At 35.8% G+C, this 54773-nt stretch carries 42 protein-coding genes and 2 tRNA genes; 29 read left to right on the top strand and 15 right to left on the bottom strand.

Features of this window, described 5'->3' with window-relative positions:
- Positions 1-126 precede the first annotated feature (126 nt).
- The 4 genes from H8B04_RS11995 to H8B04_RS12010 all read left to right on the top strand — a co-directional run bounded on the left by H8B04_RS11995 (position 127) and on the right by H8B04_RS12010 (position 4548).
- Positions 127-867 carry a PKD-like family lipoprotein gene (locus H8B04_RS11995; RefSeq protein WP_317170660.1) on the top strand — a complete coding sequence of 247 codons (741 nt, stop codon included), beginning with the start codon at positions 127-129 and terminating at the stop codon, positions 865-867.
- A gap of 10 nt (positions 868-877) precedes the next feature.
- The gene (locus H8B04_RS12000; RefSeq protein WP_190302507.1) at positions 878-1651 is read left to right on the top strand and encodes a hypothetical protein; all 774 of its coding nucleotides are present in this window, start codon (positions 878-880) and stop codon (positions 1649-1651) included.
- Positions 1587-2336 carry a TlpA family protein disulfide reductase gene (locus H8B04_RS12005; RefSeq protein WP_190302508.1) on the top strand — a complete coding sequence of 250 codons (750 nt, stop codon included), beginning with the start codon at positions 1587-1589 and terminating at the stop codon, positions 2334-2336. The genes H8B04_RS12000 and H8B04_RS12005 overlap by 65 nt, the downstream gene beginning before the upstream one ends.
- Before the next feature lie 109 nt (positions 2337-2445).
- Positions 2446-4548, top strand: a complete 2103-nt coding sequence (locus H8B04_RS12010; RefSeq protein ID WP_223815405.1) for a S9 family peptidase — start codon at positions 2446-2448, stop codon at positions 4546-4548.
- Positions 4549-4925: 377 nt separating this feature from the next.
- Here the strand turns inward: H8B04_RS12010 and H8B04_RS12015 are convergent, their stop codons facing one another.
- The 3 genes from H8B04_RS12015 to H8B04_RS12025 all read right to left on the bottom strand — a co-directional run bounded on the left by H8B04_RS12015 (position 4926) and on the right by H8B04_RS12025 (position 7653).
- Positions 4926-5873 carry an MlaD family protein gene (locus H8B04_RS12015; protein ID WP_165292290.1) on the bottom strand — a complete coding sequence of 316 codons (948 nt, stop codon included), beginning with the start codon at positions 5871-5873 and terminating at the stop codon, positions 4926-4928.
- Between the two features lie 77 nt (positions 5874-5950).
- Entirely contained in the window at positions 5951-6817 is an 867-nt protein-coding gene (locus tag H8B04_RS12020; protein ID WP_165292289.1) for an N-acetylmuramoyl-L-alanine amidase family protein, read from the bottom strand.
- Positions 6818-6828: 11 nt separating this feature from the next.
- Positions 6829-7653 (bottom strand): N-acetylmuramoyl-L-alanine amidase family protein, encoded by an 825-nt coding sequence (locus H8B04_RS12025; RefSeq protein WP_190302509.1) that lies wholly within the window; start codon positions 7651-7653, stop codon positions 6829-6831.
- A gap of 165 nt (positions 7654-7818) precedes the next feature.
- Between H8B04_RS12025 and H8B04_RS12030 the strand changes: the two genes are divergently transcribed.
- From H8B04_RS12030 to H8B04_RS12050, 5 genes are all read left to right on the top strand, one after another.
- Positions 7819-10476: a putative LPS assembly protein LptD gene (locus H8B04_RS12030; protein ID WP_223815406.1), complete on the top strand. Its 2658-nt coding sequence runs from the start codon at positions 7819-7821 to the stop codon at positions 10474-10476.
- A gap of 23 nt (positions 10477-10499) precedes the next feature.
- Positions 10500-11744, top strand: a complete 1245-nt coding sequence (locus H8B04_RS12035) for a competence/damage-inducible protein A (RefSeq protein ID WP_190302510.1) — start codon at positions 10500-10502, stop codon at positions 11742-11744.
- A gap of 101 nt (positions 11745-11845) precedes the next feature.
- Positions 11846-13216 carry a dihydrolipoamide acetyltransferase family protein gene (locus H8B04_RS12040; protein WP_190302511.1) on the top strand — a complete coding sequence of 457 codons (1371 nt, stop codon included), beginning with the start codon at positions 11846-11848 and terminating at the stop codon, positions 13214-13216.
- Between the two features lie 94 nt (positions 13217-13310).
- Entirely contained in the window at positions 13311-14795 is a 1485-nt protein-coding gene (cls, locus tag H8B04_RS12045) for a cardiolipin synthase (RefSeq protein ID WP_190302512.1), read from the top strand.
- An 85-nt stretch (positions 14796-14880) separates the two neighbouring features.
- Positions 14881-17589, top strand: a complete 2709-nt coding sequence (locus tag H8B04_RS12050) for an alpha-2-macroglobulin family protein (protein WP_165292283.1) — start codon at positions 14881-14883, stop codon at positions 17587-17589.
- 51 nt (positions 17590-17640) lie between these two features.
- Here H8B04_RS12050 and H8B04_RS12055 read toward each other — a convergent pair whose 3' ends face one another.
- From H8B04_RS12055 to H8B04_RS12065, 3 genes are read right to left on the bottom strand one after another with little or no spacing between them, the layout of a single operon-like run.
- Entirely contained in the window at positions 17641-18498 is an 858-nt protein-coding gene (locus H8B04_RS12055) for a DMT family transporter (RefSeq protein WP_317170659.1), read from the bottom strand.
- Positions 18498-19529 carry a YihY/virulence factor BrkB family protein gene (locus H8B04_RS12060; RefSeq protein ID WP_165292282.1) on the bottom strand — a complete coding sequence of 344 codons (1032 nt, stop codon included), beginning with the start codon at positions 19527-19529 and terminating at the stop codon, positions 18498-18500. Before H8B04_RS12060 ends, H8B04_RS12055 begins: the two co-directional genes overlap by 1 nt.
- Entirely contained in the window at positions 19519-21279 is a 1761-nt protein-coding gene (locus tag H8B04_RS12065) for an AMP-dependent synthetase/ligase (protein WP_190302513.1), read from the bottom strand. Before H8B04_RS12065 ends, H8B04_RS12060 begins: the two co-directional genes overlap by 11 nt.
- Before the next feature lie 187 nt (positions 21280-21466).
- On the opposite strand from H8B04_RS12065, the gene H8B04_RS12070 reads away from it, so the two are divergent.
- Positions 21467-21973: a hypothetical protein gene (locus H8B04_RS12070; RefSeq protein WP_165292280.1), complete on the top strand. Its 507-nt coding sequence runs from the start codon at positions 21467-21469 to the stop codon at positions 21971-21973.
- A 44-nt stretch (positions 21974-22017) separates the two neighbouring features.
- Here the strand turns inward: H8B04_RS12070 and H8B04_RS12075 are convergent, their stop codons facing one another.
- Positions 22018-23751: a M61 family metallopeptidase gene (locus H8B04_RS12075; protein WP_190302514.1), complete on the bottom strand. Its 1734-nt coding sequence runs from the start codon at positions 23749-23751 to the stop codon at positions 22018-22020.
- Between the two features lie 145 nt (positions 23752-23896).
- Here H8B04_RS12075 and H8B04_RS12080 point away from each other — a divergent pair, with 145 nt between their 5' ends.
- Positions 23897-24760 (top strand): N-acetylglucosamine kinase, encoded by an 864-nt coding sequence (locus H8B04_RS12080; protein ID WP_165292278.1) that lies wholly within the window; start codon positions 23897-23899, stop codon positions 24758-24760.
- A gap of 12 nt (positions 24761-24772) precedes the next feature.
- Positions 24773-25279 (top strand): glutathione peroxidase, encoded by a 507-nt coding sequence (locus tag H8B04_RS12085; RefSeq protein WP_190302515.1) that lies wholly within the window; start codon positions 24773-24775, stop codon positions 25277-25279.
- Between the two features lie 37 nt (positions 25280-25316).
- Here the strand turns inward: H8B04_RS12085 and H8B04_RS12090 are convergent, their stop codons facing one another.
- A complete protein-coding gene (locus H8B04_RS12090) occupies positions 25317-25901 on the bottom strand; it encodes a thymidine kinase (RefSeq protein WP_165292276.1) in 585 nt (194 codons plus the stop codon).
- A gap of 196 nt (positions 25902-26097) precedes the next feature.
- Here H8B04_RS12090 and H8B04_RS12095 point away from each other — a divergent pair, with 196 nt between their 5' ends.
- Complete coding sequence (locus H8B04_RS12095; protein WP_190302516.1) at positions 26098-26985, top strand: hypothetical protein; 888 nt, start codon at positions 26098-26100, stop codon at positions 26983-26985.
- A 731-nt stretch (positions 26986-27716) separates the two neighbouring features.
- Here the strand turns inward: H8B04_RS12095 and H8B04_RS12100 are convergent.
- Entirely contained in the window at positions 27717-28205 is a 489-nt protein-coding gene (locus H8B04_RS12100; protein ID WP_165292644.1) for an ABC transporter substrate-binding protein, read from the bottom strand.
- Positions 28206-28258: 53 nt separating this feature from the next.
- Here H8B04_RS12100 and H8B04_RS12105 point away from each other — a divergent pair, with 53 nt between their 5' ends.
- Both H8B04_RS12105 and H8B04_RS12110 read left to right on the top strand, forming a co-directional pair.
- A complete protein-coding gene (locus H8B04_RS12105; protein ID WP_394354889.1) occupies positions 28259-28612 on the top strand; it encodes a YbaB/EbfC family nucleoid-associated protein in 354 nt (117 codons plus the stop codon).
- Between the two features lie 10 nt (positions 28613-28622).
- Positions 28623-29318 carry a metal-dependent hydrolase gene (locus tag H8B04_RS12110; protein ID WP_190302517.1) on the top strand — a complete coding sequence of 232 codons (696 nt, stop codon included), beginning with the start codon at positions 28623-28625 and terminating at the stop codon, positions 29316-29318.
- Between the two features lie 72 nt (positions 29319-29390).
- On the opposite strand, the gene H8B04_RS12115 is transcribed toward H8B04_RS12110, so the two are convergent.
- Both H8B04_RS12115 and H8B04_RS12120 read right to left on the bottom strand, forming a co-directional pair.
- Positions 29391-30248: an N-acetylglucosamine kinase gene (locus H8B04_RS12115; RefSeq protein WP_190302518.1), complete on the bottom strand. Its 858-nt coding sequence runs from the start codon at positions 30246-30248 to the stop codon at positions 29391-29393.
- A gap of 190 nt (positions 30249-30438) precedes the next feature.
- On the bottom strand, positions 30439-32166 hold the full coding sequence (locus H8B04_RS12120; RefSeq protein ID WP_190302519.1) for an MFS transporter: 1728 nt from the start codon (positions 32164-32166) through the stop codon (positions 30439-30441).
- Between the two features lie 331 nt (positions 32167-32497).
- Here H8B04_RS12120 and rho point away from each other — a divergent pair, with 331 nt between their 5' ends.
- The gene (gene rho / locus H8B04_RS12125) at positions 32498-33991 is read left to right on the top strand and encodes a transcription termination factor Rho (protein ID WP_190302520.1); all 1494 of its coding nucleotides are present in this window, start codon (positions 32498-32500) and stop codon (positions 33989-33991) included.
- Positions 33992-34048: 57 nt separating this feature from the next.
- Complete coding sequence (gene pssA / locus H8B04_RS12130) at positions 34049-34726, top strand: CDP-diacylglycerol--serine O-phosphatidyltransferase (protein WP_190302521.1); 678 nt, start codon at positions 34049-34051, stop codon at positions 34724-34726.
- On the opposite strand, the gene H8B04_RS12135 is transcribed toward pssA, so the two are convergent.
- Together H8B04_RS12135 and H8B04_RS12140 are read right to left on the bottom strand one after the other, a co-directional pair.
- On the bottom strand, positions 34723-35130 hold the full coding sequence (locus tag H8B04_RS12135; RefSeq protein ID WP_190302522.1) for a hypothetical protein: 408 nt from the start codon (positions 35128-35130) through the stop codon (positions 34723-34725). The two genes, pssA and H8B04_RS12135, sit on opposite strands and share 4 nt — an antisense overlap.
- A gap of 83 nt (positions 35131-35213) precedes the next feature.
- Entirely contained in the window at positions 35214-38027 is a 2814-nt protein-coding gene (locus H8B04_RS12140; protein ID WP_190302523.1) for a hypothetical protein, read from the bottom strand.
- 591 nt (positions 38028-38618) lie between these two features.
- Here H8B04_RS12140 and mgtE point away from each other — a divergent pair.
- The 3 genes from mgtE to H8B04_RS12155 all read left to right on the top strand — a co-directional run bounded on the left by mgtE (position 38619) and on the right by H8B04_RS12155 (position 40340).
- Positions 38619-39998, top strand: coding sequence for a magnesium transporter (gene mgtE / locus H8B04_RS12145; protein ID WP_190302524.1), 1380 nt, complete (start codon positions 38619-38621; stop codon positions 39996-39998).
- Between the two features lie 112 nt (positions 39999-40110).
- Positions 40111-40184: transfer RNA gene (locus tag H8B04_RS12150), tRNA-Asn, on the top strand.
- Positions 40185-40266: 82 nt separating this feature from the next.
- Positions 40267-40340: transfer RNA gene (locus H8B04_RS12155), tRNA-Asn, on the top strand.
- 63 nt (positions 40341-40403) lie between these two features.
- On the opposite strand, the gene H8B04_RS12160 is transcribed toward H8B04_RS12155, so the two are convergent.
- Positions 40404-41297, bottom strand: a complete 894-nt coding sequence (locus H8B04_RS12160) for an AraC family transcriptional regulator (RefSeq protein ID WP_190302525.1) — start codon at positions 41295-41297, stop codon at positions 40404-40406.
- A 131-nt stretch (positions 41298-41428) separates the two neighbouring features.
- Between H8B04_RS12160 and H8B04_RS12165 the strand changes: the two genes are divergently transcribed.
- The 4 genes from H8B04_RS12165 (at position 41429) to H8B04_RS12180 (ending at position 48919) form a co-directional block, all read left to right on the top strand.
- Positions 41429-42766 carry a sugar porter family MFS transporter gene (locus H8B04_RS12165; protein WP_190302526.1) on the top strand — a complete coding sequence of 446 codons (1338 nt, stop codon included), beginning with the start codon at positions 41429-41431 and terminating at the stop codon, positions 42764-42766.
- A gap of 17 nt (positions 42767-42783) precedes the next feature.
- On the top strand, positions 42784-46107 hold the full coding sequence (locus tag H8B04_RS12170; protein ID WP_190302527.1) for a DUF5107 domain-containing protein: 3324 nt from the start codon (positions 42784-42786) through the stop codon (positions 46105-46107).
- 246 nt (positions 46108-46353) lie between these two features.
- Entirely contained in the window at positions 46354-47001 is a 648-nt protein-coding gene (locus H8B04_RS12175; protein ID WP_190302528.1) for a 3'-5' exonuclease, read from the top strand.
- 10 nt (positions 47002-47011) lie between these two features.
- Positions 47012-48919 (top strand): DUF294 nucleotidyltransferase-like domain-containing protein, encoded by a 1908-nt coding sequence (locus H8B04_RS12180; RefSeq protein ID WP_190302529.1) that lies wholly within the window; start codon positions 47012-47014, stop codon positions 48917-48919.
- Positions 48920-49207: 288 nt separating this feature from the next.
- Here H8B04_RS12180 and rlmF read toward each other — a convergent pair whose 3' ends face one another.
- Positions 49208-50086: a 23S rRNA (adenine(1618)-N(6))-methyltransferase RlmF gene (gene rlmF / locus H8B04_RS12185; RefSeq protein WP_190302530.1), complete on the bottom strand. Its 879-nt coding sequence runs from the start codon at positions 50084-50086 to the stop codon at positions 49208-49210.
- A 205-nt stretch (positions 50087-50291) separates the two neighbouring features.
- Between rlmF and H8B04_RS12190 the strand changes: the two genes are divergently transcribed.
- From H8B04_RS12190 to rplT, 5 genes are all read left to right on the top strand, one after another.
- Positions 50292-50816 carry an FRG domain-containing protein gene (locus H8B04_RS12190; protein WP_190302531.1) on the top strand — a complete coding sequence of 175 codons (525 nt, stop codon included), beginning with the start codon at positions 50292-50294 and terminating at the stop codon, positions 50814-50816.
- A gap of 461 nt (positions 50817-51277) precedes the next feature.
- On the top strand, positions 51278-53203 hold the full coding sequence (gene thrS, locus H8B04_RS12195) for a threonine--tRNA ligase (RefSeq protein ID WP_190302532.1): 1926 nt from the start codon (positions 51278-51280) through the stop codon (positions 53201-53203).
- Between the two features lie 48 nt (positions 53204-53251).
- Positions 53252-53776, top strand: coding sequence for a translation initiation factor IF-3 (gene infC / locus H8B04_RS12200; protein WP_394343352.1), 525 nt, complete (start codon positions 53252-53254; stop codon positions 53774-53776).
- A gap of 41 nt (positions 53777-53817) precedes the next feature.
- Positions 53818-54018 carry a 50S ribosomal protein L35 gene (gene rpmI, locus H8B04_RS12205; protein ID WP_165292161.1) on the top strand — a complete coding sequence of 67 codons (201 nt, stop codon included), beginning with the start codon at positions 53818-53820 and terminating at the stop codon, positions 54016-54018.
- Between the two features lie 98 nt (positions 54019-54116).
- Positions 54117-54461: a 50S ribosomal protein L20 gene (gene rplT / locus H8B04_RS12210; protein ID WP_165292162.1), complete on the top strand. Its 345-nt coding sequence runs from the start codon at positions 54117-54119 to the stop codon at positions 54459-54461.
- Positions 54462-54773 lie beyond the last annotated feature (312 nt).

Raw genomic sequence — 54773 nt, forward strand, 5'->3', positions numbered from 1 at the left:
AGGATTAAAAATAATATCGTCAGGAACTGGCGATTACACGGGCGGAGACTCAAATAAGACTTTGGCAACAAAGCACAAGTCTGTGAAGCCCGAAGCCCATTTGTCTTTAGCAAATGGGTAGTTCACATCAAGACGAATATTGTAGAAAGTAAACCTTCCAATTCAACGTTTGAATACGAATGGAAGGCCCTTAGCAATGAGAAAGCAACCCTGCTTTCTATAGATCGTGATTTAAGAATCTCAGTAGGTTTGGCTCCTGGAAGCTATAATTTGCAGTATACTGTTACAGATAAAAGCAATGGATTGCAATTCAATAAGTTGTATAACTTAAAAGTAAACAGTGGTTTCAATAGCGGATGGTTTGTAACGCACAATAAAAACAATAAAGCCGGTTTATCGTTTATTCGTACAGATAAAACAGTATTCTCTGCACCTGCTGAGGATGCAAACAATAAATCTTTTTCAGGTAAAGCTTTGCGTACATACTATGCTTTCTTGAATAATCAACAGAATTATGCGAGTATTTTGTACTTCACTACAGAAGGTGTTTATCGTTTTGATCCGAACAACTTTGCTCAAGTAGGAGATACACAAACTATTTTACCTACTGTAAGTAGTTTCACGAGTATCCCAAATAATAATGCTTCTTTGATCTACGAGTTTCCAAGTTCAGCTAAGGTAACCTCGTTAGTAATGGATAAATCTACAGGTAATGTAGGTAAAACATTAGCTGTCGGTGTAATGAACAATGGTGAGGGCGAAGTATATTTCTTCAATATCAATACATTGGGTTGGTTTACCAACAATACGTTTGATTCTTCATTCAAAGGTTTAGGTGAAGTAATCCATTTATCTAAAAAATTCTAATCTTACCTGAATGAATATTATAAAATATGCAGTGCTTGTCATCTTTATAGGGATGGCAAGTCCTGCTTTCTCCCAAGAGATTACTGAGGCACAGATAATGGCCAAAACGCGAGAATTGTCCAATATCTACGATGACGCTCAGCTACAAAAAGCGTTATCCACATTGGAAAAAAGTAAATCGCAGGCAGATCTAGTGTATGCGTATAAATATTACTTGAGCCAAAAAGACGAAGAGTCAATAGCGCGTGTTAAAAAGAATGGTCTGAAGAAATTTCCAAAAGGAATCTTTTCCTACTATGTGGAGATGACGCGTATCGCTGCATTAAAAAATCTGAATGAAAAGAATGAAGCATACCAAAAGCTTCTTCAAGTTAATCCCTCTCTGGATTTAGGTATGGAAGGGCTTTCTATGACTTTAGGCTTTGCGGCTCAGGGTGATACAGCTTTGATGAATACCTATTTGGATTATTACATGCGTAATGCTAAGACGCCTTCTGATAATACAATATCAAAGGTTTCTATGTATTCGATGTTGATCAATAATTTGATGAGAACGAATACTAAATTAGCAATGCCTTATTTGGATTACTGTTTGGCGTATTACCGTGATAGATTACAAAATCAGCCTAATCGTGAGGATCAAGCAAGATATTATCAGGTAATAGGTCACTATGCGGATATTCTAATCCGTGATAACAAATCCGAAGAAGCATTTCAATATGAAAACGGTTCAATACGAATTTTTGTCTTCGAAAAGAGAGTTTCCTGCATTTTTGCAATCTAGATTGTTGAATACGCATTTGTTGACAGAAAGATATGCTGATATTTTCCAATCTTTAGAAAAAGCGTATGTAAATGATGAGAAACTTCCAAAATTGGAATATCATTTGAAAAAGGCATACACAGCAAAAAATAAAGATTTAGCTTTATATGAAAAGTATATTGATTCCCTAAATAAAGAAAAACATAATGCTTTCGTAGCATCCATCTTGAATTCTGCTATCAATAAACCGGCTCCTGATTTTGAATTGAAAGATGTAGACGGGAATCTTGTTAAGTTAGCAGATTTGAAAAGTAAAGTTTTGGTGCTTGACTTTTGGGCAACTTGGTGTGGACCTTGTAAGGCTTCATTCCCTATGATGCAAAAGGCAGTAAATAAATTTAAAGCTGATAAAGAAGTACAGTTTTTATTCATTCATACTTGGGATACAGCGAAAGATCCTGTGAAAGATGCGAAAGACTATGTGGTAACCAACGGATATACGTTCGAGGTACTAATGGATTTGAAAAACAAAACTACCAATCAAAGTGAAGTAGCGACTAAATTCAATGTGAAAGGTATTCCAGCTAAATTCATTATTGATCAAAAAGGTAATATTCGATTCCAAGCTTCAGGCTTTTCAGGCGATGAAGAGAAAGCTATAGATGAACTATCTCGCATGATAGATTTTGCTAAAAAGAATATATAGTATAATTGAAATAAATCTAATCTAAACCAAAGGCATAAGAACGCGTTCTTATGCCTTTTCCATTTTATAGGCTTTAGCTTTTTTCCTATCTTGCATATAAAAATATTTGATGATGAATAGAGTTTCTATTTTAACAGTTTTACTACTTATGAGTGCATCAGCAATGGGGCAACGTGCACCAGAGAAAAAGATTGAAAAATCTGTGTTGACGAATAAAATAAATGAATATTTAGCCAAAAGACCGATGAATGCCGAAGACTTATGGAAGTTAGGACGTGTATCTGCTGAAGGTCTTAGCGCCGATGGTTCGGTGTTGGTTTATGGAGTTTCTAATTATTCTTTTGAAGAGAATAAGTCGGAGAAAAACTTGTTTACGATTCCCCTAAAAGGTGGAGATGCCAAACCTTTTACTACAGATTTAGGTAGTGAAACGGTAATAGAAATTACATCTTCGGATGATGTAATTTATTTGTTCAAAGGTCAACTTTGGAAGAAAAATCTTAAAGGTGGTGCAGCTGTGCAATTGACAGATGTAAAAGAAGGCTTATCCGATGTCAAAATTTCCCCATACAAAAAGCATATTCTATTCAGTAAGCAAGTGCTTATCAATAAAAATCATAGTGTAGACAAATATGCAGATTTGTCCAAATCCAATATCTACATTTATGATGATCTGGATTATAGACATTGGGATACGTTTAATGATGGACGTTTCAATCATCCATTTGTTGCCACATATGATAATGGTAAAATTGGTGAGGCAGTAGATTTATTAGAAGGACAACCTTTCTATAGCCCAACTGCACCTTTTGGTGGGGCGGAGGATTTTGCATGGTCACCTGACAGCAAATCTGTGCTATATGTTTGCAAGAAGAAATTTGGTAAAGAATATGCCACAAGTACCAATACAGATATTTACCAATATGATTTAGCAACCAAGCAAACTAAAAATCTAACAGAAGGCATGTCAGGATACGATACTAATCCTACATTCAGCCCTGATGGAAAAAGATTTTCTTGGTTAAGCATGAAAACTGACGGGTATGAAGCTGACAAAAATGATATTATCATTCAAGATTTGGCATCAGGTGTAAAATTAAATTTGACAAGCCATTGGGATGAGACCGTAAATGCTTTCTATTGGAGTAAGGATGGTAAGAAAATCTATTTTGTTGCGCCTACACGTGGAACAGTTCAGTTATTTGAAGTGGACGTTCCAGCTAATTTGAATGTTCGCTCATTACCAAAAATCCAACAATTAAGTCAAGGACAATTTGATATTTCGGGGATAGTGGGAGAGACGAAAGAAGGGTTAGTTGTTACCTCTACTAAGATGACGCAAGCGACTGAAGTTTATTTGTTCAATTTCAAAAATAAAAACCTAACACAAATTACATCTGTAAACGATGCAAAATATGCTGGATGGAAAGAAACAAAAGTAGAGGGTCGTTTTACTAAAGCATCGGATGGTGCTGATTTATTCTCTTGGGTAATTTATCCGCCAGATTTTGATCCTACCAAAAAATATCCAACTTTATTATTCTGTCAAGGAGGTCCACAATCAGCGACTACGCAAGGCTATTCTTACCGTTGGAACTTCCAATTAATGGCTTCTCAAGGTTATATCGTGATTCTTCCAAACCGTCGAGGTATGCCAGGATGGGGAACTAAATGGAACCAAGATATTTCCAAAGATTGGGGTGGACAAGCTATTCAGGATTATTTGTCCGCTATTGATGATTTCAAAAAAGAATCATATGTAGACAATGATCGTATCGGAGCGATTGGTGCAAGTTACGGAGGTTATTCCGTATTTATGTTGGCTGGGGTGCATGAAGGTCGTTTCAAAACGTTTATTTCACACTGTGGTTTGTTTAATATGGAATCTTGGTACGGAACGACTGAAGAGTTATTCTTTGCGAATTATGATTTAGGAGGTCCTTATTGGGATAAAGCTAATGCAAAAACTTATCAAGATTTCAACCCGATCAAACATATCGATAAATGGAATACGCCAATTCTAATTTTCCAAGGAGGTAAAGATTACCGTGTACCCGTTGGCCAAGGACAAGAAGCTTTTCAAGTGGCACAATTGAAAGGTATTAAAAGTAGATTTGTGTATATGCCAGATGAAAATCACTGGGTACTTTCGGGACACAATGCGCAAGTCTGGCAACGTGAATTCTTTGGTTGGCTAAACGAAACATTATAGTTAATAAATGAAAAAAGTCTGAAGCGGGGAGCTTCAGACTTTTTTAACTAACCAATTATTAACCTAAATTATGAATTACTAGTATAACGTCTATATTTATGCCAATATTGTGGCTATATTATGATTTAACAAATTTTTAACAGTAATAGGTAATTATTGAAATTCATTAATGAATTAAGTATAAAAAAAGTCTGAAGCGGGGAGCTCCAGACTTTTAACTAACCAATTATTAACCTAAATTATGAATTACTAGTGTAACGTCTATTTTTATGCCAATGTTGTACTAAATAGTTGATTTAACAATTTGTTAACAAGTAGAAGACGTAACGATGACAATACCCTAAAAAAATAGCCTTGAGAAATTCTCAAGGCTATTTTTATTTCGTGTCTTTCTTGCCAAATATGGATATTTTCAAATATTTCCCTGGATTGGTTTTCAAGTCATTGACGAGTTGATCCAAGTTGTCTGAGGCATTACTCAGATTATTGTACAATTTGTCATCATTAACCAATAGACCAATAGATCCCTCACCTTTGTTTATCTTATCCGTAATAGCTAGTACATTTTTCATTGCCTGATTGGCATTGTCAACAGTTGCCTTTATTTCAGTTTTTGACAGGTCAGATGACAGATTGTCTAAATTAGCCACGATATGATTAATGCGACTGCTATTATTTTTGAAATTATTGGTTATCGATTCAAGATTCTGCATAATCTTAGCCAAACGTACTCTTTCTGATCCCATCAGATCCTCTACATCCGAAGTAATGGTCTCAACATTTTTTAAGGATTTAGAAATACTGCGTAGGCTGGTTTTGAAATCACGTTGAAATTCATCATCCAAAGCTGTATTCACAGCAGATAATACAGAGTCTAATTTTACAACCAAATCTTCTACTTTCTTTTGTAAAGGCTCTACTTTTTGAAGGAGGTTAGCTTGCACATCTGATTGCAAAGGATCTCCATCTCGAGCGTAGGTTTTGCTATTTCCAAGGTCGAAAACAATGACCTTACCACCTAAAAAACCGTCATTGGAAATGCGTGCAATGGTATTGGAAGGTATATTATAATCATCTTCGATTTTGAATTCTGTTCGAATTTTTCCGTTATCAAGAAGAGTAGTTTTGGAAACACGGCCTATTTTAAAACCATTAACTAATACTGGATTCGATACAGCCAAGCCATCGACATTGTCATAATCTGTATAAAATGTATTTTCGGAACTGAAAACATCATTTCCTTTTAAAAAACTGTATCCTATAAATAATAAAGCTATGGCTATAGCCGTTAGAGCACCTACTTTTGTTTCGTTTGATAATTTCAAAGTTACTGTGTGTTTAGATTCTACATGAATATACTAATAACATACTAAATATAGAAAATGTTTAGCTATCCGTAGAATTAGAATTTTTTAATAGCATTAAATAAACTATTCACAATCGCATCTTGACCTTTGTCAGACATTAAATATTTTTCTTCTTCCGAATTGCTTATAAATCCAACTTCAGTCAATACAGCGGGCATTCCAGCCGTTTTCAATACAGCCAAAGGAAGTTCTTTGATTCCACGGTTAGCACGACCAATTTTGCTGTATTCTGTTTGCATTAGCTTCGCTAAACGAATGCTTTGATCGCGATATTTTCTTTTTAGAATTTTAAAGACAATATAAGATGCAGGATCTTTCGGGTCAAAACCACCGTAATTGTCTTCGTGATTGTCCTCCAATAAGATAGACGCATTTTCACGGATGGCAACATCTTGATTTTCCATACTATTGTAACCTAGTACAAATGTTTCAGTTCCTTTTACAGCAGTATTCAAGACTTTTTGAGTAACCCAATGCCCCTTTTTATTTTTTACTCTTCGAGTTGTTTCTCCTCCGGAGTTTAGGTGAATGGATACAAATAAATCCGCGTGATGTTTATTGGCTAACGCAGGTCGTTCATACAAGTTAGGATACACATCCGTTTTACGTGTATAAATTACTTTTGTACCTGGAATTTCGGCTTCTAGTTTTTTACCTAATTTCAGTGTAATATCTAGAGCAATATCTTTTTCACGTGAAAGCTTCCCCACCGCTCCAGGATCTTTTCCGCCGTGTCCCGCGTCAAGTACAATTACTTTTCCTTTAATTTTTCCAGTATTCGAAGAAGGAGGGACGTCAACAGATGCATATTTGAAACTGCTAATAATTAAGAAAGCGCCACTAAGTAGTACGCTTGTCAATCCAATTTTGATAAATTTGTTAACCCTTTTTCTTCTCAACATATACTTCTTTTTTATCGTTCTACAGCCGCTTTATAATTCTTAATAGCATCTACAAGATTTTTTATAATCTCAGCTTGCCCTTCTTCAGACAACATATAATCTTCTTCGGTAGGACTAGAAATAAAACCAATTTCAGTTAAAACAGCGGGCATGCTGGCACGTGCTAACACTGCCAAACCTTGTTCTTTCACACCGCGATTAGGTCTATTTGAAGTCACAAATTCATTTTGGATTAATGAAGCCAATCGAATACTGCGGTCACGATATTGTCTTTTCATCACTTTAAAAACAATATACGAAGAAGGATCTTTTGGATCGAATCCCATCAAATCCGCATTGTTTTCCTCATAATTATCTTCTAATAACATATCCGCATTTTCACGGATAGCTACATCTTGTTCATTCATACGGTGAAAACCCAAAACTAAAGTTTCGGTTCCAGTAACTTGAGGATTTCGTGTACGAGCAGTATTGGCAGAATTTGCGTGTACGGACATGAAGATATCCGCATGATTTTTATTTGCTAATTCCGAACGTGTACGGAACGGCACATCCACATCTGTGGTTCTGGTCAATAATACATTTATACCTAATTTCTCTTCCAGCTCCTTTTTGAGCTTCAAGCATACCTCCAAAACAATCTCTTTTTCTTTTGAACGGCGACCAACAGCGCCTAAAGCCGCACCTCCATGACCAGGGTCAAGCACCACTGTAAAAGTTTTTTTTGGAGGATTGGTAGAAGAATTAGGAGAGGTTTGGAACGATGAAGCTGTATAAATAAAAATAACGGCTAAAGCGAAGTAACTTATATATTTAACACTATTTAAAAATTTCATTTTTATTTTTTTAACATTTTTGTGTGAAGATTCAAAAACTGTTCAAAAGCAAAGATAAGTCATATTATTTTATTCAAAAAAATATCCACTTTATCTATTCGTTTTTTGACTATTTTTGTCCTCAATAGTTTATTTTTGCGCTAAATTAATTATAAGAATTTCAATTTGAAGACGCTAACGAGTTTTTTATGTGTTTTAGTATTCCTTGTAATAGGAATAAACGAGGGGTATTCGCAAACTATACGTACGCAATCTTCAAATATTTCCGTGCAGGACACATCAAATATTACGCCAGATACAACAAAAAATCACTTAAAACTAACTAACGGTAAAGATACCGTTGTGATGAAAAATGAAAGTGGCTTAGAAACCGTAGTTACTATTGTGGCTAATGATTCATCTTGGAATGAAGTAAGCAAAAATATTATTCACTTATATAGCGGTGCAAAAGTAAAGTATCAGGAATTTGAGCTTTCAGCAGATTATATTAGATTGGATCGTAATACCAATATGCTATATGCAAGTGGTGTGGTAGATCATACTGGAAAATATGTTGGTCGCCCTGTGGTGCTTTTTCCGAATGAAACGCCTAAGGCTGTAGATTCTTTGTTATACAATTACAAAAGCCAAGAAGGTAAGACTTTCGGTATTATGACCGAAGAAGATGGCGGATATATCCAGGCACGCGTGCTTCGTAAGAATATTTACGATGAAATGTCCATTCAAAATGCCATGTACAGTACATGTGATTTACCTTTTCCACATACGCATTTTGGTATTGCTATACCTAAAGGATTAATTACGCATAAGCAAGTTATTGCCGAATGGCCTCATTTGGTAGTTCAAGGTATTCCATTCAAATTCATTACTGTTCCTTTTGGCTTCTTCCCAAAAACAAATAAAAAGCAAGCAGGATTTTTGTTTCCATCCTTTGGGGATGACGTGACACGGGGATTTGGTTTGCGCGACTTTGGATGGTATTTGACATTTAATGATTATTGGGATTCAGAATTGAGAGGTTCGTTCTATTCAAAAGGAGCTTGGGAATCATCAATTCGTACGAATTACTTAGTGAATTATAAATTCAGCGGCGGTTTTAATATTCGTTTCGCTTCGACGCCTACAGGTGTTGAAGGTTCTGATAATTACAAAAGAGCAAAGGATTTTAACGTAACGTGGACACATACGCAACGTCAGGAAGCAAATCCAGGAACATCATTTTCGGCTTCCGTGAATTTTGGTACTTCATCGTATTTCCAGAATTCTGGTGCAGGTAGCACCTACAACTATCAAGAGTTGACACGTAACAATATGTCCTCTTCCATTAGTTACGGTAAAGTATTTGCTGATGGAAAAGTGAATTTCACATCGAGTGCTACACACCGTCAAGATATGTCATCAGGAAAAGTAGATTTGGAATTGCCACAATTCTCCTTGAATGTTTCGACATTTAATCCTTTTGATTCCAAAGATCGCGTAGGTGAGCAAAAATGGTATCAACGTATTACGGTAGGTTATAGTTTGCAAGGTCGTAACTCTTTATCAACTGGTGACTCTACTATCTTTAGTAAGCAAACATTACAACAATTTACGAACGGATTTCAACACAATATTCCAGTTAGTTTAAGTTTGAATGCATTTAAACATTTCCAATTCAATACATCAGTTAACTATACAGAACGTTGGTATTTGCAAACTATTCGTAATTATAGAGCCAATGAAATCAATGGTTACATCAATGTAAAAGATACTGTAGGTGGTTTCCGCCGTGCGTATGATTATTCCATGTCTAGTGGATTGTCTACAAAAGTGTATGGTATGTACCCTAAAATTGGTAAAATTGAAGCCATTCGCCACGTAGTTACACCATCTATTAATTTTAATTATAGACCAGATTTTGGTGATCCTAAGTATGGCTTCTATAGAGAATGGATAAATCAAGACGGAAGATTGTCGAAATACTCCATTTTTGAAGGAGCTATTTTTGGTGGTCCTAGCGCCGGAGAGCAAATGGGTATTGGCTTCTCCATAGATAATAATATTGAGGCTAAGGTTAAAAATAAAGGTGATTCGACGGAGACGGGAAACAAAGCATTTAAGAAAGTTCCTATTTTGCAAGGTCTAACTTTTAGCGGTAATTACAATTTTGCTGCCGATTCACTGAAACTTTCTACCATCTCTTTCTCAGGACGTACGAGCATTTTCAATGAGAAAATCAATTTGAACTTTAATGGTACATTTGATCCATATCAATTAGATAATCAAGGTCAACGTGTGGATAGATTTGCAATAAAAAATGGACATTTAGCACGTTTGACAAATTTCGGTTTGTCCTTTGATTATAGCTTTAATCCAGATGCAAATAAGAGTAGAAATAACAATATCGACTCAATGCGTAATCAAATGCCAAACATGACCAAAGAGCAGGCTGAAGCCTTGTCACGCATAAGTAGAGATCCAAACGCATTTGTGGATTTCAACATTCCTTGGAACTTGGCAGGATCTTTCAGTTTGCAATACTTCAAACGTTTTGATACCGAAGTACGTAGAGAACGTAGCGACTATACAGCGACTATTAACTTACATGGCGACGTGAATGTTACCCCAAAATGGAAAATCCAATTTAATTCGGGTTACGATATCAGACAGAAAGAAGTTGCGATGACTAACTTTTCTATTTACCGCGATTTGCACTGTTGGGATATGTCTGTGGGTTGGGTTCCTTTTGGACGATACCAGTCTTATAATATTACGATTCGCGCAAAAGCTTCTGTATTGCAAGATTTGAAGCTGACAAAACGTAATAGCCATTATTCATATTAGATTTTTTTTGCTAACTATGTGTTATGAATGCTGAAATCATAACCATAGGAGATGAAATACTATTAGGTCAAATTGTTGATTCGAATTCCGCTTGGATCGGTCAACAATTTAACCTTCTTAATATTCCTGTCACCCAAATAACCTCTATTTCTGATAAACCCGAAAATATCTTGGAAGCTCTAAAACAAGCTTCAAGTCGCGCTGATATTATAATCGTTACAGGAGGTCTTGGGCCGACAAAAGATGATGTTACCAAACAAACGATTTCTACTTATTTTCTAAAGCCTTTAGTGCGTGATGTAATGGTGTTAGAGCATGTTCAAACTTTATTTTCAAGAGTAGCACCTGGAAAGATGATGCCTGATATTAATCAAGCTCAGGCAGATGTCTTAGAAGATTGTACAGTTTTGTTTAATGATGTAGGAACTGCTCCAGGCATGTTAGTGGAGAAGGAAGGAAAAATCTTTGTTTTCTTACCAGGTGTACCATTTGAAATGAAATACCTGATAACAAATCGTTTACTTCCGTTGTTGAAAAATCTTGTTGCGCAGCAACCCATTCAACACCGCCATATTATCACTATTGGATTAGGTGAATCTTTTTTAGCAGAAAAAATTGCTGATATTGAAAATTCGCTGCCCGCTAATATTAAGTTAGCTTATTTACCTAAATTAGGTTTAGTGCGCTTGCGTTTGACTCAAATAGGTGAATCTGCCGAAAGTATAGATGACTTTCATACAAGGTTTATCCAACGCTTGGGACATCACGTCGTTGCAACTAAAGATATTACTTTAGAAGAAGCTATTGTGGAAACCTTCTCTAGTGAAAATCTTAAATTGGCTACCGCGGAAAGCTGCACAGGTGGAAGTTTGGCAAGTGGTATTACGGCAATTTCAGGTGCTAGTGCGATGTTCGATTGTGGAGTGGTTTCTTACCATAATAACATCAAACAGGAACTTCTTGGAGTTAAAGCAGATACCTTGGAAAAATTTGGTTCAGTCAGCGAACAAACGGTTATAGAGATGGCCGAAGGAGTCAAAAAACTTGCTAAAGCAGATTACGCTATTGCGACGAGTGGAATAGCTGGTCCTAGAGGTGGAACTGCTGAAAAGCCAGTAGGTACAGTTTGGATTGCTGTAAGTGGTAAAAATGAAACACAAACTCGCTTGTTTCAGTTTCGTAACGATAGAGCAGTGAATATTGAACGTACCGTGGCTAATGCTTTTGCTATGCTTTGGAATATGTATATAAAAGACAAGAGCAATTAGAAATTTACTTTTGTGGAATTAGAATTTTAAAATATTATATTTTGTTTTTAGGGATTCTATTCCTAATTATTTAATTTAGTAACATAAAACACAAAATTAATATGGCAATATTTAAGTTGATTCTTCCTAAAATGGGTGAGAGTGTATCGGAAGCGACAATCACAAAATGGGTAAAAACCATTGGTGATTCGATTAAAGAAGATGATACTATTGCAGAAATCGCTACGGATAAAGTAGATTCAGAGGTACCATCCCCTGTAAATGGTGTGTTGAAAGAATTTCTTTTTGAAGAAGGCACTATAGCTCAAGTGGGTGAGGCTATTGCTTTAATTGAAATTGATGGAGAAGATAGCTCTTCAAATCAATCTTCTAATTCTTCAGAGGAAGAACCTTCTAAAGAAGAAAAGCCTGTAACTACTGTAGAAGGAATTGATTTTGCTATTCCAGGTATTGATAAATTTGAGACAAAAGAAGATACTGTTTCTTCTTCTACAATAACAGAAGGTCGGTTCTATTCACCTTTGGTGCGTAGTATTGCTCAACAAGAAAATGTTTCTCAAGTTGAATTGGATACTATTATCGGTTCGGGATCAGATGGTCGGGTGACCAAGCAAGATGTTTTAGATTATATTGCTTCACGAGGAGGTGTATCGGTTCGTCAAGCACAAGTAACACAAACTGCACAAAAATCACATACAATAGGTTCTGTTTCTAAACCTACTCCAATCCCATCCGCTCCAGCGCAAGTGGTAAAGAGTATGAATGGGGATGAAATCGTGGAAATGGATCGTATGCGTCGTCTTATAGCGGATCACATGGTTCAAAGTATCCATACTTCTCCGCATGTGTTTTCGGTGGTTGAGGCAGACGTTACCAACTTGGTGAATTGGCGAAATAAAGTAAAAGATGCTTACAAAAAGCGTGAAGGTGAAAATATTACTTTTACGCCATTGATTATTGAAGCTATCAGCAAAGCATTAAAAGATTTCCCTATGATCAATGTTTCGGTAGATGGTTATAATATTATTAAACGTAAACATATCAATATCGGTATGGCTGCAGCTTTGCCTTCTGGAAACTTGATCGTTCCTGTTATAAAAGATGCGGATCAATTGAGTTTGGTCGGACTAAGTAAAGCGGTCAATGACTTGGCAAATCGTGCTCGTGCTAATCAATTGAAGCCAGACGATACACAAGGTGGTACATTTACGTTTACTAATATTGGTGCGTTTGGAAATATCTTTGGCATGCCTATTATCAATCAACCTCAAGCAGCTATTCTTGCTGTTGGTTCGATTACTAAAAAGCCTGCAGTAATTGAAACGGAAGACGGGGATGTAATTGCGATTCGTCATATGATGTATTTGACTATGTCATACGATCATCGTGTAATAGATGGCGCATTAGGGGGGACTTTCCTTAGAAGAGTAGGCAATTACTTAGAGAAATGGGACAAAGATCGCGTAATCTAAGAATTCAAAAATATCTTTAAGTTTAAAATGAAGCCTACACATAGTAGGCTTTGTCTTTTATGTAGTATATTTATCAATAAATAAAGACGCGAGTATGCATCTAGAACAATTGAAACCTTTTATTGATTTTGTCGTTAACTGGTATTGGGTGCCACTTTTGATTCTTTATGTAGGTATTATCGGTGCTATTCTTATCGAAAACCGAAACCCTACCAAGACAGTGGCTTGGATTCTAGTCATTATCTTTTTACCCTTTGTAGGAGTAGTGCTGTATTATTTCTTTGGACAAAAATTTGTCAAAGTCAAAAAAATCAAACGTATAAATCGGCAGCAAGCTTTGCGGCTGGAAAAGAAATGGAAGGAACTGGATCCTATTATGGAATCTTTTATTCAAGATATCCATGAGGATATAGGAGACCTTTCCAAAGTCTTCCGTTTGATGAAAAAAGAACGTTTATCTTCACCTACTTTGCATAATGATGTACAGCTACTGATTAATGGTGAAGAGAAATTTAAATTTTTATTAGAAGATTTAGCAAAAGCAAAGCATTCCATTCATATGGAATATTATATTTTTAATCTGGATGGCATAGGCCTTCAGATTCTGAATCTTTTAGAACAAAGAGCTGCAGAAGGGATAATAGTACGATTAATTGTTGATAGCTTTGGTTCTCCTGATTTGGTGAAATATATGCGAAAGCAGAAAAATTCTAAAATTGATTTTCATGCTTTCTTGCCTGTAACTTTTACTTCACTGGCTAATTCCAATTACCGTAACCACCGCAAAATCTGTGTGATAGATGGTCGCATAGGTTATGTGGGAGGCATTAATATTTCGGATAAATACATTAATAGGTCCGATGTACCGAATAAAGTTTATTGGCGGGACACTTCTGTTCGTGTTAAGGGATTAGCAATAAATCTATTACAAGTTTCTTTTTGGAATTCATGGAACCAGACAGATGGAAAATCTTTTTTTCTGGAAGATGGATATCTGCACGTTATTCAAGAGAAAGCCAACGAGAAAGGTAATGCTGGAGTGGGGTTTGTTTCCAGCGATCCCGCATCTGTCGGACCTTTTAATATGGAAGCTTTGCTCATTGCAATTGGTGAAGCTAGTTCAAAAATTCAATTGTGTACACCTTATTATATTCCGAGCGAAGAATTAGAACGTGCCTTGATCATTGCTGCAGCTTCTGGGGTGGAAGTGGAATTAATGGTGCCAAGTACCTCGGATTCTTATTTTGTGCAACATGCTTCCTTTTCATTTCTAAAACCTTTATTGGAGCGCGGTGTGAAAGTTTATCTTTACAATAAAGGATTTTTGCATGCTAAAACTGCAGTAATAGATGATAAATTGGCTTTTGTTGGTACAGTAAATTTAGATATCCGAAGCTTTTACATTAATTACGAGATAGCGGCAGTTGTTTCCGATCAAACCATAGCATTAAAGTTATCTGATCAGTTTGAGCAAGATAAAAAGGATGCTGAATTATTGACCATAAAAGCTTGGATGTCACGTCCACGTTGGAAAAGAGCCGCGGATTCAGTTTGCCGATTAATGGCGCCACTTTTATAAAAAAATGTTAAAAAAACAGAGTTTAGCTCCTGTTGTATGCCAAAGAATTTTAAAATTTGTATTTTTAGCTAAATACATTGTATAGATGAAAAAAATAAACCTCATATTTTCCGTATTCTTTTTAATTTTTCAAATCCAATTTCTACAAGCACAAGAAATACCTCGTATTCCGATCAATACGGTGGTAGAGCGTGTGCAAAAATATTTAGGAGTTTATCCAGTTGAGAAAATACACTTGCACTTTGATAAACCTTATTACGCGGTTGGCGATACGCTATGGTTCAAAACTTATTTGTACACTAACCAATTGGAATATCAACCTAGTAAAATTGCGTATGTAGATATTATCAATGGTCGAGATTCGTTGATTCAAACATTGCGTATTCCCTTAAAAAATAATGGTGGAGAAGGCTATTATGTGCTAGATCCGCAGGTGATAAAGCAAGACAATTACCGCTTTAGAGCGTATACCAAGTGGATGATGAATTTTAGTGTTGATTATTTGTACAATAAAATCATTACGGTAGGAGATGCGATTAACAAAAAATTAGGATCAGAGGTTTCCTATGTAACTGAAGGAAATAAAACTAATGCAACCATTCAATTTAGAGATCGAGGCGGTGCACTTTTGGCGCGTAAGAAAATCACTTGGGAAGCTATTGACGGTTGGGATCCTTTTGATAAAGGAAAAGGAGAAACAGACGATTTGGGACGAGCAAATATTTCTTTTTCTGCAAAGGAAAAAGAGCTCTTCAAAAAGGGCAGATTAATAGTGAAAATTGATGGCGAAACTTCTATGGTAGGTGATTTCCCATTGAAAAATGCCTTGACTGAATATGATGTACAGTTTTTCCCAGAAGGGGGAGATTTATTAGCAGGTGTTGATAAGCGAGTTGCTTTCAAAGCTATTGATTCTCATGGTAAAGGTGTTCGTGTCAAAGGGAAAATTATTAATTCCAAAAAAGCTACGGTCGTTGAATTTGAAGATTTTGGATTAGGTATGGGGTATACGCATTTCGCCCCAGCTGCTAATGAAACATACAAAGCTGTAGTTACGATTAATGGTCAAGAACGTACTTACGATTTGCCTGCAGTAAAAACGGAAGGGATTAATTTAGCGATTAAAACAGTAGCAAATGATGCAGTCCAGGTGGAGATTATCACAAATGATACTTATTTGGACAAAATACAAAATCAGCCCTTTTATATCTTTGGTCAGATGAATGGCCATTTAATTTATGGTGCTCAGGTTACGGTGAAAAATGCGAGTTCCGTCGTAAATGTACCTATTCAAGATCTGCCAAATGGTGTGATGCAATTCACTTTGATGACGGCTCAAGGTAAAGCAATCAGTGAGCGTTTGGTATTTTATGATTATGCCGAAAATTTAGCTATCCAAATTAAAACGGATAAATCGGCTTATAAAAAGAAAGATAAAGTCGTCTTGGATATTGCAAATTTAACATCTGAAAAAGCGGCGACAAATCTTTCGATTTCTGTTATAGATGAGGCAAAAACTCCTTTTGATGAACATCAAGAAAATACGATTTTAAGCAATTTGTTGTTGACTTCAGATTTAACGGGGTTCATTGAGAAACCAAACTACTATTTTGATGAGAAAGTCACGAACCGTAAAGATGCATTGGATGCTTTATTATTGACACAAGGTTTTAGAAGATTCTCCTACGATGACTTGGTAGCTGAAAAATATCCAAAAATTGACGCAGAGTTTTTACCAGAACAAGGAATTAAATTGTCAGGTACTTTGCGTTTGAATACGGGACGAACTTATCCAAATGGAGGATTATTACTTTCAATACCAGCAAGAGCGATCAAAAAAGACACTTATACAGACAACAATGGACGTTTTGCTTTTGAGAATTTGAACTTTCCAGATTCGGTGAAAGTTACTATTAATGCACGTAGTAACGACAACTACCGCAATATCGTTATCAATATGGATCAATCATTTTTCCCTGCTGTGGATGAAAATAATCCATACAAAGCAAACGATATTTTGAATATTGACAAGGAAATGTCCAACTATTTGGCGAATAGTAAAAATGAATTCAGAACTTCTATATTAATTGATGAAGTAACTGTGACGGCAGATCGTAAGGTGCAGCGTACAAGTAAAGAATTTTCGGCTTTGACAGGACTCTCTATGGCGGATCATCGTATTGAAGGAGATCGTCTAAGCGGCTGTAATGTATTGACAATGTGTCTGAATACGATGCTTACGGGTGTGACTTACGATGCCAATACCTTGAAATATTATTTAACAAGAAGCTATAACCAAGGTAGTCGCGTTCCAGTACAGTTCTTCTTGAATGGTATGCCAATTGACGAAAATACTTTGAATTCTATTAATCCAACTGAAGTAGAAGCAATTGAAATCTTCACACGTGATGATTTAGGAACGGTAAGTCGTTTGTATCAAAATGATGGTGTGGTATCCATCATTACGAAGAAGGAAAAACCTAAAGGTCCGCGTATGACTTTAGCGCAAATCGAAGCGATGTTACCTAAGTCTAATGTGATTGATTTATTCCCATTAGGCTATATCAAAGAACGTAAATTCTATGCGCCGAAGTATGAAACTGATGCTCAAAAAGCTACAAACGATTACCGTACAACGATTTATTGGAATCCTACAGTCGAGTTGGACGATAATGGTAAAGCCACTTTGGATTTCTATAATGCTGATGGAAATGGTAAATATAAAGTAGTCGTTGAAGGATTAGATAGTACGGGACGAATAGGACGTACGGTTTACCATTATAATGTAAATTAGAAGAATTACTTTAATACAAAAGCCAACTACAAAGTTGGCTTTTTTTATAGGCTAATTATCAGGGCTTTTCTTTCTGAATATTTTTTGGTCAAATAAATTCAGAAATACTCCAAGTAATATCACAAGAATAGCCAATAGACTCATCGAATTAAATGTCTCTTGGAAGAAAATATATCCAAATCCCAAAGCGTAGATTACGCCTAAGTAATTTAAGCTAGCAACTTTAGCCAAATTGGCGCTTTGATAGGAGAGTGTCATATGATATTGTGCTAGTTGCGTGCAAATTCCAATTAGTAAAAGATAAAGCCAATCCATACCTTCAGGAGTTTTCCAATCAAAAAAGGAATAAATCCCGACAACGGGTATAGTTAGTAATGGAAAATAAAATATAACTACTAATGGATGTTCACTTCCTTTACTTCTGGCAATCATATTGTACGCTAGTCCAGCAAACAGAGCCGCGCTCAGCCCCATGCACACATCCAAAGTGGAGATACGAAAATCAAAACCTTTAAGCATAAACACACCAGCGATTGACATGGCAAAATACAAAAATTGAATAGGTCTTATTTTTTGCTTAACTATAAAAATACCCAGTATTGCTGTAAAGAAAGGTGAAAGATAATTGATGGTGACAGCGGATGCAAGCGGAATATGCTGCAGGGTATAAAAAGAACCAATCAGTCCCAAGCAACCAGCTATTCCGCGCATTGTTAATACGGGAATATTATTACCCAAAGGAGGAATATTATTTTTTCGTAAATAATAATAAGTTACTACAAAACTGAATATACTTCGAAATAATACAACTTCTAATGTAGGGAGATGGGACACAAATTTCACGCATACATTCATGATGGCAAAGAAAAATCCCGCCAACAGCATGTATTTAATACTTTGGTCTTTCACTATTGAACGGGTTCGTTGTGTTTTTTGACCAATTCGCGCTTTCCAGTTTCTGGATCAATTTCTAACTCTGTTTGTTTTACTAATACTGCATAAGAAGCAGGCGTGATACCTCGACCGTATCTGATAGCATACTCTTTGGTAAATTCCGCTCCGAAATATAAAATTGCAGCTGAATAGTATACAAACGCTAAAAGGATAATAATCGATCCTGCGGCGCCATAAGCTGTTGCTGTGGCATTATAGGATAGGTAAAGAGAAATACCATATTTACCTATCATAAAGAGCAATGTAGTAAATATAGATCCTCCTAAAATATCTTTAAATCGTACTTTAGCATCGGGCAAAAAAGCAAAAATAAACCCAAAAAGGATAACGATAACGACAAAGGTAATACCATTATTTACCCAGTTCCAAAATTGAATATCTAAATGCTGAATATTCCATTTATCTAATATCAGCTCAATATTTTTAGTAATTATTCCGATAATACTACTTATCAAAAGTGACGCAATTAATAGAAAACTCAAGCCCAAAATCATGGAAAATGATATTAATCTATTGATAATCATTTTGAGCCAACCTTTTTTTGGTTTTGCTTTTACCTTCCAAATAAGATTGATCGAGTTTTGAATATCGACGAATATTGTCGTTGAGGTCATTACTAAGGTAATAATACCAATAAGAAGACCAATACTGGATTTATTTTCAAGAGAAATTTGTCTAACAGCATTGTCCAATAACTTTGCTATTTCTCTGCCGAAGAGCTCATTTAGCTCAGTCATCACCTTATTTTGTGCGCCATCAGGACCTTCGAGCTGACTGCCGTAGAAAAAACCTAAAGCCCAAACTAAAATAATAATAAGTGGTCCAATGGAAAAAACAGTATAATACGCCAGAGAAGCGCTCAATTTCATGCAGTTATCTTCAGCGAAACCATTTCCACTGTCTATTAATAATTTGCCAAAGCCTTTTATCTTTTGGATAAAAGGCTCTTTTTCTTTTTTTATAGTTTTTTCAGTTCTATTCAGCATAAATTCTTTTGATGTCTTCTTCGTGTTTTTGAAGAATAATCTTTCTTTTCAATGATAATTTTGGTGTGAGTTCACCATTATCAATGGTCCAATCCTTAGGCAATAATACAAATTTTTTCACCATTTCCCAGTGTCCAAAATTCTCATTTGCTTTGTTTATTTCTTGCTGATACTTTTCGAGAATTTGTGGATTTTTAATAATAGATTCCTTCGATTCAAAAGGAATACCTTTGATTTTGCAATATTTTTCCAACTCTTCGTATGCCGGAACAATGAGCGCAGCAGGGAATTTTTTATTTTCTCCAATGATCATTACCTGACCTATTAACACCGATTCCATCAATTTGTTTTCCATCACTTGCGGCGCAATGTATTTTCCACCCGCAGTTTTGAAAATCTCTTTTTTGCGATCTGTAATTTTTAAGAATCCGTCCTTTGTTAATTCTCCAATATCTCCCGTATGGAAATAACCGTCTTCGTCAATAGTTTCTTTGGTGGCTTCATCATTTTTATAATAACCTTTTGTGATGGAAGGACCTTTTGCCAAAATTTCACCATCTTCGGCAATTTTTACTTTCAAATTTTTTAGAACACGACCCACGGACCCAAATTTCACATCATTCTCATCCCAGGAATTTACAGCTATTACAGGCGAAGTTTCGGTTAAACCGTAACCTTCTAATACTTTAATATCAGCTGCCCAAAATACGCGAGCCAATCTTTCTTGCAAGGCAGCTCCGCCCGATATTATGAATTTGATGTTGCCTCCCAGAGCTTGTTGCCATTTGGAGAAGATAAGTTTACGGGCTATACCCAGTTTTATATTATACCAGCTTCCATTGAGCTTCGGTTCTTTGAATTGATGCCCTAGCTCTAAAGCCCAGAAAAACAATGATTTTTTTAAACCTGTCAAAGCTTTTCCTTTTTCTATGACTTTGTCATAAACTTTTTCTAATACACGTGGAACAGTTGTGAATACATGAGGTTTTACGTCATTGATGTCGGCTACGATATTATCTAGACTTTCCGCATAATAGATGTTTACTCCTTTTGAAATGTACATATAAACCACCATGCGTTCAAAAATGTGGCATAACGGTAAGAAACTAAGTGCTTTTTTGATGTCATCCGTTAATAACGGCGAACAGGCAGCCACATTGCTGATAATATTGTGATGAGTCAGGTATACCCCTTTAGGTTTACCTGTCGTTCCCGAAGTATAGATCAATGTCAATAAATCATCAGGTTGCACGGCCTCATTGTAGGCAGTAAGATCAATATTTTGTTGTTTCCCTAATTCAAGGAGTTCAGTATAGTTTTTTTGGTTTGGAACTTCGTCCAATGTATAAATATCTAATGCTAAATTATTTTCCGCGACAGCTTTTACGACTTTTGTAACTAACTCTTGGTTGCTTACAAAAAGCATTTTAGCTTCTGCATCTTTGACGATATAGGAAAGATCTTGAGCGGAAAGAGTTGGATACAGCGGCACTAAGGCTACCCCTAATTGATTACAAGCAAAGTCCACAAAATTCCATTCAGGTCTATTACCGGACATAAGTGCAACTTTATCACCTTTTTGAATTCCTTTGGCGAGAAGTCCTTTACTCAAGTTATCTACGATCTGAAGGATTTCATCCTTGTCGTAAGATTTCCAGCCAGAACCGTTTCTTTTGGAAAGTTTTAGAATTCTCCCAGCCGTATCGATGTCAGTTTTTAAAAAGTCAAATAATCGTGTTGGTTTACTCATGGTCTCAATGTATATTTTTATAAGTGGTTATCTTAAACGCTATGTTAGCATAATAAATTTAAAGAAAAAGTTTAGGAAAAACTAATATTAAATGAAAATTACCTAATTAACATACCTTAACGAATTTTATTGGAGATAAAATTGAAATTATGTTATTTTTGAAGCAAATCCATTATTTATAATCAATATGCAAAAAGCAATACGTAATATTTTTTTGATTGCTGCAGCAATTTTCTTAGGTAAAGATGCTTCAGCTCAATTAACAAGTGACCATGCCGTTGGTTTACGTTTCGGTTCTGCCTCTGGTATTAATTATCGCCATACCTTAGCTCCAGATAGAGCTGTGGAAGGAATTTTAAGTGTGAAAAGTAATTCTTCAACTAGTTCATTTAGATTAGTAGGATTATATGAATATCACAAGGAATTACCTTTAAATAATTTTAGTTGGTACTACGGTTTTGGCGGTAGTGTGGGTAATTACACGTATAAAGCTTATACTAACAATGAAGGTACACATATTCCGAAGAACTCTGAATTGAGTTTGAGTATTGATGGTATAGTTGGTGTAGAATATAGCTTGCCTACGGCACCTATTTCTTTGTCATTGGATGTAAAACCTTATTTTGACTTTTTACAAGAGTCTACGATTCGAGTATTTGACCCTATTGGTTTTTCCATTAGATACAAATTCTAAAACAAGAAAGGCTTTTCACAAATGAAAAGCCTTTCTTGTTCTTATTATAGAGATAACCAAATATTTCCTAATCTACGTTGTTCCTCTGTAGCATTAGTCATTCGCTCAATACTGAATGATTTTTTGTTCGATGTAAGAAGTTCTACTTCTATTTCTCGAATTAATCCATCACGGGAAATAAGAATTTTCACCTTTTCTCCTTCTTCGCTATGAGACAAAATATAATCCAAAGCTTTTCCATTGATTTCTATACGATGACCATTAATTGCAATTAATTCGTCATGTACATTTAATCCAGCCTTCCAGGCTGCAGAATTACGGTCAATGTTTTTAATAACGGTATGACCTTCATTACTGCCAATTTTGATTCCTAGACTTTGGTGATCTTGATCGTCCGCTTGGTTCACTAATTCGTAACCCACAAGATTGAAATATGAATTATAGTCGATATCTTCCGTGCTATGTGCAGCTTTAAATATACCATCTAAATTTACGGCAGTCACTTCTTCGGCCAAAGCTTGGAACTCATCTTCCTCAAAACCTCTATTTTCAATCAAATAGAAATGTTCGTAAGCAGCTTTCATTATATCATCCAATCGTTTCGCACCATGAGTTTCAGCAATAATTTTGATGTCTAATGCTGCGGCATGCATAGCACCTTTATTATAATAGGAAATAGCTACGTTTTGCGAATTTTCGTCAGGACGATATTGTTTGATCCAAGTGTCAAAACTAGATGCTGCGGCACTTTGTAGCAGATAGCCTGGTCGATTATATACTAAATTGAAGTCTACAGCTAATTTTTGAAGGTATTCTGTTTCATCAAAAAATCCACAACGACGAATGATTAAATTATCATAGTATGAAGTGAATCCTTCAATAATCCATAATCCTGTAGTGTAGTTTTCCTGCTCATAGTCAAAAGGTCCTAAAGCTTTAGGACGAAGACGTTTCACGTGCCACAAATGAAAATATTCGTGTGCAACTAGACTTAGATAGTTTTTGTAGGCGCTAGGTTGCGAATAGCCAAAGCGTGATGCAGCTAAAATAGTCGAGTTTAAATGTTCTAAACCACCGCTTCCATTTTGGTAATTGTGCGTGACGATGACGTAATAGTCATTGGGATTGGAACCCCAAATTTTATTTTCCTCTCGCACGATTTTAGTAATATCTTCTGTCAATTGGTCCTTGCTATAATCGGCTGGACCAACCATGGCACATTCATGCAAAATGCCATCAATATCAAATGACCAGGTATCTTGATTTCCAATTTCGATTGGTGAATCAAAAAGAATATCAAAATTGGGTGCATAAAATGTATTTTCTTCGGAAATCTTTTGTAAACCTGTGGAGATTTTATTCCATGATTTATAAAGATGAATCTTCACCGAAGTTTCTAAATCTAAATAGCCATCAACATACATAAATGTTCCCACAGGACTCAAAAACGCTCTGGAATCATCGATAAATGAAGTGCGAACAGATACTTCAAATCCGTAAACGGAGTATGAAATCACTAATTTTCCTTTTGGATTATGTACGCGCCAAGTATTTTTAGCAGTCTTTATTGCTGATAAACTATTTCCTTCTGTGTTTTTAGCGTTGAGTCGTTCTACATTTTTTGAATATTCGCGAACCAAATACGATCCTGGTGCCCATACCGGCATTTTGATATCAATATATTCTTGGTCTTCAAATCCTTCAATCATCATTTGCACATCCACGTAATGAGCTTGAGGTTCCGAAAAAGATAATTCAAAATGTATAGATTTTGTCATGTGTTGTGTCCTTTAGAAAATTTAACCAAAGGTAGAACTAATGAAAAGGAGTTCAAAATATTAATAATAATACCATTTGTATAGACTAAAACTCTACTTGGATTTGTTATATTTGGGATAGGAAAAGTTAAACTAAACAAGGATAATGATACTAGTTGCGGATAGCGGTTCGTCGAGTTCGGATTGGATGCTAAATCTACCTGATAGCAAACCTTTATTTTTCAAAACCAAAGGATTGAATCCCTTCTTTGTGAGTGAAAAAGAAATCGAGAAAGTGATGAAGGATGTACCAGAGATTATTCCCTACTCACAGGAAATTAAAGAAGTGTATTTTTTTGGGGCAGGCAGTATAACACCAGATAGAAGAGAGATTGTTTCCAACGCCTTGACGACTTTATTTCCGAATTCATTTATTTCTGTAGAGTCCGATTTGTTAGGTGCAGCTTATGCTACATTAAAAAATAATAAAGGCTTAATCGCAACCTTGGGAACGGGGTCGGATATTAGCTTTTATGATGGTCAAGTTTTGCAGCCTAGTCATCATGGTATTGGCTATATTTTAGGAGATGAAGGTTCAGGAGCATGGTTTGGTAAGAAATTGATCACAAATTTTCTTTATGATACCATGCCTCGTGATATAGCCAAATTATTTGAAGAAAAATACCGTCTCAACAAAGATAACGTCATTAAAAACGTATATCAGAAGGATAGACCTAATTCCTATCTTGCTTCCTTCATTCCATTTATGTCGGAGCATCGATCGCATCCTTATATAGATAAATTGCTTACAGAAGGATTTGATGAGTTTGTTCGTACCAATATCATGACTTATCCTAATTACTGGGAATACAGTTGCAATTTTGTCGGTCGTGTAGCTTACACATTTGATATGCATATAAGACAAGTTTGTCAGATGCATGGTGTCAAAGTTGGCAAAATTCTTGCGAGTCCTATCTATGATTTGTTCGACTATGTAATCGAACGCGAAACATCTAATCTTTCATATTAAAACAATACAAGTATGATTACCTTATTAATGATATTAAATATGATACTTCCACCTTCATCGGTGTATGATTTTTCATTCCAGTCTATTGATGGTCAAGAAATAAAATTATCGCAGTTCAAAGGGAAAAAATTGTTGTTGGTAAATACAGCTTCAAAATGTGGATTTACACCACAATACAAAGAACTAGAAGAATTACACAAACTATATGGTAAAAACCTAGTAGTCATAGGATTCCCTGCTAACAATTTTGGGAATCAAGAGCCTGGAACGAATGAAGATATTGCTGAATTTTGTGAACAAAATTTTGGTGTAACATTTCTTATTGCTGAAAAAGTAGAAGTGAAAGGCGAAAATATTCATCCACTTTTCAAATATTTGATAGAACAACCCAATCCTGATTTCACGGGAGATATCAATTGGAACTTTGAGAAATTCCTGATTGATGAAAAAGGGAAATTGGTACATCGTTACCGTTCTAAAATCAAACCTTTAGATCCAGTAATTGTCAGTCAATTATAATACTAGAAAGCCTTCGACATTTTCGAAGGCTTTCTAGTTATTTATCCTCATCTATATAGTAACAATGACGGCAACGTGGTTCGTAACTTTCTTTTTCTCCGAGTAATACGACGTTATCATTCTTGGTAAATCTATAAGAGTAATTTGCGGGAGCACCACATTTTACACAGACAGCATGTACCTTATATACATCTTCAGCGACCGCCATAATATTCGGCATTGGACCAAATGGTCTTCCTTGATAATCCATATCTAAACCAGCTACAATCACACGAACACCGCGGTTGGCTAATTGTATACACACATTAGGTAGTTCATCGTCAAAAAATTGCGCTTCGTCAATACCGACTACTTTGGCATCCCCACCAAGCAAAAGAATGGCTGAGGAATGCTCCACTGGTGTTGATGGAATACTGTTGCTATCGTGAGATACGACCTCTTTTTCGTCGTAACGAATATCAATAGCAGGTTTGAAAATTTCAACAGGCAATTTTGCAAATTGTGCTCTCTTCATACGACGTATCAACTCTTCAGTTTTACCTGAAAACATAGATCCACAAATCACCTCAATACTACCCACTTGTCTATCTCTTTGACTGAAATATTGTTCTGAAAAAAGCATATTTTTTGATGTATAGGTAGATTTACTTTTTTGCGAAAGAAATGTAAATCAACCTGTGTTTGACGATACGAATATCGAAATTATATCTTATTTTTGAAGTATAAAAAGGAAGTTGAAACGAAAACTATGTCATTTTCAGACGTTTTCGTTTTCCACTTGTTCACTGTCAACTTAAGGTTAAAATAAACATATATCCATGGCAAAAACTAAAGGGCAAATCATCTCAAAAATAGATTATCTTTTTGTAGATATTCAATCTCAATATAATGAAATAAAGAAATCAAGTGAAATTGATATCGTAGATATAACTTTGTTGGAAGCAAATCTTGCTGCCTTAACCAAGCATTTTGAAGCTTTGAAAGCTCAAGCTCAATTGACGCAATCTGCGAATTTTCAACAAGAAATTTCAAATAAGACAATATTCACTCCTGCTACAGAAATAAGCAAACCTGCTGATGATACGCAAGAAGTGTTTGAAGAGATTGAAGAAGAGCTCCCAAAAGTAAAGGATAAACAGGAAGAACCTAAACAAGCTGAATTTGCTTTCAATATCAATGATGTGACACCTGTCGTTGCTCAGGAGGAGGATCCAATAGAATCCGCGGATGATGTATCCGATATTGCGCAATCAATTGAAGCTCCTGTTCTAGAAGAGGAGGAGGAAGAAGTGGTAATTCCAGTTTCTATTCCAGCTAAAGAAGTGGAAATCCCTGCTGCAAGTGTATCTGTTCCAGCAGCTGAAGATGCCCCAGCACGTCCTTTATCTATCAATGAATTAATCAAACAACAAAAGCAAGCAGGAATCAATGTGACGCAACAATTCCAAACATCTACTGCCAAAGAAAAGGTGTTGGATTTGAAAACTGCTGTAAGTTTAAATGATAAGTTGCTTTATATTAAAGACTTATTTAATGGGTACAGTTTGGCGTATAGTGAAGCAATCGAATTGTTGAATAGATTTGATTCATTTGCCGAAGCAGATGCATTTTTGCAATCCAATTACGCTGTGAAAAATGGATGGGCAGAAAAGTCACAAACAGTAGAGAAATTCTACAATCTTTTACAACGAAAATTTAATGTCTAAATCATAAAAAAATCCTGTAAGCTTTCTTACAGGATTTTTTGTTATGTGCGCCCGGCATGGGCGTGAACTCTAGGGTGTAAGTCCCGAACGTGCCTTGATAGTGGGAAACGTTAACTTAAGGCAAGGTTGTCCTTCGCGAGGGGGAATCTGAAGGAAGCCGGCGGTAAATCTCTTGCCTGACGCACAGAAATCGAATGAGGCCGTTGGATGTGGGTGAGTCTGCATAACAAGACAAAGCCCTAAACTATCCGAAACATTCCGCGGTAGATTCGACAGGTATATGGAGAGAAAGTTCACGTTCTTACCCGGGGAGATCTGTCACACTGTTGCCGGCTGGAGGAGCGACTCCCTAAGGAACAAAATTTTGTAGTGATACATCATTGGTTTGACAGAAGTCAGCAGACGCCATAGTACTTTTTAATTTTTTAGGAAGGAAGGGCTGAACATTAAACGTCCGTTTAAACTACGGGAAGTAGGATTATCGTAAAGAAAGCAGAAAACTCCGAATGGAGAGCTGCCCTGTAAGGGATATGCTGGAAGCAGAAAAGTAGCAGGGAGCGCTGAGCGATATCTTGAAAGAAAATAGAAAACACGGAAACATAGAAGGACTACTATATCTTACCGATATAATAGTCCCAAAGACTGTTAATGTTTAATGAACCGCCGTATGCCGAACGGCACGTACGGTGGTGTGAGGGGTCAGGTAATCAAATAATGATTACCTTCCTACTCTATTGGACTTCGAATTTTACCCAAGCCGAACCATCATGTCCATATACAAAATACTTCGGTTGGAAAATTTCCGCTAATACTTCCGTGTCTTTTAGATAGTTTTCATCCAATTGATTGAAATTTGAATCCTGAATAATAAAAATATTGTTGTTTTGGAATGCATTACTATTAGATACTGCAATATCGTTTAGTAAAGAAGGAAATTGACTATATAAATTTTCTGAACGCTGTATTATTAAAATACAATCTGGATTCTCTGCTAAATTGGTAATAAATCTACCACCAGCAATTTTAATCTTTTCGGCAAGAATAGGAGATTCTAAAGGTAAAAAATCTTGTTCTTGATCTAAGACAATAGCTTTTGGAAAACTATCTTCAGTTAAAAATTTGAGTTTATGCAGTATTATATCTATTTCTTCTTCTAAATATTCAGCTTTTGCGGCATCGATATTTTGTAAAGTAGAGATTATTTCTTGGTATTTTGTCATGGTACAAATTTAAGTATTTCAGCTTATTCTGACACTTATTTTGAACGCAAAACATGATTTCGTATTTTGGTCTTATAAAACTAGAAGAGATTATGTTTGATAAATTATTCCAAGCGCAACAAAAAGCGCAAGAAATTAAAGCGCGTTTAGATAATATTTCGGTTTCGGGTGAAGCTGAGGGAGGTAAGGTACGTGTGGTGGCTACAGCCAACAAAGAAATCAAAGAAGTAAGTATCAGTGATGAACTTTTTGCAGAGAATGATAAAGAACAAATCGAAGATTTGTTGCTTGTTGCATTGAATAAAGCATTAGCGCAAGCTGAAAATGTAAGTCAGACTGAAATGGCAGCTGCGTCTCAAGATATGCTTAGCGGTTTAGGTGGTTTAGGCAATTTATTTGGTAAGTAAGAAAAATTTTATGGCAAATCAAATATCGGTAAGATACTTAGGACACGCTTGTTTTGAATTTAATTTTAATGGTACAAAAGTTCTGATGGATCCTTTTGTGACATACAATCCATTAGCAAAACATATCGATGTATCCGAGTTAAAACCTGATTATATTATCTTGTCTCACGCCCATCAAGATCATGTGGCGGATTTAGCTAACATTCAAGCGCAGTCCGATGCGACTGTAGCGGCTATTGTGGAGACAGCTGCTTGGGTAAGAAAGCAAGGCGTTCCTGATGAAAAAGTTATTGAATTTAATTTTGGTGGTACATTAACCCTGCCTTTTGGCAAAGTGAAAATGGTGTATGCTTTGCATACTAATTCGACTCCTGACGGTGCGTATGGAGGTGCTCCTTGTGGTTTTGTATTTGTTATTGGTGATAAAAAAATATACTTCGCGGGAGATACTGCTTTGACACTTGAAATGAAATTGTTGGAAGATTTGAATCTGGATTGGGCATTTTTGCCAATAGGAGGACATTATACTATGGATATGTATGATGCGGTCAAAGCAACAGATTTTATCAATTGTAAGAACATTATTGGAATGCACTACGATACATTTTCACCGGTGAAAATTGATAATGCAGAAGCTAAGAAAGTATTTGCTGAAGCGAATATTAATTTAAATTTATTAGAATTAGGATCTTCAATAGATTTATAATTAAAAAATATTTTAAACAAAAATCCCAATCATTTGATTGGGATTTTTTGTTTTACTAATCCGAATTATGGATTATTTAGCTGAATATCTATCAATATGGAATTGAACTAAATCGTCAATTGGTGAACGTAAGATTTTACCTACTTTCATGCCGTATTGAGTTGCTTTATCTTCTAATACATTGCGGAAATTGTAACCAACAGAACCTATACAATTGAAAGTATAACTTTGATAGTTAGGGTATTTGCTTACTAAGTTGCTGAAAAATGCTTCGAAAGCGTCGTCAACAATCTTACGTGTATATTCGATATTTACATTATTGTCATATACAAATTTACTGAAGCTAGCACAGAAACGATTTGCTAATGGCTTAGTGTATACACTATCCATAATCTCATCTTTTGTTAATTTGTACGTATTATAAAATACTTCAGCTACATCCTCAGGCATTAAATCACGAACAAAATCTGTCAATAATTTTTTACCAATGTAAGAACCAGAACCTTCATCACCTAAGATATAAGCTGCGGAACTAATATTGTGCGTAATTTTTTCACCGTCGTAGATACAAGTGTTAGTTCCTGTTCCCAAAATTGCAGCAAAACCAGTTTCTTTACCTAAAAGAGCTCTAGCAGCGGCTAATAAATCGTGACCGATTTCGATTTTAGCGTTAGGGAAAAGTTCACGAAATGCATCCGAAACGATTTTTGCTTTCTCATCGTTGTGAACACCTGCACCATAGTAATTTACTTCTTGAATTTTATCTAAAGGTAAATCATTTGGCAAGCCTTTTTTAAGAGAGCTTACGATATAATCACTGTCAACAAAGTAAGGATTGTATCCTTCTGTGTTGAAATAGATCTTCTTTTGATTGTCGTCTAATAGGCACCAATTGGTCTTGGTTGATCCGCCATCTGCAATAATGATCATTATTAGTTTATTTTAGTATAGTTATTCAAAATTATATCTCTCGAAGATACATTTTTATTCCTAAAAACAATAGCGTTTATAAATTTTATTTTTAATAAGTTTTTAAATAAACTTAAAAAACCGCGTTATTTCACAATAAACGCGGTTTTTTTATTTTTACACTTAGTGTAAAAAGTACAATTACTAACTCTTAATGACTAGATGAACCTTCGATATGTTCGATGTCAATATTCTGTTTTTTCAAAAATCCTTTCACCAAAATGGCAAAAAGAATAATATAAGCAAATCCTATTACTGGTATAATATAAGAATTATGAATGCCAATAATATCAGCTAATTTTCCTTGAATAGGAGGGATGATACCACCACCTAAAATCATCATTACTAAAAATGCTGAGCCTTGCTCAGTATATTTTCCAATACCCACAATGGATAATGCGAATATTGAACCCCACATAATGGAGCAAGCTAAACCACCAGTCAAGAATGCATAAATCGCAACAGTTCCAGAAGTCAATAATCCAACAACCATTGCAGCCAAACCCAAAGTTCCGAAGATAACTAATGTCGCTACAGGTTTCTCTTTACTAATAAAGAAAGCTACTACCTGAATAGCAATACAAATCGCAAAGAAATATAAATGCGACATATTAAAGCCTGCAATCGTATTTACCGATAATACAACTATAAATGCTATAAAAGGTACTAAAGCAGTAAGAATTTTCTTTGTTTTATTAGCAAAATTAAATGCTGTTATGGCTCCAGCCCAGCGTCCGATCATCATTCCACCCCAATACATTGATATATAAGGTGTGATTTCTGAAGATTGTAAATTTCCAAACTCCTCAAGTGTCAACAATTCCCCAAGATTACTGCCAATTGCAACTTCTATTCCTACATAAACAAATAGTGCTAGCATACCTAATACAAGCTGAGGATATTTCATTGCTCCCCAACCTTGTGGTGCAGATTGCGCTTTACGATAAGCAAAAATAATAGAACCCACCACTGCTAATAAAGCTCCGAATAGTAATGCCATTCGCTTTAATTCAAGCGGATGAGCGAGCTCTTTAACTTGTGCTTTTAAACTTTCAATGACCGAACTATCTGTTGCAGCACTGATTTGTGTATTAATAGCTTCAATCTGTAAAGCAGTCTCGCTTTTGTAACTTAAGAATACAGGTGTAAATAAAATAGCTAACAGCACCGTCATTAAGATTAAAATGTTCTGTGCTTTATTTGCTTTTTCCATAGGCTCGTTATTGATCCCTGGAGGTACTTTTTTGGAAAAGTTAAATAATGCTGCCGCAAAAATGAAAAGTAATCCAACAGCAATATAGAGATAGACCACCTTGTTTAAAGGTAAACTGGAGATTTCGGAATCGGACATAGGTTCAAAAGTTCCGAATAGTGCATATCCAATAACTAAAGGACCAATCGTCGTACCAAATGAGTTGACAGCACCTCCCAAATTGACGCGTGATGCTCCTGTTTTGGGGTCTCCCAATAATACCGCAAATGGGTTAGCAGCAGTTTGTTGTAACGAAAATCCTAATGCTACAATAAAAAGTCCTATCAACATTCCTAAATAAATGTTTACTTCTACGGCAACAATCATTGCAGCTGCACCAAAAGCCGAAAAGAGTAATCCGTATACGATACTTTTCTTATATCCCCATTTGCCTACTAAGTCTTTTCCTGATAATGTGCCAAAAATAAATAGCGCGAGCGCACCAATATAGTACGCGCTATAAAAAGCAAAGTCTATTAATTGTGACTGAAATTGATCCAGATGGAAATAATTTTTACAGAATGGAATAAAAATACTGTTTCCTGCGGCAATAAAACCCCAAAAGAAGAACACAACTATAAGTGTATAGAGTGCTGGATAATTAGTTGGCTTGTTACTTTCCCTCATAATTTATAAATTCATGATACCTTAATATGGTATAAACGTACGAAAAAAACTTTATTATTATAATTGGTAAAACAATTTAGTTGGTGTAAAAATGCATATTTTTTTTAATTCCTATATTATTTTATTACTTTTTTTTTGAAAATTCATTTGTAATAGTTTTCTTTGTGCATTCTCAAATTTATCCTAGTTCATAATTTATCTATTTCGAAAATCAGTTGTAGGGATTGTGAGCAAGTCAAATTTTCAAATCTTTTTATAAGGATCATTGTAAATTATTAGGTTAGATTTCAAAATTGAAAATCCAAAAAGATATAATCATAATTCAATATTAATGAATATCAACGAATTGAATTCAAAGCTCGTGTCCGAATTGCGCGAGATAGGAAAGGTGTTAGGTATTATTGACGTAGAAAAGCTTCGTAAACAGGAACTCATCGACAAAATTTCAGAGATTGCTCAACAATCTGATACTGAAGAAAAAAAAGAGGTAGTAGAGGAAGAGTCAGTATCTGCTGAATCTGCGGATCATGCGCCTAGAAAAAGAACTAGAACATTAAAAACGGAGCCTGTAGCGATTACCAAACGAGTGAGAACAGAAGAAGAGCCATCTTTATTTAGTTCAGAATCATCGGAACCAAAAGCTCCCGTTGCGCAAACATCTACTCCAGAACCTCCAGCAGAACCCAAAAAAGATTCATCCAATACAGATTTTGATAATGTAATCATCAACGAAGGGGTGTTAGAAATTATGCCTGATGGCTACGGTTTCTTACGTTCTTCGGATTATAATTATTTAACGTCACCGGATGATATATATGTATCTCAGTCTCAAATCAAATTATTTGGTTTGAAAACAGGTGATAATGTAAGAGGTTGTATCCGTCCTCCAAAAGAAGGTGAAAAGTATTTCCCATTGGTGCGTATAGAATCGATCAATGGTCAGAATCCTGCCGAAATCAGAGACCGTGTGCCTTTTGATTTCTTGACACCATTATTCCCTGATGAAAAATTAAATTTAGATTTAGGTGCGAATAATTATTCTACACGTATAATGGATTTGTTTACACCGATTGGTAAAGGTCAACGTGGTCTTATCGTGGCTCAGCCAAAAACGGGTAAAACAAATTTATTAAAAGAAGTAGCAAACGCTATCGCTAAAAATCACCCTGAGGTATATTTGATTATCTTATTAATCGATGAGCGCCCAGAAGAGGTGACCGATATGGCGAGATCTGTACGTGCTGAGGTAGTGTCGTCTACATTTGATGAGCCTGCAGATAGACACGTGAAAATTGCCAATATCGTATTAGAGAAAGCAAAACGTATGGTAGAATGTGGTCATGATGTAGTGATCTTATTAGATTCAATTACACGTTTGGCTCGTGCATACAATACTGTAGCTCCAGCTTCTGGTAAAATCTTATCAGGTGGTGTGGATGCGAATGCATTACATAAACCAAAACGTTTCTTTGGTGCTGCGCGTAATATCGAAAATGGTGGTTCATTAACGATTTTGGCTACAGCATTGACAGATACAGGTTCTAAAATGGATGATGTAATCTTTGAAGAATTCAAAGGTACAGGTAACATGGAATTACAACTCGATCGTAAATTAGCGAACAAACGCTTATTCCCTGCTATCGACTTGACAGCATCTTCTACACGTCGTGATGATCTATTGATGGATAGAGAAGCATTACAACGTCTATGGGTATTGCGTAATCACTTATCAGATATGAATTCTACAGAGGCTATGGAATTCTTATTACAACAATTGCGTGGAACACGTTCAAATGAAGAGTTTTTGATGAGTATGAATGGATAATTCATATTTAATTGATATTTTTAAGCCGTCTAACTATTAGATGGCTTTTATTTTATAATGAGGAAATATATACCGAATACGATTACATCGTTGAATTTGTTTAGTGGATGTGTAGGCATTTTATTTGTGTTGAAAGGAGACTATCTATCAGCTTTTTACTGTGTACTTGCGTCAGGTATTTTTGATTTTTTTGATGGGCTAGTTGCTCGCTTATTGAAAGTTAAATCTTTAATAGGTAAAGAGTTGGATTCTCTGGCTGATGTAATTAGTTTTGGATTTCTGCCAGGAACAATTATTTATACGATGCTTCGTGAGGTAAGTTCTTCTGAATATTTGCCTTATACAGGGTTTTTAATTACTGTATTTTCTGCATTACGTCTTGCGAAATTTAATATTGATGAACGTCAAACCTCGGACTTCATTGGTGTAAATACGCCTATGAATACGTTTTTGATTGTTTCATTGCCGTTTATAGGCCAAATATATCCACAATACATATACAATGTATATGTGTTAATCAGTATTGCAATAGTTACAAGCCTATTGCTGGTTTCGGAATTAAAGCTTTTCTCTATGAAGTTAAGTTCCTTGAAGTGGGAGCTTAATAAGTATAAGTATATATTTTTGATTGTGTCACTGATTCTTGTACTAGGTTTGAAGATTTTAGCGATTCCAGCGGTGTTTGTGCTGTATATCTTCTTTTCAGTGTTACATTTTAAAAAATTAGAAAGTTAAGACTTTTGTATAATAATTTTCTCAATTTGATCTACCCAAATTTTTACAAAGGCTGCGCATTCATAGTTTTCTTCATTTGCGAATTGTAACATGGTGCGGTACAATGTGTCGTACATTTCGCCATACTCTGGGAAATAACCATAAACATCTTTGAAATCGTTGACAATGTCAATGATGTGGCAATGCGTATCGTATTCAATGAATTTAGTATGGTAGATTTTATTCGTAATAATAGGAGATTTCTCTTCATTATAGCCATTCATTATGAATACGTCACATTGTTTTTCGAACCTTTTGCGAATAGATTTTAATTCATCTTGGATAATACTACGCTTGTTTAGAAGGTGTTCGTAAATTGTAATTAATTCTTCTTGAACCTCCGCTTCTTTAGAAATAATTGCCATATTCTTCAGGATTGATGTGTAAAATCCTAAACAATATAGCAATTAAAATTGTTTTTGTAAAGTATTGATATTTAAATATTTGATTAATAACTATAGCTTAAGCTGAAAGTAGGGCTGAATTTATTCGAAGCGCGTAAATCATTTAAGTACGTACCTAAAATGCTAAAAGTAAATAATGGCTCATTGTATTTAAATAGATTAAAATCAAAATTTAGCCCTGCGCTAATAGTTTTTGGCGCTAATGTGGCGTCATGTATATTTAGATAATCCGCTGATACTTGTCCATGAATTCGTTTTATATACGCCAATTGCCCAATAGTCCAGTCTGGATAAAGCAGAGGGAGTCTATAATCAAATAGCATTGTGTTTTTTACTAAATAATTCGGAAGGAAAGAAAATCCATCAGGTAATGGAATATCATAATTTCCTCTAAATACGCCGTTAGCTTGCTGTATACCAAGACGCGTTTGAAAGCTGTGGTTTAAGACGATTCCTGGAAAATAGAAATTTGCTCGCAATGCCCAAGAATTATTGTCTGAATTTTCAAAGGGCATATGTCGGTAAATAAAATTGAAATTTTGGCCCCAGCGTGGAGCCAAGTCCATTGTACTTAACATCGTATTTCTATTAAAGTAGGCTTGGTAATTCAAAGGAAAACGAATTTGATCCACAAAATTTCGAAGATTATTAACACTTAAATCATAGCGTTTGATATAATACGTTCCAAAATTTGCACCGTACGAATACGTGATATTGCCTCTGTAAATGCTAAAGGGAAATTGAATATCTGCGGATACTTGATGATATCTAAAATCAAATCGTAAACTATCGTTGCCATTCGATGTCTTAGCAATGCCAAAATTCCCCGAATTTTTATACCCCAAAGTGAATTTCGGGTAGTAACGTTGATAAGTTAATTCAGCTAAATAAGCATTTTTGTTAAGCTCTACTTCACGCTCGTAACCTAATTTGATACGCGTTGTGTTCAATAAATCATTAGAAAGCCAGTAAATTCCCGGTTTATAATTGTCAAAACTCTCAAAATCATTCGCACTTAAAGTTAAGCTGTGAAAATTGATACTATTTTTTAATACACTATATGGTTTAATAGCTGAACTATAATCCACATCAGAACTGATCGTATCATATTGAAAGGAGTTTTGCTGTTGATAAAGCGTTCTAGCTGGTTCTAGACTAGTAGATTTAAGATCAAAATCTTCTAATTTAAGGCTGTTAACTTTGAGTCCTTTCACAGTAAAATCATTAAACCAAAGAGTTCCATTGGCATAGTATGGATTGAAAGCTCCGAATTTACTCTCAGTTATTTTAGATATTATCCCTTTTTCTAACATAAAAAGATCGTCTTTGCCAGATTGATTTGCTTTGAAAATAATATTGTCCTTAACATAGATTGGACGCTCCAACTGCAAATTTGACCACGAAAGCAACTCTTTCATAGCTTTCGTTTCTAGGTCTATTTCTATCAAATTAGTTCCTCTTTGGTCTACGGAAATGGCTACGATTTTATTTGAATTCTCGTTGAAATAAGGCTGTTGAATATGCATATTTGAAGGCAAAGCAATGCTGTCAATTTTATTTCCACTATTGGGATCTAGTATTGCAAGGGAACTCTCATTGTCTAAATTTACTTCTACACAAACCAATTTTGATAGGTCATTCGATAGGATCGGGGTGTAGAATCTACTGTCTTTCGTGAGCGTTTTTTTAACTCCTGTTAGTGTGTTATAGATGTTTATTACATTATAAGTATGCTTCGAAAATCGTGCGTCTTTGCGGTATTCATCCCAAGTTATCAGGTGATTTTTGATATGAAAATACGGCATTATTTGAGCTCCAATTTTCATAACTTCCTCTGTTTTTCCAGGCGAATTCGGGTTGAATTTTATAATTCTTGGTGTGCGTTGGTTGTTCTTTTGAAGAGCATATACCCTGTGATTTTCGAGCTGGGGCAAGAAGTAATCTGTAGGGTATTTGTCATCAAAAGTGATGGGCTCTCCAAGGTTGCTGGTCGGATTTTCGTTCCATTTTTTCTCTAAGTTTTCGATGGTATTTGTAAAAAGTTGACTCGCTTTACCGCCATAATATTTCTTCAATGCCCGCTGAAAATTGAATGGACGGAGTAATTTTCCGTTCATTTCTTCGTAGATTTTGGGGTTGATTTGCGCGTCTTTCTCATACATTTCGCTATTCATAAAATAGCCAATAGTGTAATAACTTGGAACTATATCTTTGAAAGAACCGTGTACATATTTGCTAAAACTGTATGTTTTTTGAGACTGAATATTGGTTCTTAATTCCATGTCCCAAGAGCTTAAACGTCCTCTTCCTCCCGTCGAAAATAGTGTTTCATGGAGCGTTGCATCACCTTCATAATACCAAGATGGCAGGTTGATTCCAAAGAAAGCAAGTGCTAAAAGTTCACCAAAAGGCTTTCTTATGTTGCCTGTCAATTTGTCAAATTGAGCGATGTGTTGCAGTTCATGTAGAGCTAAATTTGGAAGCCATTCTTGGTTGTCCGCTACACCAGAAGGTGTAGAAAAAAGTTCTGATTTTCGAGGTGCTAATTGCACAAAACCGTTTTGCTGTATATGATTTTGTTGTACAATTATGTTAATCTTTCTTGGTTTATCCTTCAAGTTTAATTCCGCAAATTTAATGTAGGTCTCTATTTGTTGGGCTAGGAGAGTAGCTGATTCATTAAACTCTTTAGGAAATATAAGTCTGAAATTATCCGTGTTTATTTCATTCCATTTTACTTTAAAATGGGGTTGAGAGTTGTCAAAAATTTGTGCTTTTGTTTCTTGTAAACAAATAGTTGATAACAATATATATAAAGTATTGATTATTAATTTGTTTAATACTTTGTTTTTTTTCATATTTAGTATTTGCTAATTTTATTAGTAAAATTTTGGTTTTTATATTTATTATTTATTTATATTAAATAATGTAAACATTTGATTTTGTGAAATTTATTATGTTTTTATTTCTGTTTATTTTTGACTGATTTTATTGGTTTTACTGCTTGAATTACTTCTTATATATCAGCCAAAAACACTTACTGAAGACGATTTACTAAAGTACATTTTTTCTACGTAAATCCTTTCAAAATCTTTTGGCATACTATTCATTTTGTACAAAAGTAGTTTCTGAGGTACTGGATTAATTTTATGGAATTATCTCTTGAAGTGTGAAGTGTAATCAAGCATACTAAAATAGAAACGATATGACTTTTTCTCTTTTTAGTTTGAAGGAATAAGCAGTGCTTTTTAGAACTTCTTATCCATTTGTACTGATTCTTGTTCTATAAAAAATGAATGCATTTTTACTGACAAAATGACGTTTTGATAGTGTGAATAACATTGATCGATTAACAAAAAAAGATTATATTTTTTGCGAGAAAAAAACGACTTTTGCATCAGAACTAAAGTCTGACACCAATGTAGGGAAATCATAATCGGAGGAGCAAAATGGAAGAATTGGAAATGCATGTCGCAACACTCGAGCAGCTAATTGAAGATGGAAACAATCTTGAGTTGGCGGAATATTTGAATGAACTCAATATTTCAGATGTGGAGGAGTTGATCGACGAACTTCCAGAACATGGACCTCTGTTTATCGAAACCCTAGATTTGAACCGCGCTGTAAATGTATTTCGGATTTTAGATTTCCCCACCCAAGAACGTATCCTTAAAAAGATTTCTGCTAATAAAGTTCGTGAGATTTTGAACACGATGCCGCCCGATGACCGGACTTCATTTTTCGGTGAATTGAAGGGCGATGTGGTGAAACGCTTGATCACTTTATTGACACCAGAAGAGCGTAAGGAAGCGCTTTCACTTTTGGGGTATCCAGAGGATAGTGTCGGACGTCTGATGACACCCGATTACATTACTGTAAAAGAGCATTGGACGATCAACAGAATCTTGGATCATATCCGTCGGTATGGTGGAGCTTCCGAGACGATTGATGTATTATATGTCATCGATTCAGATGGTCGATTGATCGACGATATTCGAATCAAAGATATCCTTTTGGCGGAGCCAGAATCTCAGGTCGGAGAGTTAATCGATAATCGACTGATTTCTCTAAATGCAAATGATCCGCAAGAAGAAGCAGTCACGGTGTTCCGGATGAATAATCGTGTGGCACTTCCTGTTGTTGACGAGCAAGGAATCATGCTAGGAATCGTTACGATTGATGATATCCTTTGGGTAGCAAACGAAGAGTATACTGAAGACATGCAACGCTTCGGGGGTACGGAGGCTTTGGATGAGCCATATTTGGATGTTACGATCATGCACTTGGTAAAAAAACGTGCAGGTTGGTTAATTGTTCTTTTTCTTGGTCAATTATTGACAACAACGGTTATTGATCATTTTGAGTCCCAATTGGCGAGCGCTATTGTATTATTTGCCTTAATGCCATTGATTATGTCAAGTGGAGGTAATAGTGGCTCACAGGCTTCGACATTGATTATCCAAGCTATGGCTATGGGGGAAGTCACTCTTACAGACTGGTGGCGTGTAATGCGAAGGGAATTTTTGTCAGGAACTATTCTTGGATTAATCTTAGGTACCCTTGGATTCATACGAATTGCCACGTGGCAACTTTTTTCAGCATATTATGGCGAGCACTGGGTATTGATTGGGTTAGTAATTAGTTTCTCCCTGATAGGTGTTGTGCTTTGGGGATCGGTTGTCGGATCTATGCTTCCCTTCCTTTTGCGTAAGCTAGGAGCGGATCCTGCGAGTTCTTCTGCACCATTTGTATCTACATTGGTAGACGTAACTGGGCTACTTATATACTTTACATTCGCCACATTGCTTTTAAAAGGTGTTTTGTTGTAAAATATTCTTATTGGGAATGAATGAGTTGTAAAAAACCTTAAAAAAATGTTTGGAGAACTCTTAAAATCTTCCGATAATTGCATCACCGAAACGGAAATGAAGTAGGTTAAATTCTTCCTTAGCTCAGCTGGTTAGAGCATCTGACTGTTAATCAGAGGGTCCTTGGTTCGAGCCCAAGAGGGAGAGCAAAAAAGTCCAGTGTCGATAGGACTTTCAAGTGTGAAAACTTGACATCATGATTTAACCAGAAACTGTAAAGTTTCAAAATTCTTCCTTAGCTCAGCTGGTTAGAGCATCTGACTGTTAATCAGAGGGTCCTTGGTTCGAGCCCAAGAGGAAGAGCAAAATTAAAGCCTTCATTTTTTTGAAGGCTTTTTTGCTTTATAATCATTTCTTTCCAAAAATCTATACTTTATGCTTATTGCGGTATTCTTTAGGAGATATAAGCATTTGCTTTTTGAATAAGCGTGAAAAATAATAAGGGTCTTCAATTCCAATTTTTTTGCAAATTTCTTTTATCGTTAGTTTAGAAAAATAAAGGTATTGGCAGGATAGTTGAATTTTTAATCTTAAAAAATATTGAATAGGTGAATATCCCGTTTGCTCACGGAAGAGTTGTGAATAATGCGTGACTGAATAATTCGTCAAATTAGCTAATTCTTTAATCGAGATTTTCTGGTCCACATTTTCTTTCATATAGCTAATGGATTGATATATGCTATTTTTTTCGTCTTCTGTATCATTCCTGCTTTTATATATAAACGAAGAAATTAACTGAATTAACTGCATGTGTAATAACTCCATTTTATATGCTGTCAAATCGTGTTCAGTTAATTCTATTAAATACTCCAACAACTTAATTCTAATTGGATCGTATGGTATTTCTACTACGGGATCCATAAACTCTTCTTTGTAACGCTGGTATAAGCTGTCGCTGTATGCCCCCGTAAAGTGAATCCAATATATACTCCAAGGATTCTTTAGAGAGCTACCGTATTTGTGGGCGATGTGTTTAGGTAAGATGAAGTACGTATTCGCCTTCAGCGAATGAGATTCTTTTTCCAAATTGATGTAACCTTCACCTTCGGTGCAATATAATAGAATGTATTCTTCGCTTCCTTTTGTGCGAAATCTTTCGTGTGCCAGTGCTTTAGGATATAAACCAATGGCGGTCAAGTATAAATTTTGAGCAAGTTTATTTTTATGCAAATCAGAAATCTCATGAGGTGATAATACCTGCATCTTCTGACCAATAAATCCTTCCGCTATCTTAATACTTAAATTCTTGGTTTTGTCCATTTTTAGTTTATTTTTAGTCGTTTTTTAGTAGGTTTTATCGTAAGATAGTACATTAATTTCTGTTTTTTATCTATTTTTTTAAGATAATAACCCCTTAATTTTACTTTACCAATCATAAACTTATACTACTTATGCAAAACGCCACATACAACAATAGGTATATCTTAGCTATATCTTTTATATCTGCGCTGGGGGGATATCTTTTCGGATTTGATTTTGCCGTAATTTCTGGTGCCTTACCTTTTCTGCGAATTGTATTTGAATTGGATGCCTGGTGGGAAGGTTTTCTAACGGGATCATTAGCGTTAGGTTGTATTGTAGGTTGTCTGATTGCTGGAAAATTATCCGATTCCTATGGGCGTAAATTTGGACTATTTGGTGCAGCCTTGATATTTGCGGTTTCCTCTTTCGGAATGGCTATCGCACCACAGCTTGAAACTTTTGTGGTAATGCGCTTTCTTTCGGGTATCGGTGTGGGTATGGCTTCGATGTTAAGTCCAATTTATATTGCTGAAATATCGCCTGCACAGGTCAGAGGGCGAAATGTTGCTATCAATCAATTAACGATCGTAATAGGGATTTTAATTACTAATCTCGTGAATTATAAACTCTCCATTCTCGGAGAAGATTCATGGCGTTGGATGTTTGGACTTGGTGTGGTTCCTTCTTTGTTGTTTTTGATTGGCATCGTTTGGTTACCCGAAAGTCCGCGTTGGTTGATTGCAAAAGGTAGATTAGAAGAGGCTAGAGCTGTATTGCTTCGATTTGGTAATTCTGCTGTGGTCGAAAAAACCGTGGATGAAGTGGTAAATTCTAATAAAGAAACTTCGCCTATATCATTCAAGGAAGTTTTGCACAAAAGTGTTCGTCCTGCGGTGGTGATAGGAGTTACTTTGGCGATCTTTCAGCAATTCTGTGGGATCAATGTTGTTTTCAATTATACCTCAACCATTTTTGAGAGTATAGGCGCTTCATTGGATCAACAACTCTTTGAAACGGTGTCCATAGGAATCGTAAACTTATTGTTTACGCTAGTAGCAATGTGGCAAGTTGATAAATTGGGTAGAAGGCCATTGATGCTAATTGGGGCGCTAGGATTGGCAATTACTTATGTAGTTCTAGCGTTTCTACTGCAAAATCAAATTAGTTCAGTTTTGGTTTCAATTTTTGTGCTTTTGTCTATCAGTGTGTACGCCACCTCTCTTGCGCCAGTAACATGGGTTCTAATTTCTGAAATATTTCCAAATCGGGTACGAGGTATGGCTACTTCGTTAGCTATGGTAGCACTTTGGTCAGCCTATTTTATATTGGTTTTTACCTTCCCAATACTAGCCGAAAAATTAGGTACATATGGGCCATTTTATCTGTACGCTGGAATTTGTGTGTTAGGTTTTGTGTTTGTATTGCGTAAAGTCAAAGAGACCAAAGGACAGACACTAGAGGAATTAGAAGGAAATTTTAGACATTAAGCTAGAGATTATATATTATGGAAAATACTGTAAATATTTGGATAGAAAATATTGTAATTCCGACATATGGTGTTGGAGCGCCTGACAAAAATCCAATGTTCTTTGAGAAAAGAGTGTATCAAGGAAGTTCGGGAGTCGTATATCCTAATCCTGTGATTGAAAAGATAGAAGATGTAAAAGAAGATAAAGAATACGTAGGGGTATTTTTAGAAAATAAGTATCTCAAAATTCTTGTACTACCTGAGTTGGGTGGGCGAGTGCAGATGGCGTATGACAAAATTCGGAGTAGGCATTTCATTTATTACAATCAAGTAATCAAACCAGCGTTGGTTGGTCTTGCGGGTCCATGGATTTCGGGAGGTATTGAATTCAATTGGCCACAACACCATAGACCTTCTACATTTCAGCCTATCGATTATGATATTGAAATCAATGAGGATGGAAGCAAGACCGTGTGGGTTAATGAAATTGAGCAGATGTTTGGAACAAAAGGCATGGCTGGTTTTACGCTTTATCCAGACAAGGCCTATTTAGAGATTAGGGCACAATTGTACAATCGCACGCCTATTCCACAAACATTTTTGTGGTGGGCAAATCCAGCAGTAAAAGTGAATGACGAATATCAATCTGTATTTCCGCCTGATGTCAATGCTGTATTTGACCATGGAAAGCGTGATGTTTCAGATTTTCCTATTGCGACTGGGGTGTATTACAAAGTAGATTATTCGCCAGGTACTGATATTTCGCGCTACAAAAATATTCCAGTGCCAACGTCCTATATGGCCATTAATTCGAAATATGATTTTATGGGTGGCTATGAGCACGATACTAAAGCCGGTGTGTTGCATGTGGCAAATCATCATGTTAGTCCAGGAAAGAAACAGTGGACTTGGGGAAATGGTGATTTTGGACTTGCGTGGGATAGAAATTTGACCGATGAGGATGGTCCATATATCGAACTAATGACAGGTATGTATACGGACAATCAGCCTGATTTTAGTTGGCTAAATCCGTATGAAGAGAAAACTTTTACGCAGTATTTTTTGCCTTATGCCGAATTGGGATTAGTAAAAAATGCTACAAAAGACCTTTTGTTGAACGTCGAATTAAATAGTCAGCAAGCTGAAATAAAAGTTTATGCGACTTTAGCATTTGAAAACCTTACTCTTCAGTTTTTTATTGATGAGAATCTGATTCATGAAGAAAATTTTAATGTCAATCCGGAGCAGGTATTTTCTGTCCAATTTGATTTAACCCAGAATCTAAATGCATCAAAATATTCTGTCAAAATCCGCGATACGCAAAAGGTTTTGTTGGAATATCAATATGATGTTAATGCTATCTCTAATGAATTACCTTCTCCAGCAAAGGCAGCATTGAAACCTTCAGAAGTTGAAAATAATGAACAGCTCTATCTTACAGGATTACATCTGGAACAATATCGTCATGCGACTTACAATCCAATAGAATATTACCAAGAGGCATTGGATCGCGATCCAAAGGATATACGTTGTAATAATGCTTTGGGTTTGTGGTATCTGCGAAGAGGGAAATTTGAAACCTCTATTCCTTATTTCGAAAAAGCCATAGAAACTTTAATTTCTCGTAATCCAAATCCGTATGACAGTGCACCTTATTACAATCTTGGTTTAGCTTGTAAAGCTGTAGGGAATTTACAAAAAGCGTATGACTCATTCTATAAAACGATTTGGACTAGTCAGTGGCAGGATGTAGGATACTTCTCTCTAGCGCAGATTGATATTAGTAACGAAAAATATGAAGAAGCATTGGGTCACATTTCCAAATCGCTGGATAGAAATGCTAATAACGGCAAGGCGTATGTGCTCAAATCCTTTGTGTTGCGAAAATTACATAGACAACAAGATGCCTTATTAGTAGTAGAGGAGGCACTTCGTAGAGATCGTTTTAATTTGGGGGCATTGTTCGAAAAGATGAATGTACTTGCTGTGCAAAATAAAACTCAGGAATCACAAAATTGTCGAAACAAAATTATCTCCTTGTCACGCAATAAAGGGAATAATATACTCGCTTATGCTAGAGATTATGCGGATGCTGGATTATATACGGAAGCTACGAACTTCATTGAATTGTTGGATTCGGAATGTAGTACGCCATTGACCGAATATTATCTTGCATATTATGCCGGAAAGTTGGGTGATAATGAATTAAGAAATTTTTATTTGAATAATGCTTTTAAACAAGATTCTTATTTGTGTTTTCCAAATGATGTAAACGATATTGCTGTTCTTGAAAATGCTATACAACATATTAATCAGGATCATTTAGCACCTTATTATTTGGGTAATCTTTGGTACGATAAAAGGCAATATGAGGATGCAATTTTTAATTGGGAAGAGTCTGTAAAGATTTGTTCTGCTTTTCCTACAGCTTATCGTAATCTCGGTATCGCTTACTTTAATAAAAGAGGAAATCAAGAAAAGGCGATTGAATTTTATGAGAAAGCTTTTGCTTTAGATAAGTATGATGCGCGTGTATTAATGGAATTGCATCAATTGTACAAGCGTGTGAATAGAAGCCCAAGCGAAAGATTGCAACTTTTGGAAAATGAATTCAATGTTGTAATGGAACGTGACGATCTGTATTTGGAATATCTTTCATTACATAATTTTTTAGGTGATTCTAAGAAAGCATATTCGCTCATTATGGCTCGAAAATTCCATCCTTGGGAAGGTGGAGAAGGAAAAGTCACGGCTGAATATGTCAATGCGTTGGTTGAAATGGCGAAATCAGCTATTAAAAATAATCAATACACAGTAGCTTTGGGCCTTTTAGGCAAAACACAAAACTTCCCGGAAAATCTTGGTGAAGGTAAATTATACGGGACGCATGATAATGATGTGTTTTATTGGATGGGAAAAGCATTCGAAGGCTTGAATGAAGAATCGCTTGCCAAAGAAAATTTCACAAGAGCAACATTAGGATTGCGTGAGCCTTCTGCAGCTGTTTTTTATAATGATCAGCAACCTGACAAAATATTTTATCAAGGACTTGCGCTACATGCTTTAGGAGAAAAGAGCGAAGCTCAAGTAGTTTTTTCTAATCTAATTAATTACGGAGAGCAACATATGCAGGACGTCGTTGAAATAGATTATTTTGCCGTATCGTTGCCGAATATGATGACTTTTGACGATGATTTGAATTTGAGAAACAAAATACATTGTTTGTATATTCTTGGATTAGGGCAATTGGGTTTAGGTCAGATTCAAGAAGCAAAAGCATCGTTTGGAGAAGTTCTAATGTTGGATCAGCAACACTTCGGAGCAAAGATTCACTTGGCTATGGCAAACGAATATGGATAACATAAGCCCTTCCAGATGGAAGGCTATGTGTTTTTAAGTTATGTTTGAAACGTATAATCATTTATATTGTCCAAAGGTCGGATTAATTATATTGATGATGCCGTCAACTTTATTTAAGTTTGTTATTATAAGTTGTCTATGTTTAAAGAGGGATTTTTATTCTTAGAAATTTTATAGTGCTTGTTTTTTAATGGTGTTAAAATATTGAATAACGATTGATTTTAAGATTACTCTGGGGCTAAATAAATGATAAAATCACATTATATGTTTTTGGATACGGAAGCTTCCGGAGAACCGGTAAGATGGGATGTGTCTTCACTAGACGGAAGTGACTGGCCCTATTTGGTGCAGATTTCTTGGGTAATCTATACTCTTGATGGAAATGAAATCAAGCGCGAAAAACTTTATATTGACGAAAAGGATTTTCAAAGCACGTCTTCGGCACTAAAAATTCACAAGATTACGGATCGATTTCGGCAGCAAAATGGATTTTCACGCCAAGAAGTGTTGAATCGGCTTCTTTTAGATTTTCAGATGTACGATCCTTTATTGATTTGCCACTTTTTGAAATTTGACCTTAATTTACTCAAAGTGGAGTTGCGCCGAGCCAAGATTGAGTATGATCTAAATCAAATTCCGGCATTCTGTACGATGTTAGCAACAAAATATCTTGCAGGGACACCACACGCGAGACCTCTTCATTTGTCTCAATTATATGCCGTACTTTTCTATAAATCGCTCCAAAATTATCACGACGCGCTTTGTGATACCTTAGCGACTGCAGAATGTTTTTTCGAACTATTCAAAAGTGGATATATAACCGAAAAGACAATTTTGGATCAGATTAAGGAACGAAAGATAGGTTATGATCATATAAAAGTAGTTTCAAAATAACCCTTTTACGATGAACCGAGTAGAATTTCTAAAAAATATTCCCCCATTCAATTTGCTGTCACTGGAAGTACTTGCTGACTTTGCGGATCTTTTTACTGAAACAAAATATAGCAAAGATACCTTGATTTATCAACAGGAAATCACCAAAATGAAAGGTGTTGATGTCATTGTTAAGGGACAATACGAGTCTTTTTTTTACGATAAGGAGCATAATAAACGATTGCCCAAATCACATGGAGAAGGCTTTTGCTATGGAGGTATATCCATACTTTTGAATAGAAAGAAATCGTTGCGTACTGTTATTGCTACTAAGGGCACGGTAGTGCTTTCATTAAAACGAAAGTATTTTGCTGGGCTTTGTCAGTCTAACGATGCCTTTTTTCAATATTTCACAGCTGAATATGGACGTCTAATGGCGGATGATGATTTTGCTCATTTTACTAAAGCTCCCCCTTCCTTTGAACAAAGCTATATTGCCGCCGAACAGTTATATTCGAGGCGGATAGAAAGCGTAGATGCCCAGGATATATTGTATTGTGATGAATATACACCTGCGTGGCAAGCGGCAACGCTTATGGCGGATCATAAAAGAAGTTGTCTCATCGTTCGTAATGAAGCTGGGCATGCGGTCGGGTTTATTACAGATATTACATTGCGCGACAAAATAGTGGCGCAACGTGGATTTGATAACACTGTTGCAGCGAAGGAAATAATGGACACTCCTGTAGTGACCATCGATAATCAGGCGTATGTATATGAAGCGATACTGATGATGTTTCGTTCGAAGACCCGCTATCTCTTGGTAGATAATAAAGGTACGCTCGAAGGAATTATTAGTAGAAACCGTCTACTTAGTGAGCAAGCACAATCTCCGTTGGTTTTTATTCAATCAGTTAAGCTGGCATTATCGGTGGATGAGCTAAAAGGTAAATGGGATAATGTGCCTCATATGATCAAGCAATTGGTTGGGAGAGGAGTCAATGCCGAGATCGTTAACCAAATTATTACATCCATAGCGGACACTATCTTGATCAAGATAATAGAAAATGTAATAGCTGAGATTGGCAAGCCTCCCGCTAAATTTGTCTTTATGGTGCTGGGGAGTGAAGGCCGAAAGGAACAGACTTTAAAAACGGATCAAGACAACGCCATTATTTATGAAGACAAGGCTAATGAGCACCGTGAGGAAGTGAGAGCCTATTTTCTTAAGTTCGCTGATATGGTGTCAGGGCATCTGGATTTTGTTGGATTCAGCTTCTGTAGTGGCGGGTTTATGGCCAAAAATCCAAAATGGACCCATTCTTTGTCACATTGGAAAAATAACTATGAGCTATGGCTACAAGAATCTGTTCCCGAAACAAGTATTAAATTTTCGACTTTCTTCGACTGTCGTTACATTTATGGTGATGCGACAATTATGGATGAGCTTCATGAATTTTTGGATGAAAAATTAAAACAACCTTTAGAAAAGTTGTTTTTCCAGATGGCAAAAAATGCATTGCAGTATCAACCTCCGCTTACCTCATTCCTCAAGAATATACGCACTATAAACGTAGGAGACCGGGAAGTTTTTGATATTAAAAAAGCAATGACACCGATCGTGGATTTGGTACGTGTATATGCATTAAAACATCGTATTTTCAAGGTGAATACAGGAGAAAGGATAAAAGCACTTCAAAAAAACGAGGTTTTTTCGGAATCCGCTGCACACGAACTCCTTCATTCCTATTATTATCTGATGGCATTGCGTTTGAAAAAGCAGGCTAATGACATTATTCAAGATAATTCAGAACCTAACAACTTTATTGATCCAACTAGTTTAACAAAAATCGAACAGGTAACACTTAAAGAGATTTTCAAGACTATAGAGGGTTTTCAATCACGTATACGTGTGGAGTTTACAAAAGAGCTTTTTTAATAGTTATTGATGATAATGCACTGTGCTAGTACGATAGGTTATTCTGAATAATTAACTAACTTTGTAGTTTCCCACGTCATTTCGACCGAATGTGAGAAATCTAATAGTTTTGGGAGGAATATTATATATATTATTTCAAATAATACCTCGAAGTGAAAGTCAAATACTAGATTTCTCCTATCGTCAAAATGACGTATTTCTAATTAGGATTTTACCTCAAAACGTAATCTCGTAGATTAATAAAACTTAAAAAAGCTTTCAGATTCTATCTGAAAGCTTTTTTAAGTTTTATTCCCAACGCCAAGCGAGGATTCTCATTTTCTTTTGGCCTTGCTCCATTTCGATGATTTCGATTTGAGCGGCTTTGTGGTATTCCAAAACAGCAATCAGAGGTTTTAAGTTTTCTTTGCTGGAAACCAAAGAAGTGGTCCACTTAATCTGTTTTTTGTATTTCTGGCTGTCGTAGATTAATTGGGTGATAAAAGCTTTTTCACCACCTGGACACCAAAGTTCATTTGGATGGCCAGCGAAATTTTGTACTGTAGGCGATTCTGTTCCTTTTTTCAGATTTTGAAATTTCTTGGTGCTCTTTGTCCAGTTATCTTCTCTTGATTTGAAAAATGGAGGATTACACATTATCGCATCAAATTTATCTTCGGGGAAAATAATGCCGTCTAAAATATTTTCTCTATTATCCTGAAAACGTAATTTGATTTTTTTCTTCAACCAAATATTCTTGTTGACATTCACTTCTGCTTGATGCACAGATGCGCGGTCAATTTCAGTTCCTACAAAATCCCAATTGTACTCTTGCGCACCAATAACAGGATAGATAATGCTTGAACCTGTTCCGATATCTAATATTTTAACTTCTTTTCCTGTCGGAATAGTTCCATTATTAGTCGTTGCTAATAAATCCGCTAAATGATGGATATAATCCGCTCTTCCTGGTACAGCAGGGCAAAGACTGTTTGGCGTCGGTTGCCAGTATTTTAATTTATAATCTGCGATTAATAATGCTTTATTCAGTTCCAAAACGGATTTTGGATTCGAAAAGTCGATAGTATCTTTTTGATTGTTTTGAATGATATGACTGCTTAATCCTTTGTATGCGGATTTTAATTTTTTTAAGTCGTAACCATTTAAGTGCTTATTTCTATTATGCATTCTTATTTATTTGCTCTTAAAGGTCAAAGGTACAGCTTTAGATTTACAAACAGTCGATTTCTATATTTAATCTAATAGTCGTAAGATTTATTTGAATATTGATTATTTTTAATTGAATAATAAATATTCTTTGTGCTAATGTCTTTCATTCTAAAAGTTATCAATTAATAAATTTTTATTTAATTACAAGTTGTCTTTGTTTTTTATGGAGGAAAAGAAAAATATCCAATCAATTTCGGATTTTATCACTGCAGTTAAGGGGTTTCAAAAATTAACATATCCCTATCAATATAGCCTGTGGTTTAGAGCAGAATCAACCAAATACGAGAAAACACATTTAATCCCAAGTATATTTAGAGAATATGTAATTCCGCCTGTTTCTTGCCATGATTTTGGTGTAAAAGAAGATAATCTAATTTCGACATTCAAGAATGAAGCATATCCTTTTTTGGTTAAACATCAATTAACTAATCATGTAAATGGAATTTATTTTCTAATGCAACATTATGGAATTGAAACTCGATTGTTAGATTGGACTGATAATGCGCTAATTTCACTATTTTTTGCGGTTGAGAATGAAAATTTAGAACATGATATTTTTATATGGGTGTTAGATGCTTATAAGTTGAATTTCTTTACACAAAAACTTTATGAAGGGTCTAATCATAAATATGGATTTTTATATAATTCATTTGATAAAGATATAATTGTTGAGTCTTATTTACATTAAAGGCAGACTTTTAAGATACCTAGTAAAAACGATCGCACAAAATATCCAATTGCATTAAAACCTTTTTATATTGATGAGAGACTAAAAAATCAAAACTCTTGTTTTACCCTTTTTGGTCATGATATGGATGGACTTAAAAATCACCCAAATAAAATTGATTTTCTTAATCAAATTGTAATTCCAAAAGAGGCTTTGAAAAGCATAAAAAGAGATTTATATAATATGGGATTTCTTATGATTCAATATGCCCAGGTTTAGAAGGTATTTCAAAAAAAATAATGTATGCGATAAATAATTCGATTATCTAACGCTAAACCTTTTCATTTTTCATATCCTTCATTATTTGGTTAAATAATTCGTAAATTTGCACCTCGCGGATTTTAGTCGATATGCAATGTATTTGTACGCATTGTAGCTAAAGTCAGCTTTACTAAATTCAAAATTTTAAATCATAATTGTAGATGATTAACATTACACTCCCTGACGGTTCAGTACGTCAGTTTGAAAAAGGGACAACAGCGATGCAAGTGGCGTTGTCTATTTCTGAAGGATTAGCTAGAAATGTTTTAGCTGCTGAGGTAAACGGTGAAGTATGGGATGCTTCACGTGCAATTGAACAAGATTCGACTGTTAAATTGTTAACCTGGAATGACGACAAAGGTAAATCTACCTTTTGGCACTCTTCTGCTCACTTATTAGCTGAAGCTTTGGAGGCACTTTATCCAGGTATCAAATTTGGTATTGGTCCAGCTATCGAAACCGGTTTCTACTACGATGTAGACTTTGGCGATAGAGAATTCTCATCGGATGACTTCAAACAAATTGAAGACAAGATGTTGGAATTGGCGAAGCAAAAAGAAGTGTTTGAGCGTAGAGCAGTTTCCAAAAAGGAAGCATTAGACTATTTCACAGAAAAAGGTGATGAGTACAAATTGGATTTGATCAAAGATCTAGAAGATGGCTCTATCACATTCTATTCACAAGGAAATTTCACGGATTTGTGCCGTGGTCCACATATTCCAAACACAGGATTCATCAAAGCTATCAAATTAACAAATGTAGCTGGTGCGTACTGGAGAGGAGATGAGTCACGCAAACAGTTGACTCGTATCTATGGGGTGACATTCCCTAAAGCTTCTGAATTGACAGATTACTTGAAATTCATTGAAGAGGCGAAGAAACGTGATCACCGTAAGTTGGGTAAAGAATTGGAATTATTTGCTTTCTCTGAAAAAGTAGGAGCAGGTTTGCCATTGTGGTTGCCAAAAGGAACGGCTTTACGTCAAAAGTTGCAAGACTTTTTGCAAAAAGCACAGTTGAAAGCAGGGTATGAGCCTGTTATCACACCGCATATCGGTAACAAAAATTTGTATATTACTTCGGGTCACTACGAGAAATATGGTGCAGATGCGTTTCAACCGATTCATACACCTGTAGAAGGTGAAGAATTCTTCTTGAAACCAATGAACTGTCCACACCACTGTGAGATTTACAAAACAAAACCTCGTTCGTACAAAGACTTGCCGGTTCGTTTTGCGGAATTTGGTACAGTATACCGTTATGAGCAATCCGGTGAGTTGCATGGATTGACACGTGTTCGTGGGTTTACACAAGATGATGCGCACTTATTCTGTCGTCCTGACCAAGTAAAAGACGAGTTCAAAAAAGTAATTGATTTAGTATTATACGTTTTCGGTGCCTTAGGTTTCGAAGATTTTACAGCACAAGTGTCGCTAAGAGATCCAGAGAACCGTTCTAAGTATATTGGTTCGGATGAAAACTGGGCTTTAGCTGAATCAGCGATCATTGAAGCTGCTGCAGAAAAAGGTTTGAACACAGTGGTAGAATACGGTGAAGCGGCATTCTACGGTCCTAAATTGGACTTCATGGTGAAAGATGCGTTGGGACGTAAATGGCAGTTGGGTACAATCCAAGTAGATTACAATTTGCCTGAGCGTTTCGAATTAGAATACACTGGTTCGGATAATCAAAAACACCGTCCTGTGATGATTCACCGTGCACCATTCGGATCATTAGAAAGATTTGTTGCGGTATTGATCGAGCACTGTGGTGGTCAGTTTCCATTATGGCTTGCGCCTGAGCAATTTATCGTCTTGCCTGTGTCAGAAAAATACGAAGAATATGCTCAAAATCTTTTAGATTCGCTAAATAATTCCGATATTCGCGGTCTGATCGATCTTAGAGACGAGAAGGTAGGACGCAAAATCCGTGACGCCGAAGTTAAGAAATTGCCTTATATGTTGATTGTAGGGGAAAAAGAGATGGAAAGTGGCACAATTTCTGTTCGTAAACACGGGTCAGTGGATTTAGGTTCTATGACAGCAGAAGAATTTAGAGATTTATTAATAAAAGAAATAACCGTTTAAAAATTTAAACATTTGGCATTAAAACGACCTAGTGGTCCAAGACCACCAATGAGAAAGAAAGAACCAGAGCATCGTATAAATGAATTTATACGTGTGCCTGAAGTACGTTTAGTGGGTGATAATGTTGAGCCAGGAGTGTATCCTACGCGTAAAGCATTGGAATTGGCTGATGAGTTGGAGTTAGATTTAGTAGAGATTTCGCCAAATGCTGTACCGCCTGTTTGTAAAATTGTGGATTATAGTAAATTCATTTACGAACAAAAGAAAAAACAAAAGGAAATCAAAGCGAACGCGAAGCAAACGATTATTAAGGAGATCCGTTTCGGACCTAATACAAGTGAGCACGATTTTGATTTCAAATTAAAGCATGCTATGCGCTTCCTAGAGGCAGGTGAGAAAGTACGTGCTTACGTTCACTTCAAAGGTCGTGCTATCGTATTCAAAGAGCAAGGTGAAATCTTGTTGTTACGTTTTGCACAGGCATTGGAAGATTATGGTAAAGTGGAATTGTTACCAAAATTGGAAGGTAAACGTATGTTCTTGACTTTGGCTCCTAAAGGAACGAAAAAGTAAAAAAAGATATTCTAACAGATTGATATAAAATAATAAGTATTATGCCAAAAGTTAAAACCAATTCCAGCGCAAAGAAACGTTTCAAATTGACTGGAACAGGTAAAATCAAAAGAAAAAGTGCTTTCAAAAGCCACATTTTGACTAAGAAAACTACGAAACAAAAACGTAACTTGACTCACACAGCATTAGTTTCTGATGGTGATACAGGTAACGTAAAACGCATGTTAGCGATTGGTAAATAATCGTTTTCAGCACAATTAACAATATTTTATAACCGGGTATCGGGTCGTAAGCTAGTTGAGATACACAGCGCCTCATACCAAATTTAATTTTTAAAAATATGCCACGTTCGGTTAACGCAGTTGCTTCGAGAAGAAGAAGAAAAAGAATCATGAAATTAGCTAAAGGCTATTTCGGTTCACGTAGCAAAGTATATACTATTGCTAAAAATACAGTAGAAAAAGGTTTACAATACGCTTACCGCGACCGTAAAACCAAAAAACGCGAGTTTAGAGCTTTATGGATTCAACGTATCAACGCGGGTGCTCGTCAACACGGAATTTCATATTCTCAATTGATCGGTAAATTAAACGCTAAAAACATTGGCTTAAACCGTAAGGTATTAGCTGACTTAGCTTTAAACAACCCAGCTGCTTTCAAAGCAGTTATTGATGCAGTAAAATAATTTAGTTTTTAAACCGCTATCAATTTGTTAGATATAAAAGGGAACTCGTGAGAGTTCCCTTTCTTTTTATGTGCGCCCGGCATGGGCGTGAACTCTAGGGTGTAAGTCCCGAACGTGCCTTGATAGTGGGAAACGTTAACTTAAGGCAAGGTTGTCCTTCGCGAGGGGGAATCTGAAGGAAGCCTGCGGTAAATCTCTGGCCTGACGCACAGAAATCGAATGAGGCCGTTGGATGTGGGTGAGTCTGCATAACAAGACAAAGCCCTAAACTATCCGAAACATTCCGCGGTAGATTCGACAGGTATATGGAGA

It is taken from the genome of Sphingobacterium litopenaei (assembly GCF_014692495.1).
Taxonomy (GTDB): Bacteria; Bacteroidota; Bacteroidia; order Sphingobacteriales; family Sphingobacteriaceae; genus Sphingobacterium; species Sphingobacterium litopenaei.

Bases quoted from the DNA above. Each gene is read 5' to 3' on its own strand.
- H8B04_RS12110 (WP_190302517.1), top strand. From the start codon at position 28,623: ATGGCAAATCAAATATCGGTAAGATACTTAGGACACGCTTGTTTTGAA.
- H8B04_RS12020 (WP_165292289.1), bottom strand. From the start codon at position 6,817: ATGTTGAGAAGAAAAAGGGTTAACAAATTTATCAAAATTGGATTGACA.
- H8B04_RS12035 (WP_190302510.1), top strand. From the start codon at position 10,500: ATGAATGCTGAAATCATAACCATAGGAGATGAAATACTATTAGGTCAA.
- pssA (WP_190302521.1), top strand. From the start codon at position 34,049: ATGAGGAAATATATACCGAATACGATTACATCGTTGAATTTGTTTAGT.
- H8B04_RS12170 (WP_190302527.1), top strand. From the start codon at position 42,784: ATGGAAAATACTGTAAATATTTGGATAGAAAATATTGTAATTCCGACA.
- H8B04_RS12095 (WP_190302516.1), top strand. From the start codon at position 26,098: ATGGCAAAAACTAAAGGGCAAATCATCTCAAAAATAGATTATCTTTTT.
- H8B04_RS12060 (WP_165292282.1), bottom strand. From the start codon at position 19,529: ATGCTGAATAGAACTGAAAAAACTATAAAAAAAGAAAAAGAGCCTTTT.
- H8B04_RS12070 (WP_165292280.1), top strand. From the start codon at position 21,467: ATGCAAAAAGCAATACGTAATATTTTTTTGATTGCTGCAGCAATTTTC.
- H8B04_RS12025 (WP_190302509.1), bottom strand. From the start codon at position 7,653: ATGAAATTTTTAAATAGTGTTAAATATATAAGTTACTTCGCTTTAGCC.
- rho (WP_190302520.1), top strand. From the start codon at position 32,498: ATGAATATCAACGAATTGAATTCAAAGCTCGTGTCCGAATTGCGCGAG.
- thrS (WP_190302532.1), top strand. From the start codon at position 51,278: ATGATTAACATTACACTCCCTGACGGTTCAGTACGTCAGTTTGAAAAA.
- H8B04_RS12105 (WP_394354889.1), top strand. From the start codon at position 28,259: ATGATTTCGTATTTTGGTCTTATAAAACTAGAAGAGATTATGTTTGAT.
- H8B04_RS12085 (WP_190302515.1), top strand. From the start codon at position 24,773: ATGATTACCTTATTAATGATATTAAATATGATACTTCCACCTTCATCG.
- infC (WP_394343352.1), top strand. From the start codon at position 53,252: ATGAGAAAGAAAGAACCAGAGCATCGTATAAATGAATTTATACGTGTG.
- H8B04_RS12000 (WP_190302507.1), top strand. From the start codon at position 878: ATGAATATTATAAAATATGCAGTGCTTGTCATCTTTATAGGGATGGCA.
- rplT (WP_165292162.1), top strand. From the start codon at position 54,117: ATGCCACGTTCGGTTAACGCAGTTGCTTCGAGAAGAAGAAGAAAAAGA.
- H8B04_RS12010 (WP_223815405.1), top strand. From the start codon at position 2,446: ATGATGAATAGAGTTTCTATTTTAACAGTTTTACTACTTATGAGTGCA.
- H8B04_RS12165 (WP_190302526.1), top strand. From the start codon at position 41,429: ATGCAAAACGCCACATACAACAATAGGTATATCTTAGCTATATCTTTT.
- H8B04_RS12040 (WP_190302511.1), top strand. From the start codon at position 11,846: ATGGCAATATTTAAGTTGATTCTTCCTAAAATGGGTGAGAGTGTATCG.
- H8B04_RS12140 (WP_190302523.1), bottom strand. From the start codon at position 38,027: ATGAAAAAAAACAAAGTATTAAACAAATTAATAATCAATACTTTATAT.
- H8B04_RS12190 (WP_190302531.1), top strand. From the start codon at position 50,292: ATGGAGGAAAAGAAAAATATCCAATCAATTTCGGATTTTATCACTGCA.
- H8B04_RS12175 (WP_190302528.1), top strand. From the start codon at position 46,354: ATGATAAAATCACATTATATGTTTTTGGATACGGAAGCTTCCGGAGAA.
- mgtE (WP_190302524.1), top strand. From the start codon at position 38,619: ATGGAAGAATTGGAAATGCATGTCGCAACACTCGAGCAGCTAATTGAA.
- rpmI (WP_165292161.1), top strand. From the start codon at position 53,818: ATGCCAAAAGTTAAAACCAATTCCAGCGCAAAGAAACGTTTCAAATTG.
- H8B04_RS12050 (WP_165292283.1), top strand. From the start codon at position 14,881: ATGAAAAAAATAAACCTCATATTTTCCGTATTCTTTTTAATTTTTCAA.
- H8B04_RS12180 (WP_190302529.1), top strand. From the start codon at position 47,012: ATGAACCGAGTAGAATTTCTAAAAAATATTCCCCCATTCAATTTGCTG.
- H8B04_RS12160 (WP_190302525.1), bottom strand. From the start codon at position 41,297: ATGGACAAAACCAAGAATTTAAGTATTAAGATAGCGGAAGGATTTATT.
- H8B04_RS12065 (WP_190302513.1), bottom strand. From the start codon at position 21,279: ATGAGTAAACCAACACGATTATTTGACTTTTTAAAAACTGACATCGAT.
- cls (WP_190302512.1), top strand. From the start codon at position 13,311: ATGCATCTAGAACAATTGAAACCTTTTATTGATTTTGTCGTTAACTGG.
- H8B04_RS12005 (WP_190302508.1), top strand. From the start codon at position 1,587: ATGAAAACGGTTCAATACGAATTTTTGTCTTCGAAAAGAGAGTTTCCT.
- H8B04_RS12115 (WP_190302518.1), bottom strand. From the start codon at position 30,248: ATGATCATTATTGCAGATGGCGGATCAACCAAGACCAATTGGTGCCTA.
- rlmF (WP_190302530.1), bottom strand. From the start codon at position 50,086: ATGCATAATAGAAATAAGCACTTAAATGGTTACGACTTAAAAAAATTA.
- H8B04_RS12090 (WP_165292276.1), bottom strand. From the start codon at position 25,901: ATGCTTTTTTCAGAACAATATTTCAGTCAAAGAGATAGACAAGTGGGT.
- H8B04_RS12075 (WP_190302514.1), bottom strand. From the start codon at position 23,751: ATGACAAAATCTATACATTTTGAATTATCTTTTTCGGAACCTCAAGCT.
- H8B04_RS12135 (WP_190302522.1), bottom strand. From the start codon at position 35,130: ATGGCAATTATTTCTAAAGAAGCGGAGGTTCAAGAAGAATTAATTACA.
- H8B04_RS12100 (WP_165292644.1), bottom strand. From the start codon at position 28,205: ATGACAAAATACCAAGAAATAATCTCTACTTTACAAAATATCGATGCC.
- H8B04_RS12120 (WP_190302519.1), bottom strand. From the start codon at position 32,166: ATGAGGGAAAGTAACAAGCCAACTAATTATCCAGCACTCTATACACTT.
- H8B04_RS12080 (WP_165292278.1), top strand. From the start codon at position 23,897: ATGATACTAGTTGCGGATAGCGGTTCGTCGAGTTCGGATTGGATGCTA.